We start from the raw sequence: 57,671 nt of genomic DNA, 5'->3' as shown, positions 1-57,671 counted from the left end.
ACAGGAGACGGGGCAGAGCGTTCGCCCACAGGGCGGTCGACGTGCCGTCGACGGCGACGCGCACGAGGTGGATCCTCGCGTCATGCGACGCCGTCCCCTTCCGCCCGAGCTCGTGAGGCGCCCGTTCTCGACGTCCGCCGCCCGCCGTGCAGGCGTCTCCGCCGATCGACTGCAGGCGCGAGACCTGTCGTCGCCGCATCGCGGCGTGCGGACGACCGCGGACACGCAACCGTCGCTCCTCGTGGAACGGTGCCTCGAACTCCTCCCCGTCCTCCGGGACGACGAGTCGTTCGCGCACGTGACGGCTCTGGCGCTCTGGGACGTCCCCCTCCCGCATCGACTCGCCACGGAGCCACTGCATGTCGCCTGCGTCGAGTCCCGGCAGAGCCGTCGTCCCGGAGTCCGCGGGCACCGGTTCCCGAGCGACGCGCCGCGTCTGCTCGGCGACCTGCCCGTGGCCTCGCCCGTGGCGGCGATGATCCAGGCGGCTCGCGAGCTGTCCCTCGACGAGCTCGTCGAGGTCGGCGACTCACTCGCAGGGACCTGGTCGCAGCACCCGGTGGCGAGGGGGATCCCCGTGGCAGAGCTGTCGGCTGCCGCAGCCGACGCCCGCGGTCGCCCGGGAATCGGCCGTCTCCGGGATGCCCTGCAGCTCGTGAGGCCCCGGGTCGACTCGCGCCGGGAGACCATGCTGAGGCTGCTCGTCATCAGGGCGGGCCTGCCGGAGCCGGACGTCAACCTGAAGAAGTTCGGCGCTGACGGCTCGTACGTCGGCAAGCCGGACCTGAGCTACGAGGGGGCGAAGCTCGCCCTCGAGTTCCAGGGAGACCACCACCGCCTCGACCGCGAGACGTGGCGGCGGGATCTCCGCAGGCGAGAGCGCTTCGAGGACGCCGGCTGGCGGGTGGTCCTGGTGAGCGACGACGATCTGGTCGGCAGAGCCGCCGTGGAGCTCATCTCCCGGGTCCGCGCGCACCTCCGCCGATCTGGATGACGCTTTCGAGGGATGAGCGGAGTCCTGATGCCTCCGACGCGTCACATGGTCGCGAACAGGAGGGAGGGCAGCAGACTGGGGCGATGCAGATCTACTCGGCGTCGAACGCCGTCCGTGCCCGCCAGGTCGCCGGCGACGTCGTCGCCGTCGGGCTCGTCGTGGTGTTCGTGGCGCTCGGGCTCGCCGTCGCCGCCTTCGTCGGCGGCCTCGCCGAGCTGGGGCGCCAGATCGAGGAGGCGGGGGCCGGCTTCCAGGGGACGATGGACGACGCCTCGCGCGTCCTGGGCGGCATCCCGCTGCTGGGCGGCGCCGCGTCGGCGCCGTTCGACGGGGCGGCCGGAGCCGGCCAGACGCTCGTCGACGCGGGCCGCCAGCAGCAGGACGACGTGGGGCGCGCCGCGCTCGTGGCCGGGCTGCTGGTCGGCGGGCTGCCGAGCACCGTGGTGCTGTGGGTCTGGCTGCGCGGGCGCGTCGCGTTCGTGCGTCGCGCCTCCTCGGTGCGGGGGCTGCTCGCCCTGCCCGGGGGAGAGGACCTGCTCGCCCTGCGTGCCCTCACCGGACGCGACGCCCGCGCGGCGCTCGCCGTCTCGCCCGACCCCGTCGCGTCATGGCGGGCGGGCGACCCGGTCGTGGTCCGCCGCCTCGCCGACGTGGCGCTCCGCGAGGCCGGCGTCGCGCGACCCCGGTAAGCTCGACCACCATGATCGCACTGGACTTCTCTGAGCAGATTGCCGCCCTCCGGGCCACGTTCGAGGACATCCGGGCCGTGATCGGGCAAGACCGTCTCGTCGCCGAGATCGCCCAGCTCAGCGAGCAGGCGTCGGCGCCCGACCTCTGGGACGACACGGAGAACGCGCAGAAGATCACGAGCGCGCTCAGCCACCGCCAGGCCGAGCTCGAGAAGCTCGAGACCACCGAGCAGCGCCTCGACGACCTCGGCGTCCTGGTCGAGATGGCCAACGACGGCGACGACCAGGAGTCCGCCGACGAGGCACAGGTCGAGCTCAAGGCCCTGCAGAAGATGATGGACACGCTCGAGGTGCAGACGCTCCTCGACGGCGAGTACGACCCGCGGCCCGCGGTCATCACCATCCGTGCGGGGGCCGGCGGCGTCGACGCGGCCGACTTCGCCGAGATGCTGCTCCGCATGTACCTGCGCTACGCCGAGAAGCACGGCATGGCGGCCACGGTGATGGACACGAGCTACGCCGAGGAGGCCGGCATCAAGAGCGCGACCTTCGAGATCGACGCGCCCTACGCCTTCGGCACCCTCAGCGTCGAGGCCGGCACGCACCGCCTCGTCCGGATGAGCCCCTTCGGCGCCGCAGGCAAGCGCCAGACGAGCTTCGCCGCGGTCGAGGTCATCCCGCTGATGGAGGAGACGGAGGCGGTCGAGATCCCCGAGAACGACATCCGCGTCGACGTCTTCCGGTCGTCGGGCCCCGGCGGCCAGAGCGTCAACACGACCGACTCGGCCGTCCGCCTCACCCACATCCCGACTGGCACCGTCGTCTCGATGCAGAACGAGAAGAGCCAGATCCAGAACCGGGCCGCGGCGATGCGCGTGCTGCAGTCGCGCCTCCTCCTGTTGCAGAAGGAGGCGGAGAACGCGAAGAAGAAAGAGCTCGCCGGCAACATCACGGCCAGCTGGGGCGACCAGATCCGCAGCTACGTCCTCGCGCCGTACCAGATGGTGAAAGACCTGAGGAGCGAGCACGAGGTCAACAACCCGTCGAACGTGTTCGACGGCGACCTCGACGGCTTCATCTCGGCGGGCATCCGCTGGCGCAAGCGCGACGACGACTGAGCCAGGCGCGAACGAGGCGCGGGGGAGTCATGGAGGAGGCGCGGTGCGCGACAGCACCGCGCCTCCTCCGCGCTCTCCCAGCGCTTCCATAGGCCCGTTCGAGGGGCGAGTCGCGACCGCGATCGGAACAGCCCGCGCTTAGGGTGATCCCCGTCATGATCCGTTTTGATGAAGTCACCAAGGTGTATTCCGGCAACCCCCGGCCGGCACTGAACTCGGTCACCCTCGAGATCCTCAAGGGCGAGTTCGTGTTCCTCGTCGGCGCCTCCGGCTCCGGCAAGTCCAGCTTCCTGCGCCTCGTGCTCAAGGAGGAGAAGCCCTCCAAGGGCCAGATCCACGTGCTCGGGCAGAAGCTCGGCGTGCTCTCGAGCCGCAAGGTCCCGTACTTCCGCCGCAACCTCGGGGTGGTCTTCCAGGACTTCCGCCTGCTGCCGCAGAAGAGCGTGTTCGACAACGTCGCCTTCAGCCTGCAGGTGATCGGCAAGAGCAAGGGCTTCATCCAGGAGGCGGTCCCCGACGTCCTGAAGATGGTCGGCCTGGTGGGAAAGCAGCAGCGCCTGCCGCACGAGCTCTCCGGCGGCGAGCAGCAGCGCGTGGCCATCGCCCGCGCCATCGTCAACAAGCCCTCGATCCTGTTGGCCGACGAGCCGACGGGAAACCTCGACCCCTCGACCAGCGCCGGCATCATGACGCTGCTCGAGCGGATCAACGCCGGCGGCACCACCGTGATCATGGCGACGCACGACGCCGGCATCGTCGACCAGATGCAGCGCCGCGTGATCGAGCTGTCGGCGGGCAACATCCTCCGCGACGAGCGCCACGGCGGTTACCAGACGCAGGCGGTGCCCATCCAGGCCATCGGTGTCGAAGACCTCAGCCTGAGGGGAGCGGACGAATGAGACTCGGACTCGTCCTCAGCGAGGTCGGCAGCGGCCTCCGGCGCAACGTCTCGATGGTCGTCGCGGTCGTGCTCGTCACGTTCATCTCGCTGACCTTCGTCGGCACCGCGGCCCTGCTCCAGCTGCAGATCAACCAGATGAAGGGCTACTGGTACGACAAGGCCCAGGTGGCCGTCTACCTCTGCACCGAGACCGACACGACCGGCAACTGCACGGGCGCCAAGGCCACGCAGGACCAGATCGACGGCGTCGAGGCCCAGCTCAGCAGCCAGGTGCTCGCGCCGTTCGTCGACCGGTCGTACTTCGAGACCCAGGACGAGGCCTACGACCGCTTCACGACCCAGTTCGCGGACAGCCCCGCGACCGAGTTCGTCCAGCCCTCGTACCTCAACGAGACGTTCTGGGTGAACCTCAAGGACCCGACGCAGTCGGACGTCCTCACCGAGAGCCTCTCGAGCCTCGCCGGCGTGCAGAGCGTCGTCGACCAACGGGGCTACCTCGACCCGATCTTCTCGGTGCTCAACGCCGCGAGCTACACGGCCATCGGCATCGCGGTGCTGATGCTCATCGCGGCGGTGCTGCTGATCGCCACCACCATCCGCCTCAGCGCCTTCAGCCGACGGCGAGAGCTCGGCATCATGCGGCTGGTGGGCGCGTCGAACAGGTTCATCCAGACCCCGTTCATCCTCGAGGGCGTGATCGCCGCGTTGGTGGGCTCGGTGCTGGCGGGCGGCGCCCTGATCGCGATCGTCAACTTCTTCGTCAAGGGCTACCTCGTGACGACCTTCGCGTCGACCCCGTTCATCGGGCTGCGCGAGACGGCGATCGTCGTGCCGGTGGTGGTCGTGATCGGCATCGCCCTGGCGGCGCTGTCGGCGAACGTCGCCATCAGGCGCTACCTCAAGGTCTAGCGACGCCGAGGGCCGTGACACCCCGACGAGCGGGTCCATGAAGGAGGCGCGGTGCAGGTCAGCCTGCACCGCGCCTCCTTCGTCGTCGGGCTGTGTAGACTGACAGGCTGCCTGATCGCGGGCAGACCACCACACGAACGACCGGAGGCACAGCGTGGCGAAAGAACGCGGCGAGAAGGTCGTGGCCACCAACCGTCGGGCGCGCCACGATTACCTGATCGAGGACACCTACGAGGCGGGCATCGTGCTGAGCGGCACCGAGGTCAAGTCGCTGCGGCAGGGGCGTGCGTCGCTCGTCGACGGCTACGCCTTCGTCGACGCCGGCGAGGCCTGGCTCGACGCGGTGCACATCCCCGAGTACACCGAGGGCACCTGGAACAACCACGCGCCCCGGCGCAAGCGCAAACTGCTGCTGCACAAGCAGCAGATCGTCAAGATCGGGCAGAAGACGAAGGAGGGCGGCTTCACGGTCATCCCCCTCAAGATCTACTTCAGCGACGGCCGGGCGAAGGTCGAGATCGCGGTCGCCAAGGGCAAGCGCGAGTACGACAAGCGGCAGACCCTGCGCGAGCGCACGGCGACCCGTGAGGCGCAGTCGGCGATGTCGGCCCGGAAGCACCTGGGCGAGTAGAACCGTCCCGCCCGGCGGAGTAGACTCGTCCACAGCGACAACGGTTCTTCATAGATCAACAGAGTGTGACAACGGCCCCCTCACGGGGATGATCGGTTTCGACATCGCCTGTGTGCGAACGAGAAGCGGGCCGAGGATCCAGGGTTATCTCGTAAACGATCTCTGGAAAACAATAAGTGCCAATAACAAGCGCACTGACTTCGCTCTCGCTGCGTAAGCAGTAGAGCCACATGGAGTCCGTCAGTCTGGTGACCGCCTTCTAACCAGAGCCTGACGTCATCTAGAGGGCTTGCTGCGTGACTACGCCTGAGGGTCACGCGGGACTTTCACTCGGGCTGGGCTCGTCGACCTAGAAGCCAGTAGCGAAGGTCGGGGCCGAGCAGAACGTCTCATCTGGCTACGCCCGTAGAATGCGTGCAATCTCAGCGATGGACGGGGGTTCAATTCCCCCCATCTCCACCACCAGGTCGTTGTCACACTTTGTTCCGTCGTCGCGACGTCGAAGGCCCCCTCCCATCTCGGGAGGGGGCCTTCGTCGTTCCGTGGGCGCACGGCCCGCTGCACACCGCAAGGCAGCCCGCAGGAGGCGCGGTGCCAGAACACGAGGAAGGCCCCGACCGTGCGGTCAGGGGCCTTCTCCGTGTGCGTGGTGCGGTGCTACTCCGAGTCGGTGACCGACAAGGGGGCGAGGCGCGCACGGCGACGAGCCGCGAACGCGAGGCCGGCGCCGGCGAGGGTCAGGGCAGCGCCCAGGCCGATCGCGAGGCCCTGGTCGTCCGAGCCGGTGTAGGCGAGGCCGCCCGGGGAACGGACGGGGGTGACGGCAGCGGCGACCGCGGTGGCGGCGACGACGCTGAAGTCGACCGAGTTCGAATCGCCGGAGATGCCGGTCAGGACGCCGTCGGCGTCGACCGTGAACGCGAAGGCGACGACGGTGAAGCTGCCGGCCTCGACGTTGCGGAGGGTGGTGGTCCAGTTGCCTGCCGCGTCGACGACGATGCTCTCGTCGGCGATGGCCTCGTCGAAGGCAGCGGACGACTCAGGCGTCTGGCCCTTGGGGAAGACCACGTAGGCGATGTTGTCGCCCGGCGTGCCGGTGCCCGAGATGACGACGTCGGAACCGACGATGACCTGGTCGGGGATCGGCGAGGTGATGACCGGAGGGGCGAGCACGGTCGGGGTGACCGGGACGGCCGCGACGGCGGGCAGGGTGAAGGCACGCGTCACGGTGTTGTCGAAGCCGCTGCCGCCGACGAAGCCGCTGACCGTGACGGTCTGCGCGACGGGGGCGGTGTCGGAGTAGGTGACGACGATCGACCAGGTCGAGCCGCTGCCGAGGTTCTGACGGCCGAGCTCACCGGTCGGGCCGTTCACGACGACCGTGGAGCCGACGGGCGCCGTGCCCGAGAACGTCACGGTGCGGCTCGCGGTCGTGGAGCCCGCGACGGGGCTGTCGAGTGCGACCACCTTGGCGGGGGCCGGCGCGACGACGGGCGCCGGGATCGAGAACGCACGGGTCACGGGGGTGATGCCGCTGCCGCCGAGGGTGCCGTTCACGGTGACCGACTGGGCCGCCGCCGACGTGTCGGCGTAGGTGTACGTGATCGCGTACGACGTGGCGTTGCCGAGGTTCTGGCGTCCGAGCTCGCCCGAGGCGTTGCTCACGACGACCGTCGAGCCCTCGGACGCGGTGCCCGAGAAGGTGACGGTGCGCGTGTCGAGCACCTGGGCCTCCGTCGGGGTCGCGACGGTGAGGAACTTCGAGATGGGGAGGCGGAAGGCCACCGTCTTGGCGTCCGAGAAGCCGCTGCCGCCGGCGATGCCGTCGACGAAGACGCTCTGTCGCGAGGACACGGTCTCCGCGTAGGCAGGCAGGTCGACGGTGAAGGCACCGGTGGTGCGGTCGGTCGTCGCCGAGCCGAGGAGGGTGGTGCGCGTCGTGTCGCTGAAGACACGGATCGACGAGCCGGCGACGGCCGAGCCCACGATGTCCACGTCACGGGAGGTCGTGGTCGCCCCCTCCGCAGGGCTCGTGACGACGAGGTCGCCGACAGCGGCGGAGGCGGCGGTGGAGGTGAGGAGGACCCCACCGAGGGCGAGCGAGAGCGCAGCCGGAACGGCTAGCGCGCGACGCCAAGAGAACTTGGTGATCACGTACCTGGTGCTTTCTGTAGGAGATGGAGCGACAGTGCTCATCGCCCTAGCCCAGCGCCGGGGGACATGCGTGGGGCACCCAGACGAGGCCCCTGTGACGAGCCTAAGGAGATCCGCCCACCATTTCCGGGTCCGTCGGGTGGTCGCCGGATGGTCTCGGCCCTCGAACGGGTGACGAGCCGGGTGGTCCAGATGGGGGACACGGGACAGGCGCGGCGAGTTCGCCGTGCCCGTCCTGTCGCGGCTCGGTCAGCGACGCTGGTGTCGACCGCCGCCCGTCCGGAGGCGCGCGACCGAGACCGCACCGATGCCGGCCACGAGGAGCATCGCCGCGACGCTCGCGAGCCAAGCGCTCTCGGCACCCGTGAACGCGAGACCGGCGCGACCGGCCGTCGTGCCGCCGCCGCCGCCGTTCCCGACGCCGGGTGCCGTGCCTGCTCCCGGACCGGGCGCGACCGGCGTGACGGTGACCGGCCCGACGGGGCCCGTCCCCGGGTCGACGGGCGGCGTCGAGGGATCGGTCGGCGACGTCGGCACCGCTCCGGCCTCGACCGCGACGACGTCGGCCGCCGAGGTGACGAGCGTCCCGTCGGGGGCGCTGCCGGTGGCGCGGGCCGTCGTCCGCACGGTGCCGTCGCCTGCTGCGGCGGCGAGCACGTCGCGGTCCGTCACCGTCCGCGTGGCGGTGAAGGTGACCGACTCGCCCGGTGCGAGGTCCGCTGACTCGGGGGCGAGACCCTGGGCGTCGGGGTCCGCGACCGAGACGCCGGTGAGGCTCAGCGTGCCGTCGTTCCGGACCACGTAGCGGTACGTGACGACCTCGCCTGCGTCGGCCACGCCGTTGCCGTTGGTGTCGGTGAGCACGGCCGTCACCTCGATCGACAGGCCGGCGGTGCCGGGGGCGACCGGCGTCGGGATCGCGAGGGCGACCTCGGGTGACGTCACCGCGCCTCCTTCCGGGTCGGTGGCCGTGGCGACCGCCGCGGCGCCCAGGTCGGTGCCGGCGTCCACGTCGGCCTGCGTGACCACGTAGCTGCCGGTCACGGTGACGGATGCTCCCGGTGCCAGCGACGCGGGCGGCGCCGTCGTGACGGGGGTGCGCGGCGCCGTCACGCCCAGGCCGGTCAGCGTCGCCGTGCCCGTGTTGGTCGAGGTGTACGTGTAGGTGATCGTCTCGCCTGCGTCGGCCGCGCCGTTGCCGTCGGTGTCGGTGAGCACGGCCGTGAGCTCGAGGTCGAGGCCGCCCACGGCAGCGAGCAGCGGCGTGCTGCCCGAGGCCGCGGGGCTGTCGATCGTGGTGCCCTCCGGAGTCGTGCCCGTCGCCGTGGCGGTGACCACGAGAGGGTCGCCCGCGTCGACGTCGGCCTGCGTGACGGTGCGGGGAGCGGACGTGAAGCGGACGGTGCCGTCGGGGGCGGCGGTCCCGTCGCCGACGCGCTCGGGCCGCAGCACGCCCGGGCCGGCGATGACGATGTCGGTCAGGCTCGTGTTGCCCGCGTTGGTCACGACGTACTCGTACGAGATCGTCTCGCCCGGGTCGGCCAGGCCGTTCCCGTTCGTGTCGTCGAGCACGGGCACGACGTCGACCGCCAGCGCGTCGTCGGCCGCGGCGGTGAGGGTCTGCACCGAGGCGGGCGCGGTGGTGAGCGGCCCGTCGACCCCCGTGGCGGAGGCGGTGGCCGTCTCCGTGACGGGGGCCGGGCTGTCGACGTCGGCCTGGGTGATCGTCGTCGTGGCCGTGTAGGTCACGGAGGCGCCCGGGGCGAGGGACGCCGGGTCGCCGCTCAGGACCACGACTCCGGTGCCGCGCGTCGGGGCGAGGGCGACGCCGGTGAGGGTGCTCGTGCCCGTGTTGGTGACCGTGTACTGGTAGGTGACGACGTCGCCGAGACCGGCCAGGCCGTCGCCGTCCGCGTCGGTGCTGAGGGCCTGCTCGACGCCGAGCTCGAGCAGGTCCGAGGCCGTCAGGAGGGGCGTCGCGACGACCGAGGGGCCGCTGGCGGCCGTCAGCCCCGAGGGCGACGAGCCCGTGGCAGAAGCGGTGTTGACGAGCGGGCCGCCCGCGTCGACGTCGGCCTGGGTCACCGGGCGGTCGGACGTGAAGGTGCGGGTGCCGCCCACCACCAGGGCGACCCCGGTGGTGTCGACGGCCGGGGCGGATCCCGTGTCGACGGCGAGGCCGCCGAGGGGCGTCTCGCCCGTGTTGGTCACCGTGAAGCGGTAGCGGATCGTGTCGCCCGGGCCGGCGACGCCGTCGCCGTCCGCGTCGATCAGCTCGGCGGTCTGGGTCAGGCCCACGGCGGGCTGCAGCTGGTCGAGCGGCGCGGTGGCCGTCGACGGGTCGCTGACGATCGGCGCCCCGTTGCCGGCGTCGACCGCGCGGGCGGTCGCCGTGTTCGTGAAGGTCGCGGTCTGCGCGTCGGCGGTGGTCACCGTGTGCCCGCCCGTGCAGACGGTCGTGGCTCCCGGCTGGCCGACAGGGGCGAGGGTCGTGGTCGGGCAGCTGAGGCCGTCCGCGAGGGCGTCGGCGATCGACAGGGCGTTGAGCCTGACGACGGAGGTGTTGCTGACGGTGAACGAGTAGTCGATGCGGTCGCCGACGGCGTATCCCTCGGTCGGCGTCGAGCTCGAGACGGACTTGACGACGTTGAGCGCGCCGAGCTCCTGCACCGACGAGACGGAGAGGTTGCGGATCAGGTGCACGTCGGTCGCGCCGCCCGTCGAGCCGAGGAAGCCGAGCTTGTAGGTGTCGGGGGCGGCGTCGGTCATCTGGTGCTCGAGCACGCGCAGGTAGCCGCGGCCGTCGTGGAAGTCGATGTCGACGGTGACGAGGGGGAGCGCGTCCGGGCTCAGGGTCACGCGGACGGAGTCGCGGCTGGTGTCGTCGGCGCCGGTGCCGCGCAGCGAGCCCGGCAACGTCGAGGCGAACCGGTCGCCGCCGGTGTTCGCACCCACCGTGCCGGCCAGCCAGCAGTAGCCGGTGGTGCCGCTGCCGGGGCCGCGGAGCGACACGGCGTTCGGCACGAAGCCGGGGCCGACCTCGGGCGGGGTACAGGTCGCGTCGCGCAGTTCGGTGGGGTTCGCGAAGTTGCCGTAGGCGTCGAGGCCGATGCCGACGTAGCCGCCGACGACGCCGGGGTCGCCGTTGCGGTTGCCGTAGCCGAGCGAGCCGCCGTCGGCGCCCGTCATGGTGAGCTGCTCGCCGCCGTCGGTGAGGAAGAAGCCGATCCCGTCGCCTCCGTCGCCGCCGTCGGGGCCGTACTGCCACTGGTCGAACTCGACGACGAGGCCGCCGTTGCCGGGGATGGCCTGGTTGTAGACGACGCCGCCGCGACGGAAGCCGCTCTCGGCGTTCAGCTGCAGGAAGCCGGGGGTGCCGACCGCGGGCGACCCGCTCAGGTCGGAGCACTGCGACAGGTTGCTGCTGCCGGCCGGGGCCGCCGCGGTGGCCCCGGTGAGGCAGGCGTCGTTGAGGCCGCGCCAGGCCGGGTCGGCGATCGAGCTGCCGGTGAAGGACTCGGTCAGGAGGGGCGTGCCGGCGGCGTGGGCCGGCCCGGCGACGAGGAGGGCGGGGGAGACGGCGGCCGCGGCGACCGCGAACGCGACGAGCGTCCGAGTGAGCCGGCCACGGGGTGTCGTGACGCTGCGCATGGGGATCCTGATCCGTGAGGGCCGGCCCAGGTGACAGGTCGGCGTCGACTTGAGTGATCTTCACACGGATCAGGGAGGCACGACAGGGGCGAGGACCGCCGAACGGGCGCACGCTCGCAAACGGGCCAGGCATCCCCGGTGAGAGCCGTGCAGTCTCTGCAGGTGTATGACGGAACCTCCATGACGAACGCGCCCGACACCTCCTCCGTGCCCACCTCCTCCTCGTCGTCGGGGTACGACGAGCGTCAGAAGTGGCAGGCGTTCTGGGTCTGCGTAGGCGTCGCGGCGCTGACGATCCTCGACCTGTCGAAGGTCAACGTGGGCCTGCCGAGCATCGAGGCGTCGCTCGGTGCCGGACCGACGGCGCTGCAGCTCATCGTCGCGGGCTACGCCCTCGCCTTCGGCCTGTCGCTCGTGCCGTCGGGCCGCCTCGGCGACCTCAAGTCGCGGCGCCTGATGTTCGTCATCGGCCTCAGCTCGTTCACCGTGGCCAGCGTGCTCTGCGCGATCGCTCCCACCGTCGAGCTCCTCGTCGCCGCGCGCATCCTGCAGGGCGTCGCGGCGGGGATCCAGATGCCGCAGGTGCTCGGCCTGATCCAGCAGCTGTTCCAGGGACGCGAGCGCGGCCGTGCCTTCGGCCTGTTCGGGGCGGTCATCGGCGTCTCGACCGCGTTCGGCCCCACGATCGGCGGCCTGTTGATCGCGGTGGGCGGCGCCCAGGACGGCTGGCGCCTCCTGTTCTGGATGAACGTGCCGCTCGGCATCGTCGCCATCGTCTTCGCCCTCAAGCTGCTGCCCCGCACCTCGACCGCCCCGAGCGGGCACAACGAGCTCGACCTCATGGGGATCGTGCTGCTCGGGCTGACGATCCTCACCCTGATGCTGCCGTTCGTGCTGACGACCGGCCAGGGCGACGACCCGCTGCGCTGGCTGTTCCTGATCGGGTTCGCGGGGTTCGGTGCCCTCTTCGTCTGGTGGGAGCAGCGCTACAAGGCCCACGGCAAGTCGCCGGTGGTGCACTTCTCGCTGTTCTCGCTCGCGTCGTACCGCAACGGCACCCTCATCGCGACCGTGTACTTCTGCGCGCTGCCCGCGACGTTCCTGCTCACGACGCTCTTCCTGCAGCAGGGGCTCGGCCTCGAGCCCGTCTACGCCGGCATGGTGACCATCCCGTTCGCGCTGACCAGCGCGGTCGCCGCGTTCTACGGCGGACGCATCGTCGAGAAGTACGGCCGGAGCCTCGTCGTGCTCGGCCTCGTGCTCGTGGGGGTCGGCTTCGTCGTCCTCCTGCTGGCCGCGACGCTCACCCCGCCCGAGTACACGCCGTGGGCGATGGCGGGCGGCATGCTCGTCGCCGGCACCGGCGGAGGCTTCGTCATCTCGCCGAACCAGACCCTGACCCTGGCGGAGGTGCCGGTCGAGATGGGCGGGGTCGCCGGCTCCATGGGCCAGGTCGGCCAGCGCGCCGGCACCGCCATCGGCACGGCCGCGGCGGTCTCGACCTTCTACTCGGTCATCGCCGGACGCAGCGAGGGCTCGACCCTCGACATCTACCACGAGGCGTACCGCAGCGGGTTCCTGGTGACCATCGCCCTGGTGGCGGGAGCGCTCGTGCTGGCGCTGCTCGACCTGCGGGCGCGCAAGCAGGGGCGGGTGGGCGAGGCGGCCGACGCCTCCTAGCAGCTGCTGCCGCTCAGGCGGCGGGCGACTGCGCGGCCGCGGCGTCGAGCCAAGCGGTGATGTCGACGGCGAGCGTGCGGGGCAGGTCGACGGCGGCAGGGTCGACGCGCGTGACCGTGCTGGTGTGGGCGGCGACGAGGGAGGCGGCGGTGACGACGGACATGGGGGGCTCCTCTGCGAGACGGTCTGGTTGGCGGGGCCGCCGCGGCCCGTCGAGGTGACGACGGACCGCGGGGCTCCTGGCTCGCTCACCCGCCCTTCGGCGGGACCCCTCCGGGGTGTGGCGACTGCCTGCGGCCAGTCAAGCCGACCGGGTGTTTCGTCAGCATCAACCAGAGGGACCGGTTCCCGGCCGGGGCCTACACCGAGCGGATGACCCTCGGTGCCGCGTCGGGGGAGGCGGCGACGACCGCGAGGACGTCGTCGTGCAGCAGGCCGTTCGTCGCGAGGGCACTACCGTGCCACGGGCCGGGCCCGCCGTCGGCGCTCGTGAACCGGCCTCCCGCCTCCTCGACGATCGGGATCAGCGCCGCCATGTCGTAGGGCTCGAGGCCGAGCTCGCCCGCGACGTCGAGCGCACCCTCGGCGACGAGCAGGTACGACCAGAACTCGCCGTAAGCACGGGTGCGCCAGACCTGCTCGGTGAGCGTCAGCAGCCGCTCGAGCCGGCCTGCCTCTCGCCAGTACTCGAGGCCGTTGTAGCTCAGCGACGCGTCGGCGAGCTCGCGCACGCCCGAGACGCGCAGGGGGGTCGTGCCGTGCTCGGACGAGAACGCTCCGCCGCCCGTGCTCGCCCACCAGCGACGCCCGAGTGCGGGGGCGCTGACGACGCCGAGGACGGGGACTCCGTCGACGACGAGCGAGATGAGCGTCGCCCAGACGGGGACGCCCCTGAGGAAGTTGGCGGTGCCGTCGATCGGGTCGACGATCCACTGGCGGCGGGGGACCGCTCGGGCGTGGCCGGCAGCATCGGTGCCGGTGCCGGTGCCGGTGTCGTCCGTCGCAGCGGCGTCCTCGTGGGCGCTGTCGACCCCGGCTGCGTCGTCTCCGTACTCCTCGCCGTAGAAGGAGTCGTCGGGGCGCTCGGACTCGATCCCGGCCCGGATGGCCCGCTCGACGGCCTGGTCGGCGTCGGTGACGTGCGTGCGGTCGGGCTTGAGCGACACGTGCAGGTCGGCGGAGCGGTAGCGCTCCGTGCTGATCGCGTCGGCCGCGTCGGCGAGCGTGAGCGCGAGCCTAAGGTCGGCGGCCCAGCGGGTCCCGCCGTCGGCGGCGTCGGCAGCGGCGTCGGACGAGGAGGCGCGGGTCGGGTCGGTCACGCTGCCAGCGTACCGAGCGCACTCGGCCGACACCGCGCCTCCTCGTCTCCGCACTGCGTACCGGTCACATCTCGGGGGTGGGGATCGCAGAGCGAGAGCGATCCTGCTCCCAGTGCCCCGCTTCTCGCGAGAAACGCTTCGGCGACGGCGGATCACTCTCAAATTTGAGAAAGCAGCTGGCAAATGCCGACCAGAGGGCCTCGCATTCTGCTGCAGAACAGGGAAATCCGGTTGTTGCAGGGTGCGCGGTCGGCATTTGCGGGCCCGGGTACGGGTCCGGATGCGAATGACCGCGGCGGCGGCGGCGGCCGGCCGGCTAGCGCGGCGGCTGCTCGTCCGAACGTGCGTCCTCGTCGCGGGCGGCCTGCTCGCGGCCGCTGACGCCGCCCTTCGAGGCGAGCAGCGTCTGCAGCGAGGCGAGCCGCTCCCGCCCGACGTCGCCGAGCTCGCCGGCCTCGACGCGGTCGACGATCTCCCAGTCGTGCGCCTCGGCCAGCGGGATCCCGTCGCGCGAGGGCTTCTCGGAGGGGCGGGCGTGCCGGGCGAACGACCGCAGGATGTTCTCGGGGTCGACGTGCCCGAGCCCGAACGAGCGGACGCCCGGGGTGTCCACGATCCAGCCGCCGCTCGGCACCTTGAACGAGACGGTCGACGACGACGTGTGCCGACCGCGTCCGGTCACCGCGTTGACGACGCCGACCTCGCGCTGCGACCCCGTGAGGGCGTTGACGAGGGTCGACTTGCCGACGCCCGAGTGCCCCACGGTCACGGTGACGTGCCCGTCGAGCAGCTCGCGCAGCTCGTCGAGCACCGGCGAGGGCGACCCGTCGGGCAGGGGGTCGAACGACGTGGAGGTGGTGGTCACGATCCGCAGGTCGAGGCACGAGAAGTGGGCCGCGAACGGCGCGGGGTCGGCGAGGTCGGTCTTCGTGATGCAGAGGATCGGCTCGACGCCCGCGTCGAAGGCGGCGACCATGTAGCGGTCGACGAGACGGGGGCGCGGCTCGGGGTCCGCCGCGGCGACGACGATGAGCATCTGGTCGGCGTTGGCCACGATGACGCGTTCGACGGCGTCGCTGTCGTCGGCGCTGCGGCGCAGCAGCGTCGTCCGCTCTTGCACCTTGACGATGCGGGCGAGCGACCCCTCCGCCCCGCTCGTGTCGCCGACGACGCCGACCCGGTCGCCCGTGACGACGCTCTTCTTGCCGAGCTCGCGGGCGCGGGCGGTCGTGATCTCGCGCTCGTCGGGGGTGCCGGCGTCCATCAGCACGCCGTAGCGGCCGCGGTCGACCGTCCAGACCACGCCCTCCTCGGCGTCCGCGTACGCGGGCCGCTGCTTGGTGCGCGGCCGGTTGGCCTTCGGGTTCGGCCGCTGTCGCACCGAGCTCTCGTCGTACTGGCCCCAGGCCTCGTCCTCGACGGCGTCGTCGCCGTCGTTCCACCAGCTCACCGGGGGCCTACAGGAACCCGAGCAGGTCGATGTCGGCCGGTCGCTCGACGACGCGGCGGCCGAGCAGGTCGTCCCACAGGTCGACGAACTGGGGCAGCGTCTTCGAGACGACCCGGACGTCGTCGAGCTCGACGCCGTCGACCGCGAGGCCGATGATCGCCGCGGCGTGGGCCATGCGGTGGTCGCCGTAGGTGCGCCACTGGCCGGCGTGCAGGGGCGAGGGCTCGACGTGGAGGCCGTCGTCGAGCTCGGTGACGAGGCCGCCGAGAGCCGAGATCTCGCTCGCGAGGGCGGCGAGGCGGTCGGTCTCGTGCCCGCGCAGGTGACCGATGCCCGTGATGGTGCTCGGACCGGAGGCGAGGGCGGCCAGGGCGACGAGGGCCGGGGCGAGCTCGCCGCCGCGGGACAGGTCGACGTCGACGCCGGGCAGCGAGCCGCCGCCGATCAGGCCGTCGCCGCCGTCCACGGTCAGCACGCCGTCGACCAGCGACACGGTCGCGCCCCAGAGCGGCAGCAGCTCGATCAGGTCGGCCCCGACCTGCGTCGTCTCGGCCGGCCAGTGCGCGATCGAGACGGTGCCGCCGGCCACGAGGGCCGCGACGAGGAACGGCGCGGCGTTCGAGAGGTCGGGCTCGATGGTCAGCTCACGTCCGGCGATCGCGGTGGGGGGCACCTCCCACACGCCGGGCTCGGGGGTCGCGACGGCCACGCCCCGCTGCGCGAGCGCGTCGATCGTCATCTCGATGTGCGGCGTGCTCGGCAGCACGTCTCCCGTGTGGCGGAGCGTCAGCCCGCGTGAGAAGCGCGGGGCGGACAGCAGCAGGCCGGACACGAACTGGCTGGAGGCGGACGCGTCGATCTCGACCTCGCCTCCCTCGACCTCGCCCGTGCCGTAGAGGCTGAAGGGGAGCGAGCCGCGGCCGTCGTCCGACACGTCGACGCCCAGGGCGCGCAGCGAGTCGAGGGTCGCGCGCATCGGGCGGCGCCGGGCCGCCTCGTCGCCGTCGAAGGTGACCGGGCCGAGGGCGAGCGCCGCGACGGGGGGCAGGAACCGCATGACGGTGCCGGCCAGGCCGCAGTCGACGGTCGCGCCGCCCGTGAGCTCGCCGGGCGTGACGACGAGGTCCGGGCCGAAGGGCTCGCCCGACTCGAGCTCGTCGATCGTCGTGCCGAGCGCGCGGAGCGCCGCGATCATCAAGGAGGTGTCGCGCGAGTGCAGGGGAGCCCGCAGCGTCGAGGGGGAGTCGGCCAGTGCCGAGAGCACCAGCTCGCGGTTCGTCAGCGACTTCGACCCGGGCAGCGACAGGGAGGCGCGGAGCGGCCCGGCGGCGCGGGGCGCGACCCAGCGCCCGTCGTCGACCGTCGGGGGAACGCCGCCGTCGTCGTAGGGGGAGAACTCGGGCCCGGAATACCTGTACACCTGCATCGGTTCACCAGGGTAATGCAGCGACGACCTGGAGGACACGTGCCCACAGCACTTGCACCGAGGCGGATCACCGTGGCCGAACTAGAATCGGCCGTGATGATCACCCCCGAGGGCGACGAGCCCACACCCGCGACCAGCGCGACCGCACCCGACCCCGTCGAGGCCGGCGGCGGCGTCGCCGAGGCGACCGTCGAGGCCGTGGCGGCCGTCGAGGCGTCGGACGAGGGCGAGCCCGACCTGCGCGCACTGTTCGAGGAACAGGCCCTGCCGTTCATGGACCAGCTCTACGCCGCGGCGATGCGGATGACGCGCAACCCGGCCGACGCCTCCGACCTCGTCCAGGAGACGTTCGTCAAGGCCTTCGCGGCGTTCCGGCAGTTCCAGCAGGGCACGAACCTCAAGGCCTGGCTGTACCGGATCCAGACGAACACGTTCATCAACACGTACCGCAAGAAGCAGCGCGATCCCTACCAGGGCACGATCGACGAGCTCGAGGACTGGCAGATGGGCGGCGCCGAGTCGGCGACCCGCACCTCCGGCTCCACCCGCTCGGCCGAGGCCGAGGCCATCGACCACCTGCCGGACAGCGCCGTCAAGGACGCGCTCCAGAAGGTCCCGGAGGACTTCCGCATGGCGGTCTACTTCGCGGACGTCGAGGGCTTCTCGTACCAAGAGATCGCCGACATCATGAAGACGCCCGTGGGCACGGTGATGAGCCGTCTGCACCGCGGCCGCCGACTCCTCCGGGGACTACTCGCCGACTACGCCCGTGACCGTGGGATCGCGGTGCCGGCCGGCACGACATCGAAGGGCAGCACCAAATGACCGACTGCGGTTGCGACAAGGCGAAGGCCGAGCTCGAGGAGTTCCTGCACGACGAGCTCTGCCGTGAGGACGCCGCCGACATCCGGGAGCACATGGCCACGTGCGCCGACTGCTCGGGTGAGCACAAGGTGGGCATCGTGCTGACGGAGGCGGTGCAGCGCGCCTGCAAGGAGACGGCTCCCGAAGACCTGCGCTCGACCGTGCTCGCGCGCATCCGCGACCTGCAGGCCTCGCACTAGGCCCTGGGGGGCTGGCCGGTCAGGCCAGCGTCGCGTCCTCGCGACGTGCCGCGTGCGCCACGACGTCGTCCCAGAGCAGCTCGAGGGAGGGGTCGCCTGCGTCGCCCGTCCGCTGGACGACCTTCGAGACGGCCGGCACGCAGAGGCGGAAGTCCGGCTCGCCGACCACCAGCACGAGCGGGTCGCTGCCGGTGCCGGAGCAGAGCCGCCCGCCGTACTCGCGGCGCACCGTCTCGAAGAAGTAGCAGGCGGCGCCGAGCGAGACCGCGTCGGGCACCCCGTCTGCGTCCACGTCGCCCCGGTGACGGGCGAGCACGGTGTCGAGCGCACGGACGGAGCCCGGGCTGAAGTCGAGCGAGGCCGCGTCGTCGCGGTGCCCGCCCTTCGCGACCGACTTGACGAAGCGGGCTGCCTCGTCGGCGACGTGCTGCTCGGGCGTCGAGTTCCGTGTGAAGAGACCCATGACGATCGACCCTATCGTCCGACGTCACAGGTCGTCGACCTGCGCTAGCGTCGTCGCATGACCGCCACGGTGGAGATCCTCGCCAGCCCGACGTCCGACGACCTCGACGACCTGGTGGCCCTCGTCGGGCTGCTCGGCCACTCGCTCGACGCCGAGGTGCTCTCGGCTCGCCTGTCCCACCTCACCGCGGCCGCGGGGCACGAGACCTGGGTCGTCCGGGGCGACGACGGCCGCGTGGTCGCCGTGGCCGGCGCGCACGTGCGATGGGCCTACAACGCCGACGCCCCGACCGCGCAGCTGCTGCTGCTGGTCGTCGGGGAGGCGGCCCGCCGGGACGGCACCGGCTCGCACCTCCTGCAGCACTTCGAGGAGTGGTCGCGCGGCCACGGAGCCCGCACGCTCGAGGCCGTCTCGGCCGCAGCCACCGACTCCGCCCACCGCTTCTACCGCAAGCGTGGCTACCACGAGGCCGGCGTGCGCTACTCGAAGCTCGTCTGACCCCTCGAATCGCCGCACGGCCGACGACGACGGCCGCCCTCCTGCGGGGAGGGCGGCCGTCGTCTTCGGTGCGGGGCGTGGACGCTAGAGCGTGAGCGCCGCCGCGATCAGCTCGGCCTGCTGGGCCGCGCTCGCCTTGGTCGAGCCCGCGGCGGGCGAGGCCGACGCAGGTCGCGAAGCGACTGTGATCCGGCGGTCGAGGTGCTTCTGCAGCTCGAGGACGACGAACGGCCAGGCGCCCTGGTTCTCCGGCTCCTCTTGGGCCCAGACGATCTCGGCCGAGGGGTAGCGCGACAGCACCTCGCGGATGCGGTCGAGCGGCAGCGGGTAGAGCTGCTCGAGGCGGACGAGCGCGATGTCGTCCTGCACGCCGCGCTTGTCGAGCTCGGCGGTGAGGTCGTAGTGGATCTTGCCGGAGTGCAGCACGATCCGCTTCGTCGCCGACGGGTCCTGGACGCGGGTGCAGTCGAGCACCGGCTCGAACCGGCCGCTCGTGAACGCGTCGACGCCGCTCGTCGCGCCGCGGAGTCGCAGCATCGCCTTCGGCGTGAAGACGACCAGCGGGCGGCGGGGGCGTGCGTACGCCTGGCGGCGCAGCAGGTGGAAGTAGGAGGCGGGGGTCGAGGGGCGCGCGATGGTCATGTTGTCCTCCGCGCACATCTGGAGGAACCGCTCCATCCGGGCCGACGAGTGGTCGGGCCCCTGCCCCTCGTAGCCGTGCGGCAGCAGCAGGACGACGCTCGAGCGCTGGCCCCACTTCTGCTCGGCGCTCGAGATGAACTCGTCGATGATCGTCTGCGCGCCGTTGCTGAAGTCGCCGAACTGCGCCTCCCACATCACGAGCGCGTCGGCCCGCTCGACCGAGTAGCCGTACTCGAAGCCCATCGCCGCGTACTCGCTGAGCAGCGAGTCGTAGATCCAGAGGTTCGCCTGGTCGTCGGTGATGTTCTGCAGGGGCAGCCACTCCTGGCCGTTCTCCCGGTCGTGCAGCACCGAGTGGCGCTGCACGAAGGTGCCGCGCCGGCTGTCCTGTCCTGCGAGGCGCACCGGGGTGCCCTCGGTCAGGACCGAGCCCATCGCCAGGAGCTCGGCGAAGGCCCAGTCGATGCCGCCGTTCCGGCTCATGTCGACGCGCTTCTTGAGCAGCTGCGAGAGCTTCGGGTGCACCGAGAAGCCCTCGGGCGGGTTGTCGTGCGCGTCGCCGATCGCGTGGATCAGGTCGAGGTCGACGCCCGTGCTCTCGGGCTCGCCCGAGGCGTCGTCCCGCTGCGACCGGGGGCGCTCGAGGTCGTCGACGTCGCCGTTGTCGTCCGTGATGACGGGCATCGATCCGGTCTGGGCCGCGTGCGTCTCCTGGAAGGCGCGTTCGAGGCGGTCCTGGAAGTCGCGGTGCGCGCCGTCGTACTCCTCCTGCGTGATGTCGCCGCGGCCGACGAGGGCCTCGGTGTAGAGGGTGCGGACGCTGCGCTTGGCCTCGATGAGGTTGTACATCAGCGGCTGCGTCATCGAGGGGTCGTCGCCCTCGTTGTGGCCGCGGCGGCGGTAGCAGATCAGGTCGACGACGACGTCGCGCTTGAACTGCTGGCGGTACGAGAACGCGAGCTCGGCGACCCGGGCCACGGCCTCGGGGTCGTCGCCGTTGACGTGGAACACCGGCGCCTGGATCGTCTTCGCCACGTCGGTCGAGTAGATCGACGAGCGCGACTCGGACGGCGGGGTCGTGAAGCCGACCTGGTTGTTGATCACCACGTGGATGGTCCCGCCGACGCGGTAGCCGCGCAGCATCGACATCTGCAGGGTCTCGACCACGACGCCCTGGCCGGCCATCGCCGCGTCGCCGTGGATGAGGATGGGGAGCGTGCCGAAGACGCCCTTCGGGCCTCGGTCCTGCTTGGCGCGGACGATGCCCTCGAGCACGCCGTCGCCGGCCTCGAGGTGCGACGGGTTGGCGGCGATGTAGACGGGGATCGTCTCGCCCGTGGCGCTCGTGAACTCGCCCTCGGTGCCCAGGTGGTACTTGACGTCGCCCGAGCCCTGGACCGTCTTCGGGTCCTGGGTGCCCTCGAACTCGCGGAAGATCTGCCCGTAGGTCTTGCCGGCGATGTTGGTGAGCACGTTGAGGCGGCCACGGTGGGCCATCCCGATCGCCACCTCCTCGAGCTCCTCGCGGGCCGCCTGCTGGATGACGGTGTCGAGCAGGGCGATGGCGGACTCGCCGCCCTCGAGGCTGAAGCGCTTCTGGCCGACGTACTTCGTCTGCAGGAACGTCTCGAACGCCTCTGCCTCGTTGAGCTTCGCGAGGATGCGCATCTGCTCGTCGTGCGACGGCTTCACGTAGGGCACCTCGACGTGCTGCTGCACCCAGGCGCGCTGCGCGGGGTCCTGGATGTGCATGTACTCGACGCCGATGGTGCGGCAGTACGAGTCGCGGAGGATGCCGAGGATGTCGCGCAGCAGGGCTGAGGTGTGCCCGCCGAGGCCGCCGGTGACGAACTCGCGGTCGAGGTCCCAGAAGGTGAGGCCGTGGCTCTCGATGGCGAGGTCGGGGTGGCTGCGCTGGCGGTACTGCAGCGGGTCGATGTCGGCCATGAGGTGGCCGCGGACCCGGTAGCTGTTGATGAGCTCTTGCACCCGAGCCGTCTTGCCCACGCGCTCGGCGAGGTTGACGTTGATGTCGGGGTTCCAGTGGATGGGCTCGTACGGGATGCGGAGGGCCGCGAAGATCTGCTCGTAGAAGCCGCGCTGGCCGATCAGCAGCTCGTTGACCTTCTTGAGGAACTCGCCCGAGCCGGCGCCCTGGATGACGCGGTGGTCGTAGGTGCTCGTGAGCGTGACCGTCTTGCCGATGCCGAGCTCGACGAGCGTCTTCGACGACGTGCCCTGGAACTCGGCGGGGTAGTCGAGCGCGCCGGCGCCGATGATCGAGCCCGCGCCCTTCATCAGGCGGGGCACGCTGTGCACCGTGCCGATGCCGCCCGGGTTCGTCAACGAGATCGTGTTGCCCTGGAAGTCGGCCGCGGTCAGCTTGTTGTCGCGGGCACGGCGGACGACGTCCTCGTAGGCCGACAGGAAGTCGGCGAAGGTCATCTCGTCGGCCTTCTTGATGCCGGGGACCAGCAGGGCCCTCGTGCCGTCGGGCTTCGGGATGTCGATCGCGAGCCCGAGGTTGATGCGCGCCGGCGTGACGACCGAGGGCTTGCCGTCGACCTCGTCGTAGAAGACGTTCTGGCTCGGGAACTCCTTGAGGGCCTGGACGAGCGCCCAGCCGATGAGGTGCGTGAACGAGACCTTGCCGCCGCGGGCGCGCTTGAGGTGGTTGTTGATCACGATGCGGTTGTCGATCATCAGCTTCGCGGCGACGGTGCGGACGCTGGTGGCGGTCGGGACGCTCAGGCTCGCGTCCATGTTCGTGGCGAGCGACTTGGCCATGCCGCGGAGGGGAGCGACCTTCGCCTCGGGCTCCGGTGCGGGCTCGGCGCTGCTGCGGGCCTTCTCGGGGGCCTTGGCGGGCGACTCGGCCGGGATCGGCTTCTCCGACGGCTCGACCGAGGTGGTCTTGGCGGCCTTCTTGCCCGCGGGGGCGGCCGGGGCAGGTGCGGGCGCGGCGGGCTCGTTCTCACCGGGGGCGCCGGTCACCTCGTCGGGCACCTGCGCCTCGCCGCCGGACGCCTGGTCGGCTGCGGGGGCCTGGTCGGCCGCGGGGGCCTCTGCGGAAGCAGGGGCCTCGGCCGGCGTCGCGGCCTCGGAGCCGCCCGAGGGCGTGTAGGCCTCGAGGACGGGCCACCACGACTCGTCGACCGCGGACTTGTCGACCACCCACTTCTCGTAGAGCTCGTCGACCAGCCACTCGTTGGCCCCGAAGGCACCCTCGTCGGTCGTTCCCGTCACGTGGCTCGTCACAGCCGATCGCCCACTCTCCGTTGATCGTTCGATGTCACGGCGGGCAGCGGCGCCCGCCGGGGACCAGCTTAACAACGTCCGCCTGGCCGCGTCCCGACGACCCGCAGGGATTACCGTTGACCCATGAGGTTCTACGAGACGACGCCGACCCACGACCTGACGTACTCCGACGTGTTCCTGGTGCCCAGCCGCTCGTCGGTGACGAGCAGGCTCGACGTCTCGCTGGCGCCGGGAGACGGCACGGGCGCCACCGTCCCGATCGTCTCGGCGAACATGAACTCCGTCACCGGCCCCCGCCTCGCGGCCACCCTCGCCCGGCGCGGCGGCCTCGGGGTCCTGCCGCAGGACATGCCGCTCCAGGAGCTGGACGCGGCCATCCGCTGGGTCAAGTCGCAGCCCGTCGAGTGGGACACCCCCTGGTCGCTCGACCCGGGGGAGACCGTCGCCACGGCCCTCACCCGCGTGCCCGCCGTCGAGGGGCACGGCATCGTGCTCCACGACGCCGACGGCGGGTTCCTCGGCTGCATCGCCGCCTCCCGGCTGGCCACCGCACCGCGCGACGCCGTGCTGGGCGACCTGCTGCACGGCGCGCTCACCTCGCTCGACGCGGACGACGTCGACTCGCCCCGGGCCGCCTTCGACCGCATGGTCGCCGCCGAGATCGACTTCGCGCCCGTGCTGCGACACGGGCAGGTCGTCGGCACGGTGAGCCGCAAGAGCGCGCTCCGGTCGACGATCTACCAGCCGGCACTCGACCGCGACGGCCGCCTCCGGGTCGCCGCTGCCGTCGGCATCAACGGCGACGTCGAGCAGAAGGCCCGCGCGCTCGCCGCCGCCGGCGTCGACGTGCTCGTGCTCGACACCGCGCACGGCGACCAGGACGGCATGGTCGCCGCGGTGAAGCAGGTGGCGGCCGCGGGGCTCGGCCTGCCGATCGTCGCCGGCAACGTCGTCACCGAGGAGGCGGTGCGCCACCTCGTGGGCGCGGGCGCGGACGTGATCAAGGTCGGCGTCGGCCCCGGGGCGATGTGCACCACCCGGATGATGACCGCCGTGGGCCGCCCCCAGTTCTCCGCCGTGCTCGAGACGGCGGCGACCGCCCGGTCGCTCGGCGCGCACGTCTGGGCCGACGGAGGCGTCCGCTACCCGCGCGACGTCGCCCTCGCCCTCGCCGCCGGCGCGTCGTCGGTGATGATCGGCTCCTGGTTCGCCGGCACGGTGGAGGCGCCCGGCGAGCTGGCGACCGACGAGCGCGGCCTCTACAAGGAGAGCTGGGGCATGGCGTCGACGAAGGCCGTCCAGGGCCGATTCGGCCGGCTCGACCCCTTCGAGCTCGCCCGCAAGACGCTCTTCGCCGAGGGCATCTCGTCGTCGCGGATCTACCTCGACCCGCTGCGGCCGGGCGTCGAGGACCTGCTCGACATGATCACCTCCGGCGTGCGCAGCTCGTTCACCTACGCGGGTGCGCGCACCCTGCCCGAGTTCGCCGAGCGGGCGCTCGTGGGCATCCAGTCGGCGGCGGGCTACGAGGAGGGCAAGGCGCTCCCCGTCAGCTGGTGACGAGGCTCCTCGCCTGCTGACGAGCAGATGGGGCCGACCGGTGACGGACGGGGCGTGCAGCGGCTAAGATTCCCTCTCTATGGATGACCCTCCGTCTCAGCCCGCTGCACCCTCACACCATCCCGTGACTCAGGGCGGTGCTCCGTCGTCGTGAACGAGTGGATCCTGCTCGCGATCGGCATCGCCCTCACGATCGGCACCGGCCTCTTCGTCGCCAGCGAGTTCTCGTTGGTCAACCTCGACCGCTCCGACCTCGAAGCCCGTCAGGCCAAGGGCGAGAAGGGGCTCGCGCCGACCATCGGTGCCCTCCGCATCACGTCGACCCACCTCTCCAGCGCCCAGCTCGGCATCACGCTGACGACGCTGTTGACCGGCTACACGATGGAGCCGGCGATCTCCCGGCTGCTCGCGCCGCCCCTCCTCGGGGTCGGCCTGCCCGAGCCCGTGGTCACGGTCGCGGGGCCGGTCGTCGCGATCGTCGTCGCGACCCTGCTCTCGATGATCGTCGGCGAGCTCGTGCCCAAGAACTTCGCGCTGGCTCTGCCGCTGCGGACGGCGAAGCTCGTCATCCCGTTCCAGGTCGGATTCACGACGGTGTTCCGTCCCGCCGTCGCCCTGCTCAACAACACGGCTAACGCGATCCTGCGGGGTGTCGGGATCGAGCCCAAGGAGGAGCTGTCCGGCGCGCGCACCGCCGAGGAGCTCTCGTCGCTCGTGCGCCGCTCGGCCTTCGAGGGCAGCCTCGACCTCGACACGGCGACCCTGCTGGCGCGCACCCTGGCGTTCAGCGACCACACGGCCTCCGACGTCATGACGCCGCGGCCGCGCCTCTCGACCGTCACGCGCACCGACTCGGCCGAGACCGTGCTGCAGCTGGCCCGGCGCACCGGCCTGTCGCGGTTCCCGGTGACCGACGACGGCATCGACGACGTGGTCGGCCTCGTCCACGTCAAGCAGGCCGTGTCCGTGCCGCGGGAGAAGCGGGCCGACGTGCCCGTCTCGGCGCTGCTCACCGACGCCGTGCGCGTCCCCGAGACCATGACGCTCGACAACCTGCTCGGCGAGGTCCGCGGCCGCGGCTACCAGATGGCCGTCGTCGTCGACGAGTACGGCGGCACGGCAGGCGTCGTCACCCTGGAGGACCTCATCGAGGAGCTCGTCGGCGAGGTGTCGGACGAGCACGACCGCAGCCGCGTCGACGTCGTCCGCTCGCGCAACTGGCTGACGTTCCCCGGGCTGCTGCGCCCCGACGAGCTGCTCGAGCGCGCGTCGGTCTCGGTGCCGGAGGACGGCCCCTGGGAGACCGTCGGCGGCTGGGTGATGAGCGAGCTCGGACGCCTGCCCGTCGTCGGCGACGTCGTCCAGTCCGAGGCGGGCACGTTCCGCGTCGAGCGGCTCGACGGACGGCGCATCGACCGGATCAGGTTCACGCCGACGCCCGAGGACGAGGTCGTCGAGCAGCCCGAGCGCGGTGGCCGCGCCGAGCGTGCGAGCCGGGCCGAGCGCGCCGGCAGGTCGGACGCGCCGGCGTCGATGCGCGGCGTCGACGCCCGTCAGAAGGAGTCGGCCCGATGAGCGACTGGTGGGGCATCGTCTGGCTCGTGCTGCTGCTGATGGGCAACGCGTTCTTCGTGGCGGCGGAGTTCGCCGTCATCTCGGCGCGCCGGTCGCAGATCGAGCCCAAGGCCGAGGCCGGCAGCAGGGCGGCCAAGACCACCCTCTGGGCCATGGAGCACGCGACGATGATGCTGGCGACGACCCAGCTCGGCATCACGATCTGCTCGCTGCTCATCCTGAACGTCTCCGAGCCCTCCATCCACCACCTCCTCGAGGGCCCGCTCGGCCTGACCGGGCTCAGCGAGCAGCTGGTGAGCGTCGTCGGTTTCGTCATCACGTTGCTGCTGGTGTCGTTCCTGCACGTCGTGCTCGGCGAGATGGTGCCGAAGAACATCTCGTTCTCGCTGCCGGACAAGGCGGCGCTGCTGCTGGCGCCGCCGCTCGTGGCCGTGGCGCGCCTCCTGCACGTCGTCGTGGTGTCGCTCAACTGGTCGGCGAACGCCGTCCTGCGGGCGTTCCGCGTCGAGCCGAAGGACGAGGCCGCCAGCGCGTACACCGTCGACGAGGTGGCCACGATCGTGGCGCAGTCGCAGCGTGAGGGGACCCTCCGCGACGGCAGCGGCACGCTCCAGGCCGCGTTCGAGTTCACCGAGAAGACGGTCGACGACGTGGCCGTGCCGATGTCGGGCCTCGTCACCCTGCCCGAGGACGCCACCCCGGGCGACGTCGAGCGGGCCGTCGCGCAGAACGGCTTCTCGCGGTACGTGCTGGTCGACGACGCCGGCGACCCGACGGGGTACCTGCACCTCAAGGACGTCATCGACCTCGACGAGGACGAGTTCGGCGACCCGGTGCCGCCGAAGCGCATCCGCCAGCTGATCTCGATCTACCAGGGCACCGACCTCGAGGACGCCCTCGCGACGATGCGCCGGAGCGGCGTGCACGTCGCCCGGTCGTTCGACGAGCGGGGCGACACCCAGGGCGTCCTGTTCCTCGAGGACATCCTGGAGGAGCTGATCGGCGAGGTGCAGGACGCGACCAGGCGGTCGTAGGTCGGACCGGACGACGACGGCCGCGCCGCCCCTCGGGGTCGGCGCGGCCGTCGTCGTGTGGGCCGGTCGGGCCCCTCAGGCCCTAGGAGGTGCGGAACGGCGCCCGGAGGTACTGCTCGGGCCAGTAGTCGAGCTCGACGCCCAGCTCGGCCGCGGCGCGCAGCGGGAAGTGCGGGTCGCGGAGGAACTCGCGGGCCATCAGCACGACGTCCGCCCGGCCCTCGGCCACGACGGCCTGCGCCTGCCGGGCCGACACGATGAGGCCGACGGCCCCGGTCTCGACCTCGGCCGTCTCGCGCACGTGCTGCGCGAACGGCACCTGGTAGCCGAGGCCCACCGGGATCGTCACCCCGGCGACGAGCCCGCCGGTCGAGATGTCGAACAGGTCGGCGCCGGCGTCGCGCGACCAGGCGGCGACGGTGGCCGTCTCGTGCTCGTCCCAGCCGCCCTCGGCCCAGTCCGTGGCGGAGAAGCGGACGAGCAGCGGCAGGTCGTCGCCGACCTCGGCCCGCACGGCGCGGACGACGTCGACGAGGAGGCGCGCCCGGTTCTCGAGGGAGCCCCCGTACTCGTCGGTGCGCTCGTTGCTGAGCGGCGAGAGGAACTGGTGCAGCAGGTAGCCGTGGGCGGCGTGCAGCTCGATCAGCCCGAAGCCGGCCTCGACCGAGCGGCGGGCGGCGGCGCGGAACGCCTCCACGAGCCCGACGATCTCGTCGCGGGTCAGCTCGCGCGGCGCGGCGTAGCCCTCGAAGGCGACCGCGGACGGCGCGACGGTCGGCCAGCCGCCCTCGGCCTCGGGGACGGAGCCCTGGGTCTCGCTCCAGGGGCGGAACGTGGACGCCTTGCGCCCGGCGTGAGCGAGCTGGATGCCGGGGACCGAGCCCTGCGAGCGGACGAACGCGGTGATCGGCTTGAGTGCCTCGACCTGCTCGTCGTTCCAGATGCCCAGGTCCTGCGGCGAGATGCGGCCGTCGGGCGTGACCGACGCGGCTTCCGAGATGACGGCGCCCGCGCCTCCTCGGGCCAGCGAGCCGAGGTGCACGAGGTGCCAGTCGGTGGCGACGCCGTCCTGCTCCTCGGCCGAGTACTGGCACATGGGCGCGACCCAGAGCCGGTTGCGGAACGTCTGGCCGCGCAGCGTGACGGCGTCGAAGAGGCCGAGGGGGGAGCCGCCCTGCGTCGAGGCGGGAGAGGTGTCGGAGGTGGGGGAGGGTGCAGCGTCCGTCTGGGTCACGAGAGCGGTCATCGCCTTTCGGTGGGGAGGCCCGCGAGCCCCTCGACGAACAGTCGGAGCGGCTCGGGGCCGGTGAACAGGTGCCCGGTGATGCCGAGGGCCTGGGCGGCCTCGACGTTGTCGGGCCTGTTGTCGATGAACACCGTGTCGGCTGCGGTTGTTCCGAGCTCGGCGAGCACGTGCCGGAAGATCGAGGCCGACGGCTTCAGGTCGTCGAGCTCGGCGCTGACGAACACCTGCTCGAACAGGTCGCCGAGGGGCGAGTGGCGGAACGGCGAGGCGAAGTCCTGGCCGGCGTTCGAGAGGATCGCGAGGCGCGTTCCGCCGTCGGCGAGGTCGGCGATCACGTCGAGGGTGCCGGGCTCGGGCACGAACCACGACGGGAAGTCGGCGGCCCACAGCTCGTGGACGCGGGTGCGCGACCAGTCGGCGCCGGTGTCGGCCTCGACGGCGCGCCAGTATGCGGTGGCCGTGAGGCGGCCGTGGTCGAGGGCGTGCCGGTGGGCACCGTAGCTGGGCCAGAGAGCGGCGGGCTCGACACCGGCGAGTTCCTCGATGCGCCGACGCGAGGCGTCGTCGGGGAACCGGGAGATCACCTCGCCGTAGTCGAAGACGACGGTGCGGCCGGGGATCGAGATGCTCATCCTCCCACCGTATCGGCGGCCCCAGGCGTCTCGGCTCGGCCGGGGCTCTGGACGCCGGCGCCGCGAGCCCGACTAGCGTCGGGGCGTGACCACCGACCCGCACACCGCCTCCCGCCCTGCCGCCTGGACCGCCGCCGACGCCGCTGCCTGGATCGCCGTCCCCGCGGTCGACGACGACAAGTACAGCCGCGGCGTGCTCGGCGTCGTGACCGGCTCGACCGCGTACCCGGGGGCCGCCGTCCTCGGCGTGGAGGCGGCGCTGCACACCGGCGTCGGCATGCTCCGTTACCTCGGCCCGGCGCGCGCCTCGGACTTCGTGCTGCACCGACGGCCGGAGGCCGTGACGAGCCCCGGTCGGGTGCAGGCGTGGCTGCTCGGCTCGGGGGTGGACCCCGACCACCTCGACGACGTGACCGCGGAGGGCTTCGAGACGGCCGCCTCCTCGGGGCTGCCCCTCGTGCTCGACGCGGGTGCGTTGTCGCTGCGCGAGCGGGCGACGGGGCCGGTCGTGCTGACGCCGCACTTCCGCGAGCTGGCGCGGGCGTCCGGGCGGTCCGTCGACGACGTGGCGGCCGACCCGGGAGAGGCCGCGGCACGGGCGGCGGGGGAGTGGGGCTGCACCGTCCTGGTGAAGGGCCACCGCACGCACGTCGCCTCGCCCGGCGGCACCCGGCTCATGGCGGAGAGCGCACCGACCTGGCTCGCGACGGCCGGTGCGGGCGACGCGCTCGGCGGCGTGCTGGGCGCGCTCGTCGCCACCCACTCGGACGAGGCACTCGCCCAGGAGGACGCCCTCGCCCGTCTCGCGGCCACCGCCGCGGTCGTGCACGGCCTGGCCGCCGAGCGCGCGAGCGCCGGAGGCCCGCTCACGGTCCTCGGCCTCGTGGACGCGCTCCCGGCGACGATCGCCGCGCTGCTGCGCTGATCGAGATGACGTTCCGGGGCAGTCCGCCTCGGCGAGATGCCCCGGCGGCGTCACGTCGGCCGGTCGTCTAGGAGGCGGGGGTCGCCGACACGAGGAACTCGACCGTCCCCGAGTCCTCGACCTGGACGAAGCCGAAGCTCGGCGCCTCGACGCCGTAGTCGCTGAAGGTCACCGGCACCGATCCGCTGATCTGCACCCCGTCGCCCGAGAGCGCGGCCTGCAGCGAGACGGTGACGCTCTGGGTGACGCCGTGCATCGTGAGGTCGCCCGTCGCCTCGACGGTCTCGACGTCGCCGTCGGCGGGGACGCCGGCGTCGATGGGCTGGGTCAGCACGAAGGTCGCCGTGGGGTAGGTCGAGGCCTCCATGGCGTCGTCGCGGAAGTAGCCGTCGCGGTTGCCGCTGTCCGTGGCGATGCTCGCGACGTCGACGTCGATCGTGGCCGCCGTGACCGAGTCGCCCTCGACCGTGACGGTGCCGGTGACCTGGTCGGTCGTGCCGACGACGGTGACGTCGGTGCCGTTCAGCACCTCGTCCACGCGGTAGCCCGCGGTGCTGCCGTCGCCCACGGTCCAGGCGCCGCTGAGGTCGCTCGTGTCGATGGTCGTCGCGCCGGGCGTCACCGAGACGGTGGGGGCGGCCTCGGGCTCGCCGACGATCACGTCGCGGTAGAAAGCGGGGCCGGCGACCGCGGCGGTGACGCCGAGGCCCACCACCACGACCGCTGCGACTCCGAGGACGATTCCGGTCTTCTTCTGCATGGTGTGTCTCCTGGGGTCGGCTCGGGTGCTGCTCGGGCTGGTCGGCACGGAGGAGGCGCCTGCCCAGGATGATGACGCGTCACCCTAGGACGGCGCTGGGAAGGTGCAGGCACGGCAACCGCCCCTCGACCAGGGTGAACGCGAGCATCGTTCATCTCGATTCGGTAACGACGCCTCCCCGCTCTGGCGCGCGCCTCCTCACGGCTATATGTTCCGAGAGCCAACAAATAGCCGACGCACCCTCGTCGGCCTCGAGCACTACAGCGAAGTACAGCTCGATCTGGACCGGTTCGACGACGAACCACGGCCACGACGCTCCCCACGCACCCGGAGGGAGCCGCGACCCGTCGCCCGGGCAGATCCCATCGGAAGGATCCGCACCATGACCACAGCACGCACGCTCTCCGTGGCGGCCCTGACGCTCGGCCTCGTGGCCGGCCTCGCGGCTTGCGCACCCGCCGGCTCCTCGGGCGGCTCCTCCGGCGGCGGGGACGACGCCGCCGGCACCGACTGCAACGTCGGCATCAGCATGCCGACGCGCAGCCTCGAGCGCTGGATCAACGACGGCGAGGGCCTCAAGGAGAAGCTCGAGGGCGACGACTGCACCGTCGACCTGCAGTACGCCGACAACAAGACCGACCAGCAGATCAGCCAGATCCAGAACCAGGTCGCGGGAGGCGCGAAGATCCTCGTCGTCGCCGCGATCGACGGGCAGACCCTCGGCCCCGTGCTCGAGGACGCCGCCTCGCAGGACGTCACCGTCATCGCCTACGACCGCCTCATCAACGGGACGGAGGCGGTCGACTACTACGCGACGTTCGACAACTACAAGGTCGGCCAGCTCCAGGGACAGTACATCGAGGACCAGCTCGGCCTCGCCGACGGCGAGAAGGGCCCGTTCACGATGGAGCCCTTCGCGGGCAGCCCGGACGACAACAACGCCGGCTTCTTCTTCGCCGGCGCGTGGGACGTCCTGCAGCCCTACGTCGAGAGCGGCGTGCTGACCGTGCCGAGCGGCAAGGCACCGGCCGACGACGACGGCTGGAAGGCCATCGGCATCCTCGGCTGGGGCTCGGACGACGCCCAGGCCGAGATGGACAACCGCCTCCAGTCGTTCTACACGGGCGGCGACAAGGTCGACGTCGTGCTCTCGCCGAACGACAGCCTCGCGCTCGGCATCGAGGCCAGCCTCGACGCGGCCGGCTACCAGGCGGGCACGGACTGGCCGATCATCACGGGCCAGGACGCCGACGTCGCGAACGTCAAGGCGATCCTCGCCGACCAGCAGTCGATGACGGTCTGGAAGGACACGCGTGAGCTCGGCACCCAGGTGCAGGCGATGATCGCCTCGATCGTCGCGGGCGAGGACCCCGAGACGAACGACACCGAGACGTACGACAACGGCGTCAAGGTCGTGCCGGCGTACCTGCTCGACCCGGTGGTCGTCACGAAGGACGACGTGCAGTCCGTCCTCGTCGACTCCGGCTTCGTCGACGCCGACGACGTGGGTCTCTGACCCCACCACCCGGCAGCCGGCGGCGGTCCCCACGGGCCGCCGCCGGCTCCCTCACCCCTGAACGGAACGAGGACCACATGGACGACGTCATCCTCCAGATGACCGACATCGTCAAGGAGTTCAGCGGCGTCCGCGCGCTCGACGGAGTCTCCGTCAGCGTGCGGCGCGGCGAGGTGCACGCGATCTGCGGCGAGAACGGCGCGGGCAAGTCGACGCTGATGAAGGTGCTCTCGGGCGTCTGGCCGCACGGCAGCTTCGGCGGCGTGATCGAGCTCGACGGCCGGCCCGTCCGCTACTCGTCGATCAACGACAGCGAGCGCGACGGAGTGGTGATCATCCACCAGGAGCTCGCGCTCAGCCCGTTCCTCTCGATCGCCGAGAACATCTTCCTCGGCAACGAGGTGCAGCGCGGCGGCGTCATCGACTGGAACCGCACCAACCTGGAGGCGGCGGCCCTGCTGCAGAGGGTCGGCCTCGCCGAGAGCCCCGTCACCAAGGTGCTCGAGCTCGGCGTCGGCAAGCAGCAGCTCGTCGAGATCGCGAAGGCGCTCTCGAAGGAGGTGAAGCTGCTGATCCTGGACGAGCCCACGGCCGCGCTGAACGACGACGACTCGGCGCACCTGCTGGGCCTGATCGACCAGCTGCGCGACCAGGGCATCACGGCGATCATCATCAGCCACAAGCTCGGCGAGATCCGGGCGATCGCCGACACGGTCACGGTCATCCGGGACGGGAAGACGATCGAGGCGTTCGCGGTCGAGGACACCCCGGAGATCGAGACGCGCATCATCCGCGCCATGGTCGGCCGTCCGCTCGACAGCCAGTTCCCGCCGCGGGTGCCCGACATCGGAGCCGAGAAGCTGCGCGTCGAGAACTGGACCGTGCACCACCCGGTCGACGCCGACCGCGTGGTCGTCGACGACGCCTCCTTCACCGTGCGGGCCGGCGAGATCGTGGGCTTCGCGGGCCTGATGGGGGCAGGGCGCACCGAGCTCGCGATGAGCCTCTTCGGGCGCTCGTACGGCAGCGACATCTCGGGCCGTGTCTACAAGGACGGCGTCGAGATCCAGACCCGCACGGTCGGCGAGGCGATCAAGAACGGCATCGCCTACGTCACCGAGGACAGGAAGCGCTACGGCCTGAACCTGATCGGCAGCATCACGGTCAACGTGTCGGCGGCCGCGCTCGGCAAGCTCGCCCGGCTCGGCGTCATCGACCGCAACCGCGAGTACGCCGTGGCGGACGACTACCGCCGGCAGATGAACATCAAGACCCCGTCGGTCTCGTCGGTCGTGGGCAACCTCTCCGGCGGCAACCAGCAGAAGGTCGTCCTCAGCAAGTGGATCTACTCGGGCCCCGACGTGCTGATCCTCGACGAGCCCACCCGGGGCATCGACGTCGGGGCGAAGTACGAGATCTACGGGATCATCGCCGAGATGGCGGCCCAGGGGAAGGCGGTCGTCGTCATCTCGAGCGAGCTGCCCGAGCTGATCGGCCTCTCGGACCGCATCTACACCATCGCGGAGGGGCGGCTCACGGCCGAGCTCTCGCGCGCCGACGCCAGCCAGGAAGAGCTGATGCGCCACATGACCGCGACCAGGAACCTAGGAGCAGAAGCCTCGTGACCACCACCGCACCTCCTCGTCCGTCCGCACCGCCTCCTGCGTCCGGGCCGATGCCGGGCTCCAAGCGCCGCCTGCGCATCGACATGCGGCAGTACGGCATCCTCGCCGCCCTGCTCGTCATCGTGCTGTTGTTCCAGGTGCTGACCGAGGGGCGACTGCTCTACCCCGGCAACGTCAGCAACCTGATCCAGCAGAACGCCTACGTGCTGATCCTCGCGATCGGCATGGTGATCGTGATCATCGCCGGGCACATCGACCTCTCGGTCGGCTCGGTCGTCGCGACGGTGGGCGCGGTCGCGGCGCTGGCCATGAACGACTGGGGGCTGCCCTGGGGCGTCGCCGTCGCGCTGTCGCTGCTCGTCGGCGCGCTGATCGGGGCGTGGCAGGGCTTCTGGATCGCCTTCGTCGGCATCCCGGCGTTCATCGTCACCCTCGCGGGCATGCTCGTGTTCCGCGGCGTGGCCCTCGTGCTGCTCACGGGCGGCACCATCAGCGGGCTGCCGAGGGCGTTCAACTCGATCGGCTCGGGCACGCTGCCGACGACCGGCCAGCCCGACCTGTTCACGCTGGGCATCGGCCTGCTCGCCTCGGCGGGCCTCGTCGCCCAGCAGCTGCGGGCCAGGGCGAACCTGCGGCGCCTCGAGCTGCCCCGCGAGCGGGCGGTCTCGTTCGTGCTCAAGATCGCCATCGCCGTCGCCGCGATCATGTACCTCTGCTACCTGCTGGCTTACAACCGGGGGACGCCGATCATCCTGATCATCCTCGCGACGCTCGTGCTGCTCTACTCGTTCCTGCTGACGCGCACCGTCTTCGGCCGTCACGTGTACGCGATGGGCGGCAACCTCTACGCGGCGATGATGTCGGGCGTGAAGACGAAGTGGGTCACCTTCGGCATCTTCGTCAACATGGGCCTGCTCGCCGGGCTCGCCGGCGTCGTGAGCACCGCCCGCGCCGGCAGCGCCGTCGCGTCGGCGGGGCAGAGCTTCGAGCTCGACGCGATCGCGGCCGTCTTCATCGGCGGTGCCGCGGTCCAGGGAGGCATCGGCACCGTCGTCGGGGCCGTGATCGGGGGTCTCGTGATGGGCGTGCTCAACCAAGGTCTGTCGATCCTCTCGGTGGACGCCGCGTGGCAGCAGGTCATCAAGGGGCTCGTGCTGCTGCTCGCCGTCGCGTTCGACGTGTACAGCAAGCGCCGGCGCCGCTGAGGGCGGACGCGGGGCGCCGGCGGTCCCCAGGAGGGGCGCCGGCGCCTCAGCCCGAGACGCGGGCGAGGAACTCCCTCGCCCGCTCGGTGCGCGGCGACCCGAAGAGCTGGGCCGGCGGCCCCTGCTCGGCGATGCGGCCGGCGTCGAGGAACACCACCCGATCCGCGACGTCGCGGGCGAAGGCCATCTCGTGGGTCGCCATCAGGATGGTGGTCCCCACCTCCTTGAGTGTGCGGACGAGGTCGAGCACCTCGCCCACGAGCTCGGGGTCGAGGGCGCTCGTCACCTCGTCGAGCAGCAGCACGGCGGGCCTCGGGGCGAGGGCCCGCGCGATCGCGACGCGCTGCTGCTGGCCGCCCGACAGGCGGTCGGGGTAGGCGCGGGCCTTGTCGCCGAGCCCGACACGCTCGAGCAGCTCGAGGGCCCGCGCCTCGGCCTCGGCCCGGGGGCGCCGCAGCACGTGTCGGCTGGCCAGCGAGACGTTGTCGAGGACCGTGAGGTGCGGGAACAGGTTGTAGTGCTGGAACACGACGCCGATGCGCGCCCGGACCGCGTCGACCCGGACCCGGGGATCGGTGATGTCCTCGCCGCCGAGCACGATGCGCCCGTCGTCGACCTGCTCGAGCAGGTTCACCGTGCGCAGCAGCGTCGACTTGCCCGAGCCGCTCGCGCCGATCAGGGCGACGACCTCGTCGCGCGCCACGTCGAGGTCGATGCCGTCGAGCACGGTCGTGCCGCCGAACGACTTCCGCACGCCCTCGAGGCGCAGGACGACCTCGGCGGACTGCGCCGCGCCTCCTGCGGTCAGGTCGGCCTGGCCGTGGCCCTTGCTCTGGTCCTGCTCGTTCACACGACGCTCCCGGCCTGTTCGCGCCGACGGAGGCGCGCCGACAGCCAGTCGGTCAGCCAGACCGTCGGCAGGGCCAGCAGCACGAAGAGCAGCCCGGCGAGCACGTAGGGCGTGAAGTTCGCGGCCGTCGCGGTCTCGATCTGGGCGGCGCGCACGGCGTCGACCGCGCCGAGCACCGAGATCAGCCCGACGTCCTTCTGCATCGAGACGACGTCGTTCATCAGGGCCGGCGTGACCTTGCGGATGGCCTGGGGAAAGACGACGAGCCGCAGCGTCGCGGCGTGGCTGAGGCCGAGCGAGCGGGCGGCCAGCCGTTGGGACGGGTGCACGGCGTCGAGCCCGGCGCGGATGACCTCGCTGACGTAGGCCGAGTAGGTGAGCACGAGCGCGACCGTGCCCCAGACCTCGGCGGGCAGCCTGGGGATGCCGAGGCCGAGCCCCGGCACGCCGAAGCCGACGAGGTAGAGCACGATGATCAGCGGCAGCCCGCGGAACAGGTCCGTGTAGCCGCGCACGAGGGCTCGCACCGGGAAGAAGACGGGGCCGCGCAGCGTGCGGAGGGCCGAGAGCAGCGTCGCGAGCACGGCGACGCCGACCAGCGCCACGACGAGCACCCGCACGTTCAGCCAGAGGCCCTCGAGCACTCGCGGCCAGGCCGCGACGAGGGTGGGACCGTCGAAGAAGCTGAAACGCACCCTGTCCCAGCCGGGCGTGCTCGTGACGGCCCACCAGGCCAGGGCCGCGAAGGCGATCGTGCTGACGGCGGCGATCGCGATCGAGCGCCCCGACTGGCGGCGCCGGAAGGCGCGACGGCCGAGCTCGAGGTCGCTGACGGGGTGGGCGTCGACCGCGAGCGCTGAGCGGGCTACGAGAGCTCCGGCACGTCGTAGTCGGCCAGCCACTCCTGCTGCAGCTGGTCGAGGGTGCCGTCGGCGCGCAGGGCGTCGACCGCGTCGGTGACGTCGCCGGTGAGCGCGCTGCCGAGCGGGAGCACGATGCCGAGTTCGTCGCTCGCGCCGTCCTCGGCGGCGAGCTGGCCGAGCACGACGCCGCCCTCGACGAAGTAGGTGGCGGTCGGCACGTCGAGCACGATCGCGTCGACCTGGCCGGCCTCGAGCGCCGCCTTGGCGTCGTCGTTCGAGTTGTAGGCCTGCACGCCGCCCTCGGGGTCGATGACCTTCTCGGCCGCGGTGAAGCTGGTCGTGCCGCTCTGGGCGCCGATGGCGAGGCCCTGCAGGTCGGCGACGCTCGTCGCGCCCTCGGCCGCGCTGCCGGGCAGGGTGACGACTGCCTGGCGCGTCTCGTAGTACGGCGACGAGAAGTCGACGGCCTTCGCGCGCTGCTCGGTGATCGAGAACTGCTGCAGGTTCAGGTCGAACGTCTTGGGGCCGGGCGCGATCGCCTCGTCGAAGGTGGAGCGCACCCAGACGACGTCGTCCTCCGCGTAGCCGAGCTGGTCGGCCACGGCGTAGGCGAGCGCGGCCTCGAAGCCCTCGCCGGTCGTCGGGTCGTCGTCCTCGACCCAGGGGCTGTAGGCCGGCTCGCCGGTCGCGACGGTCAGCTTGCCCTCGGTGACGAGGCCGTCGCCGGACCCGCCCGAGCCGGACGTGGGGGCGCAGGCCGACAAGGAGGCGACGACGGCGGCGACGGAGACGGCGGCGGCCGCGAGACGGAGACGGGTGCGGGGCATGAGGGGCAGGATATCCGTCCGCGGTCCCGCGCGGCGGCACCGAGGCCTCGTGTGACGCCGGACGGCTAGCCTTGCCCGCATGACCGTCGCCGCGCCTCCTCGTGCACCCGGCGCGGACGGCGCCTCCCGCCGCCTGCCTGCGCGCGTCGCGGCTCACCCCGCCGTGCTGTGGTCGGCCTTCGTGCTCGTCCACCTCGTCGTCGGCCACGCGGCGCTCACCGGGCCGAACCAGCCGATGGGCGACGTGTGGAGCGTCTACCGTACCTGGATGCAGCAGGGCGTGGGAGGCGGCGACTGGGTGGGCGTGGACCGCCCGTGGGTCTACCCGCTGCTCGCCGCCGTGCCGATGCTGCTCGCCCGCGTCGGCGGCGACGCCCACTACGGGCAGGCGTGGCTGACGATCGTGCTGCTGCTGGACGCGGGGGCGTTCGCGGTGCTGACCGGGGGGCTGCGTCGCGGGACTCGCGCGCACGGCCACGTCGGGGCGGCCTGGTGGTGGCTGCTGTTCCTGCTCGCGCTCGGGCCGATCGCCGTCGGGCGCATCGACGCGGTCACCGTGCCGTTCGCGATCGTCGGGCTGTTGCTGCTCTCGTCCCGGCCGCTGGCCGCGTCCGTGCTGCTGACGGTCGCCGCGTGGATCAAGGTGTGGCCGGCGGCCCTCGTCGTCGCGGCCGTCGTCGCCCTGCGGGGTCGTGCCCGGCGCGACGTCGTCGTGGGCGCCGTCGCGACGACCGTCACCGTCGTCGCGATCTCGCTCGTGCTCGGCAGCGGGGCCACCGTGCTCGGCTTCGTGGGGGAGCAGGCCGGCCGCGGGCTGCAGGTGGAGTCGCCCACCGCCACCGCGTGGCTCTGGCGGGCCGCCGCCGGGATGCCGGGGGCCTTCGTCTACTACGACCACCAGATCCTCACCTACCAGGTGGAGGGCGACGGGGTGGGCACCGCGGCCCGCCTCACGACCGTGCTGATGGCGCTCGTCGTGCTGCTCGTGCTGCTGCTGGGGCTGCGGGCCGTGAGGCGCGGCGCGTCGGCGGCGCACCTCCTCGCGCCCCTGTCGCTGGCCTTCGTCACGGCCCTCATCGTCACGAACAAGGTCGGCTCGCCGCAGTTCGTCTCCTGGCTCGCGCCGCCGGTGGTGCTCTGGCTCGTGCTCTCCCGCCGCGGGGGGCCGTCGGCCGCTGTGCCCGCCGCGCTGGCCGTGGGGATCGCCGCGCTGACGCAGGTGATCTACCCGTGGGAGTACCAGGCCCTGCTCGGCGTCGAACCCTGGATGCTCGTGCTGATCACGGTGCGGAACCTCGGCGAGGTGGTGCTGTTGGTCGTCGCACTGGTGCAGCTGTGGCGGGCCGGGTCCCGTCGGCCGGCGGCGCGGGCCGAGAGCTCAGCTCAGGCAGCCAGGACGCCGCAGAACCCGACAGATCGACGCGGGGGCGCGTCGCAGCACCCGGATATCCACGTATAGGTGGCTCTCCGGTCGGCATTTCCCGACCGGCGGTACCGTCCGAGGTGTCCACGGGACCGCAGCTGCCGCGGAGCGGGACAGATCTGCTCGCGCGAGGCCCGCAGACTGAGCCGGACCGGCCTCGGACGTGCACATCTGTCTCAGGTCACGGGGGAAGGGCGCAGGGTGCCGTCCCGGCCGCGACGGTGCGAGGATGACCGCATGATCGTCGCCTTCTCCGTCTCTCCCAGCGGCGGCCCGTCCGCCGGATCGCTCGACCCCCAGGCGCACGGCGACTCGGTGCACGAGGCGGTGGCCGCGGCGGTCGCGGTGGTACGCGCGTCCGGGCTGCCGAACCGCACCTCCTCGATGTTCACCGAGATCGAGGGGGAGTGGGACGAGGTCATGGACGTCGTCAAGCGAGCGACGGAGGCGGTGGGCCGGTACGGCACGCGTGTCTCGCTGGTGCTGAAGGCCGACATCCGCCCCGGCCGCACGGGCGAGCTCGACGGCAAGGTCGAGCGGCTCGAGCGGGCGCTGGGCGAGCAGGGCTGAGCCCTCGCTCTTCGTGCCTGCCAGGCGGTAAGATCGCCGCGGAGCTGTCGAATCGATTCGAACGACAGGCTCCCGACGGACGGGCCTCGTGCCCGTCGCGCACCAGCCAGCTCGACGGAGAGTCCCTGGATCCCAGCCCGCCCCTCCGACCTCGAAGGCAGCCGCCCGTGATCGTCCTCACCACTCGCCGCAAGACCCTCGCCCTGATCGCCCTCGCGCTCGGCGGGTTCGGCATCGGCTCGACCGAGTTCGTCGCCATGGGCCTGCTGCCGAACATCGCGCAAGATCTACTGCCCGGCCTCTACGCGCAGTCGTCGGACCAGGGCATCGCCCAGGCGGGCTGGCTCGTCAGCGCCTACGCGCTCGGCGTCGTCGTCGGGGCCCCGACGATCGCGGCGATGTCGTCGCACCTGCCGAAGAAGAAGCTGCTGATGGGGCTCCTGGCCCTGTTCGTCGTGGGCACGGTGCTGTCGGCGGTGCTGCCGACGTTCGGCTGGGTGCTCGGGGCGCGGTTCTTCGCCGGCCTGCCGCACGGCGCCTACTTCGGCATCGCCTCCATCGTGGCGGCCACCATCATGGGCCCCGGCAACCGGGGCAAGGGCGTCGCCCTCGTGCTCAGCGGGCTGACGATCGCGAACGTGATCGGCGTCCCGTCCATCACCGCGCTCGGACAGGCGCAGGGCTGGCGCGCCGCCTACCTCGCCGTCGCCGCGATCTTCGCGCTCACCTTCGTCGCCGTCTGGCTCGCCGTGCCGCGGATGGAGGGCGACTCGTCCGCCTCGATGCGCCGCGAGCTCAGCGCGTTCGGGAAGCCGCAGGTGTGGCTCGTGATGGGCATCGGCGCCATCGGCTTCGGCGGCTTCTTCGCCGTCTACAGCTACATCGCCAACGCGGTGACCGAGGGCACGGGGGTCGACGAGGGCGTCGTGCCGTGGGTGCTCGTCGGGGTCGGCGTGGGCATGACGATCGGCAACGTGATCGGCGGCTGGGCCAGCGACAAGAACCTCAAGGCCGCGCTGACGGTCGGGTTCATCGGGCTGATCACCGCACTCGTGGCGTACGCGTTGCTCGTCGACGGCATCGTGGGCATCTTCGTGACCACGTTCTTCCTCGGGCTCGTCAGTTCGATGATCGGGCCGTCGGTCCAGTCGCGCCTGATGGAGGTCGCCGGCGAGAGCCAGGTGATCGGCGCCGCCCTGAACCACTCGTCGATGAACCTCGGCAACAGCGCGGGTGCCTACCTCGGCGGTGCCGTCATCGCCGCGGGCTTCGGCTTCGCCGCCCCCGGCTGGGTCGGCGTGGCCCTCGCGCTCGTGGGCGTCGTGCTCACCGTGATCAGCTTCCGGCTGCAGAAGTCGGGCGACGCCCGCCAGGCCGCGCTCTGCGCCGCCGCCAGCGAGGCAGACCACAAGGAGGACACCGACACGGGGTCCGTGTTCGTGGTGCAGGGGCGCTAGCAGCACCGCTCGAGCGGGTTGTACGCGACAAGGGACGAGATGCCCGGGGGCCCCCGGTGATCTCGTCCCTTCCCGCGTACCTCGCGAGCGGCGGCACCGGCGGGCAACGCCCGGCCGCGGCCGCCGCCGAGCAGGGCTAGAAGCTCGTCTGCGCCGGCATGTCGGTCTGCAGCAGGATGCCGTCCGTGATGGCGCGCTTCCGCAGGGCCACCTTGGTGCCGACGTCGTAGCCGGCCACGCGATACTTCTCGCGGATGCGCTTGAGATAGCTCTTCGCCGTCTCCTCGCTGATGCCGAGCTGGTAGGCGACGGCCTTGACGGGCTCGCCACCGCCGTAGAGGGCCATGACGCGGCGCTCCTGCGCACTGAGCTTCGGCACCCCGCCGATCTCGGCGGCGTTGAGCGCGAGGTCGAGCTCGGCCGAGATGTACGACTCGCCCTTGGCGGCGGCCCGGATCGCCTCGACGATCATCTCGGCGTCCTCGCTCTTGACGAGGTAGCCGAGGGCCCCGGCGGCGAGGGCCTCGCGGACGACGTTGGGCTCGGAGTAGGTGCTCATCAGCACCGTCTTCACGCCGGTCGTCTTGAGGGTGTTGATCTTGAGCGAGATCGGGATGTTGTCCTTGAGGTCGAGGTCGAGCAGCACGACGTCGACGGGGAACTCGGGGTGGGTGAGCAGCTCGGGCCAGGACGCGACGGCGGCGACCATCGAGATGTCGCTGGCTGCGCCCCGGATCCACTCGCTCAGGGCGCCGAGGAGCATCTTGTGGTCGTCGACCAGGGCCAGACGGATGCGGTCGTCGGGTGTCGTCACGGGGCGGTCCTTCTTTCTGAGGAGGTGGTGTCCATGCTAGACGGACGGATCGAGGTGCAGACAGCCCTGTCGCGGGCGGTCACGACTCGGCGGGGTTGTCGACGATGCAGTGGATGCGCAGGCGGAGGCTCGACTCGTGGGTCGAGGCCGAGTACTCGCCCACGCGCTCGAGGGCGCTCCACGTCGCGGGGGTGACCCGGTTGCGCCGGATGCCGGTCGTCGAGAGGACGATCGGGACCTCGACGCTGCGGCCGGCCAGCGAGGCGATGGACTGGGTGACGGCGGCCACGGGGCCGAGGGTCAGCGTGATCGCCGCGCTCGGCGCCCTCGTCTTCGAGTCGCCGAGGAGGAGCCACACGGCCTGCAGGAGTCCGTCGCGCTGCGGCGGCGCCAGCAGCCCGGCGAGCGACGACGGGTCGACGAGCGTCACCGAGCGCCCGAGGTACTCGGACTCGGTGACGGCGTGGTGCAGCCAGGTCTCGCGGCGGCCCTCGATGAGGTGCAGCCGCAGCTCGGTCGCGAGCGACGCGGCCTGCGAGGCCACCTTGGGCGCGAGGGGGAGCGGCACGTCGCCGCCCGCGACGCCGTCGAGCAGCTTCTCGGCGGCGAGGTCGAGGCGGGCGAGCTCGTCGCTGGCGAGCATCCCCACCGCGAAGCGGGGCTGCGAGACGTTGCTCTGGACCAGCACGCGGTCGAGCTCGACCTGCACCATCCGTCGGAACCGCTGCACCACCGAGACGGCGACGGCGCCCGGCAGCACGGCGAGCGCGACGATCGAGATCTGCTGGGGCACGGAGTCGGCGGTGAGGGGGTCGACGCCACGACCATGGCGACGAAGCCGACGAGGAGGACGGCGACGGCGACGACGATCTCGCGGGCCGGTCTCAGCGTCACGACGGGCAGCAGGCCGAACCCGACCGCGACGCTGGCCGTCGCGTAGGCGCCCACGTCGTGCAGCGGCCAGATCGCGACGAAGTCGAGGGCGACGACGACGACCATGATGCCGCCGATGACGGCGAAGACCCCGCCGGTGAGGCGCTCGCCCCGGATCGTGACGAGGGCCGCCGTGCCGACGAAGGCGGCGATGTAGAGCAGCCAGGCCACGAGCGCCGGCGCGACCATGGGGTAGTCGCTCAGGTGGCTGAGGAAGAAGACCAGGCCGTACACGGCCTGCACCGCGGCGACCACGGCGGCGCCGAGTCCCAGGTAGCCGGTGCCGAGGGTCGCGCCGGCGGCACGGGCCTGGCGCAGGGACCGCGCCCCCGTCGAGCCGATCGGCAGGCCGCGGGCGGCCCGGCGGCCGCGCTGCACCCCGAGGGTGTTCTCGTCGATGCTCATCGGGGCGCCTCCAGGACGACGGTGGTGCCGGAGCCCGGCGACGAGAAGAGCCGGGCGCTGCCGCCCACCTCGCGCAGGCGGCCGACGACGGACTCCTTGAAGCCGAGGCGCTCCTCGCTCACGCCGTTCAGCTCGAAGCCGACTCCGGCGTCGGTCACCATCGCGCGGACCATGGAGTCGTCGTGGATGATCGTCACGTGCGCCTCGGTGACTCCGGCGTGGCGCCGCACGTTCTCGAGGCACTCGGCGAGGGCGAGCAGGAACGCGTCGAGCACGTGCGTCGGCAGCAGCACCTGGCCGGTGCCGTGCCAGCTCACCTCGAGGCCCATGCGCCCGAAGCGCTGCTTGACCGACTCGAGGGTCTGCCCGAGGGGCGACTCCTCGACGGTCTCGAGGGTGTACTCGCCCGACGCCTGCGGCTGGGGCGTCCCGCCGAGGCGGAGGTGACGGAGGAGGCGCGCGTCCTCGGCCGCCTGGTCCTGCAGCGCCTGGGGGGTGACGCCCACCCCGGAGTGGGCGAGGAGCGTGAGGGTCGCGAGGACGGTGTCGTGCAGGAGGCGAGCGCCCTGCCGGCGCTGCGCCTCCGTCTCGCTCGCCTGGCGCTCGGCACGGTGCGCGTTGCCGATGCTGTAGATGCGACGGGCGGCGAGGGGGACGGCACGGCCGAGCCAGACGCCGACCACGAAGACGAGGACCCAGCCGAGCACGACGGCCGCGACGGGGAAGGTGAGGACGGAGCCCGTGGCGAGCGAGACGCACGCGACGGAGACGGCGAACGCGACGACGGCGGTGACGACGCGGATGCGGCTCGTGGACAGGACGAAGGCGAACGACGCGTTGGCGCCTCCTGCGAGGGGGATGACCGCCGTCGCGACGGCAGCGTCGGCCGGCGCCCCGAACGGGAGCAGGGCCACGACCGTGGCGGCGAGGCCGGCGGCCATGCCGCCGAGCACGGCCCAGCGCGAGCCCGACCGGCCGACGACGACCAGGGCCGCGACGAGAGCGGCCACGAGCACGGCCACGAGGGCGAGGTGAGCCGGCTCGGTCACTCCCGGGAACGCCAGGGCCACGAGCGACACCCCGGCGCAGGCGATGCCCAGGGTGCGCGTGGTGGAGCTCAGGAGTCGATCGCGTTCCTGGGCGAATATGTCCATGGTGATCCAACGGGTACGACGACGTGGTGCGTGTCTGTCGGGTGACAGCGACCCCTCATGTTTCCACATGTGCAGGCCCTGTGAGGCGCACGGGCGTGCGCGACGCGCCGAGGACACGTGGATCACTCGTGTCGCGGGCAGACGCGGAACGGGGGACGTGTCGGCCGTTCGGGGGACCGGCCAGGGGACGCCTCGCCCGGGCGGGGAGCCGGGTCAGCTGGCCAGCAGGCGCCGGAGGTGGTGGCCGACCGCGTCGTCCTCGATGAGGAAGCCGTCGTGCCCGTACTCGCTGGTGATCACGACGGCCTCGCCGTCGTCGAGGCTGTTCGGCAGGCGCCGGGCGATCGCCTGCTGGTCGCGGGCGGGGAAGAGCCGGTCGCTGTCGACCCCGAGCACGAGCGTGCGCGCCGTGACCCGTGCGAGCGCCTCCTCGACGCCGCCTCGGTCTCGGCCGACGTCGTGGGAGTTCATCGCCCCCAGCAGGGCGACGTAGCTGCCGGCGTCGAAGCGGCGCGTGAACTTCGCACCGTGGAAGTCGAGCCAGCTCTCGACCTGGAACCGGCCGGGGCCGCCCAGGGGAGAGATGTCGCTCTGCCAGGCGCGCCCGAACCGGGCCGCGAGCTCCTCCGGCGATCGGTAGTTGAGCAGGGCCATGCGGCGTGCGAGGGCCAGGCCGCGCCAGGGCCCCTCGCCGTCGACGGCGTCGTAGAAGTCGCCGCCCGCGAAGGCCGAGTCCATCCGGATCGCCTCGGTCTGCACCGTGTTGAGGGCGATCTGGTCGGCGCTCGCGAGGGGCGGTGCCGCCAGCACCGCGAGCCGCTCGACCCGGTCGGGGTGCGTCACGCCCCACTCGAGGGCGTGCATGCCGCCCATCGAGCCGCCGATGACGGCGGCCCACCGCTCGATGCCGAGCTCGTCCGAGAAGGCCGCCTGGGCGGCGACCTGGTCGCGGATCGTCAGGTGCGGGAACCGCGAGCCCCACTCGACGGCGTCGGGGCCGAACGACGAGGGGCCGGTGCTGCCCTGGCAGCCGCCGAGCATGTTGGGCGCGACGACGAACCAGCGGTCGGTGTCGACGGCGAGCCCGGGGCCCACGACGCCGCCCCACCAGCCGGCCGTGCGGTGGCCGGGGCCGGCCTGCCCCAGGACGTGGCTGTCCCCGGTGAGCGCGTGCAGCAGGAGCACGGCGTTGTCGCGGGCGGGGGAGAGCTCGCCCCAGGTCTCGTAGGCGATGCGGACGCGGTCGAGCGCCGTGCCGCTCTCGAGGTCGAGCCGGTCGAGTGCGACGAACGACCGGTAGCCCGGGTCGTCGCCGTCACGCCAGGCCCCTGTCACGGGCGGGCGAGCCAGCATCGCGAGCCGGGTGCGCTCGCTCACGACGCTCGACGGGACGGTGTCCTCGGGGGTGCTCTGCCAGTCCATGTGCTGCCATCCTGCTCGACCCGAGGAGGCGTGGGCCGTTTGTTACGTCCGCCGCGCCTCCCCGGTGCGACCTCAGGAGGTGCGCAGCGCCTCCTGGGTGACGGCGCGGGCTGCTGCGAAGCCGGCCTCGAGGTCGGCCTTCAGGTCGTCGACGTTCTCGAGGCCGACCGAGAGCCGGACGAGCCCGGGGGTCACGCCCGTCGTGAGCTGCTGCTCGGGGGTCAGCTGCGAGTGCGTCGTCGAGGCGGGGTGGATGACGAGGCTCCGCACGTCGCCGATGTTCGCGAGGTGGCTGAAGAGGCGCAGCCCGTCGACGAGGGCCCGGCCGGCGTCCACGCCGCCCTTGAGCTCGAACGACAGCACGGCGCCGACGCCGCGCGGCGCGTACTTGTTGGCGGCGGCGTACCAGGGGCTGGTCGGCAGCCCGGCGTACCAGACCGCGGCGACGTCGTCCCGGGCGTCGAGCCACTCGGCGATCTCCTGGGCGTTCTGCACGTGGCGCTCGATGCGGAGGCTCAGCGTCTCGATGCCCTGGATCAGCGAGAAGGCGCTGTCGGCGCTGTTCGAGGCGCCCAGGTCGCGGAGCAGCTGGACACGGGCCTTGATCACGTAGGCGAGGGCGTCGCCCACCGCCTGCGTGTAGACGGCGCCGTGGTACGACGGGTCGGGCTGGGTGAGCCCGGGGAACCGCTCGGCGTTGGCGCTCCACGGGAACCGCCCGCCGTCGACGATGAAGCCGCCGATCACGGTGCCGTGCCCGCCGAGGAACTTCGTGGCCGAGTGCACGACGATGTCGGCCCCGTGCTCGATCGGGCGGATCAGGTAGGGGGTCGCGATCGTGTTGTCGACGATCAGGGGCACGCCCTCGGCGTGGGCGATGTCGGCGACCTTCTCGATGTCGAGCACGTTGATCTTCGGGTTGCCGATCGTCTCGGCGAAGAAGAGCTTCGTGTTCGGGCGGACGGCGCGGCGCCACTCGTCGGCGTCGTCCTGGTCCTCGACGAAGGTGGTCTCGATGCCGAGCTTGGCGAGCGTGTAGCGGAACAGGTTGTACGTGCCGCCGTAGATCGACGACGACGAGACGATGTGGTCGCCTGCCTCGGCGAGGTTGAGCACGGCGAAGGTCGACGCGGCCTGGCCGGACGCGACGAGCAGCGCGCCGACGCCGCCCTCGAGCGCGGCGATGCGCTGCTCGACCACGTCGTGGGTCGGGTTCATGATGCGCGAGTAGATGTTGCCGTTCTCGGCGAGGGCGAAGAGGTCCTGCGCGTGCTGCGAGTCGCGGAACACGTACGAGGTCGTCTTGTAGATCGGCGTCGCCCTGGCGTGGGTCGTCGGGTCGGGTCGTGCCCCGGCGTGGATCTGCTGGGTCTCGAACTTCCAGTCGGGCGTCTCTGCGCTCATGGTGTGCTCCTCGTCCGGGTCGGGGGTGGTGCGGCTGCGGGCCACGGTACGGAGGCGCGGGGCGGGTGTCCACGGGCTCGGACTCGCGGCGTAACGGGCGACGTCGGTCCGCCGCGCTAGCGTGGGCGACGGCCGCAGGCGGGACGCGGCGGTCACCACGGACGAGAACGAACGAACGACGAGGACGGCACATGGCGAAGCGGGCACTGGTCACGGGAGCGAGCTCGGGCATCGGCGCGGCGACGGTCCGGCTGTTCCGGGCACGGGGCTGGGACGTGCTCGCGGTCGCCCGACGCGAGGACCGCCTCCGGGCGCTCGCCGACGAGACGGGGGCGACCTGGTTCCGGGCCGACGTCACGAGCGACGACGACGTCGCGGCCCTGCGCGCGCACGTCGACGAGACCGGCCCGCTGCACGTGCTGGTCAACAACGCCGGCGGCGCCTTCGGCCTCGACTCGGTCGAGCACGGCTCGGTCGACGACTGGCGGCGCATGTTCGAGGTCAACGTGCTCGGCACGAAGCGCGCCGTGTCGGCGCTGCTGCCGGCGCTGCGGCGAGGCGCCGAGGAGGCGGGCGGCGCGGACGTCGTGACGGTCACCTCCATCGCGGGCCACGTCGCGTACGAGGGCGGCGGCGGGTACAACGCGTCGAAGTTCGCCGAGCACGCGCTCGTCGCGGTGCTCCGCCTCGAGCTCGCGGGGGAGCCGATACGGGTGGTGGAGATCGCGCCGGGGATGGTGCACACGGAGGAGTTCTCGCTGGTCCGTTTCGGCGGCGACCAGGCGCGGGCCGACGCCGTCTACTCGGCGGTGGAGGCGCCGCTCGTCGCCGAGGACGTCGCGGAGTCGATCGTGCACTCGGTCGAGCTGCCGGCACACGTGAACCTCGACCTCGTGACGATCAAGCCGGTCGCCCAGGCCGCACCGTACAAGATCGCGAAGGGTCCGTTGCGGGTCAGCCGCGACTGAGGTCGGTGCCGGTGCCGGTCTCGGCGCCGGTGCCGCTGCCGCTGCCGCTGCCGGCGTCGTCCTCGCGACCGGCCGTGCGCAGCAGGTCGGCCAGGTCGCCCTCGACGAGTCCGCGGATGCGCTCGTCCCGCCCGTCGTCGTAGCCCGGCGCGGGCGACGCCGCCCAGCCGAGCCGGTCGACCACGGTGCTGCCGACGTCGTCCCAGGCGCGCGACCTGGCCGCCTCGACGACGCCGCTGACGAACGCGTCGTCGTCGCGCCTCCTCGTCAGCTCGGCGGCGAGCGCCTTGGCGGTCGCCTCGCGGAGCTTCAGCGCCCCGGCGTCGTCGGTGCGGTAGTCGAACTGGTGCCGCGACTGGCCGTAGGCGCGGCCGGTCTGGCGGCGCAGGCGCCGCACGCGGGCGGCCCCGGCGAGCTGCTGCTCGGCCAGGCGGTCCATGTCGTCACGGACCGCCTGGGTCGCGACGTCCGCGTCGAAGGGCAGCGCCTCCTGCAGGGCGCGGCGGATGACGTGGTTCGTCGCCGAGACGACCAGGGCCGAGCGGACGATCAGGAGGCCCTCGTCGACGGAGCGCTCGAGGGCGGTCCGCTCGGCGCGGCGGCGCTGGCCGGGGCCGTGGGGCACGGGTGACCTCCTGGGGCTGGATCGGGACGCCACCAGGCTAACGACGTCGGGTCGACCTCGGCCGACGCTCGGTCCCCGCGTCCGGCCGTCGGCGCCACTTCCCGGTCGTGGGGCGACGCGCCCGGTCGACGAGGTGACACGTCCCCATTTCGGGTGGTTGTCGAGCACACCCTGAGGGGCTGACCGGGGCACGCCCTGCCTGAGCGGCGCCTCAGCGTCCGGGGGACACGCCGTCGGCAGAAGTGCCGACCCTCGATCGGGGGTCCGGGAGCCGCGAGCGTCAGCGTCCGGGCCGATATCGACCGCAGGCGGCGGCGCCGCAGAGGCTGCAGTCGCTGCCGCGCCGGTAGTGCTCGTGTGCCGCCTCGTCGTGGCCGCATCTGCACACCGGCTGGCATCGGGGGGTCTCGTCGGCCATGTGCGACACCTGTCGTTCAAGTTGGGCTGAGCAGGGCTTCATCGCCACCTGCCTGGCCCCGTCGGTCGGGATCGACGACGCCTGCGGCAGATCGTAGTCGGACGACGGCCGGGGGCGCCGGGGCGCGCCACCCGGACGGGGGGACACCGCGGGTCGGCGAGGACGGCGCGGAGGACCGCCCCCGGAGGGTGACCGGGGGGCGGCGGAGGCCGGGTGCCCCCCATCAGGGGGCAGGCGCCGTGAGGGACGCCAGACCTATGGTTCTCACGACCCCCGGCGGGGCCCGACCCGAATCGGCCCCGCCGCACGACGGACGACCCGACCCGAATCGGCCGTCCGCCCGGGGGCCCGCCTACCCGAGGCGCGGCCTCCGTCCCGAGTGATCCCTCGTCGCCGCGCGGATCGCGTCGGTCCGTGGCGCCTCCCCGCGCCGCGGTCCGGCGCGCCCCGACGCGTCCGCCTACCCCAGAGGACCCGACCCTTGCGCTCCACGCCGCACGTCCCCGCAGTCCCCTCCCTCCCCGCCGTCCCCCGCATCTCGATCGTCGTCCCCGCCCGCAACGAGGCCCGCAACCTCGAGGCCGTCCTCCCGACCCTCCCGGCCGTGCACGAGGTGATCCTCGTCGACGGCAACTCGGTCGACGACACCGTCGCGACGGCCCGCCGTGTCATGCCCGACATCGTCGTGCTGACCGAGACCCGCCGGGGCAAGGGCGCGGCCCTCGCCCGGGGCTTCGAGGCCGCCACGGGCGACGTCGTCGTGATGTTCGACGCGGACGGCTCCGCCGACGCCGCGGAGATCCCTCGTTTCGTCGACGCCCTGCTCGCCGGCGCGGACGTCGCCAAGGGCAGCCGGTTCGTCCCCGGCGGCGGGAGCGACGACATCACGGGAGTCCGCCGCCTCGGCAACTGGTTCCTCAACACCGTGACGAACGTCCTGCTCGGCACCCGGTACACCGACCTCTGCTACGGCTACAACGCCTTCTGGGCCCATGTCGTGCCGGTGCTCGACCTCGTGCCGAGCAGTGCGCCCGCGCCGACCGGCGGCCGCATGCTCTGGGGTGACGGCTTCGAGATCGAGACGATCATCAACTGCCGCGTCGCCACCGCCGGCCTGCGGGTCGCCGAGGTCCCGAGCGTCGAGCTGCCCCGCATCCACGGCGAGAGCAACCTCGACGCCGTGAGCGACGGGCTCCGCGTCCTGCGCACGATCCTCGCCGAGCGGGGGCGCGGGCGTGCCGTCCGCCTCCCGGCACTCGCTCCCGCACCCGTCACCGCCGCGGCCCTGACCCCCGCGGCCGCGACCGTCGTCGACGCCGTGGGCGCCACCGCCCCCTCCTCCGCCAGGATCGTCGCGTGAACGGCTGGACGCAGCGCGTCAGCGTCGTCGTGTGCGCCTACACGACGCGCCGCTGGGACGACCTCCAGGCGTCGATCGAGTCCGTGCGGGCACAGCCCGAGGCGGACGAGGTCGTCCTCGTGATCGACCACGCGCCCGAGCTCCTCGCCCTCGCCCTGGCCCGCTGGGACGACGTCGTGATCGTGGAGAACGCCCAGCGGCGCGGCCTCTCCGGGGCCCGCAACGCCGGCGTCCTCGAGGCCTCGGGCGACGTCGTCGCGTTCCTCGACGACGACGCCGTCGCGGAGCCCGACTGGGTCCGCCTGCTGGTCGAGCCCTTCGTCGACCTCGACGTCGTGGGCGTCGGCGGCCGTGCCGAGCCGGTCTGGCCCGTGGGAGGCCGTCGTTTCTACAGCGACGAGCTGCTCTGGGTGGTGGGCTGCAGCTACGCCGGCCTGCCCGAGGGGGACGCCGACGTCCGCAACGTGCTCGGCTGCACGATGGCGTTCCGCCGCTGGGACCTGGTCCAGGCGGGCGGCTTCGACCTCGACACCGGTCGCGTCGGGCGCATCCCGCTCGGCTGCGAGGAGACGCAGCTCTGCATCCGCCTCCGCCAGGACGACCCCGACGCGCGCATCGTGCTCCGACCCGCAGCGCTCGTGCAGCACCGGGTGACGCCCGACCGCGTGACGTGGTCGTACCTCCTGCGCCGCGGCTTCTTCGAGGGCGTGTCGAAGGCCGCCCTCGCCCGGGAGCTCGGCCGGGAGGACTCGCTGTCGACTGAGTCGCACTACCTCTCGCGCACCCTGCCGGGCGCCGTGCTGCGCGAGCTCGGCCTCGCGGGCCGCGGCGGGCTGCGTCGTGCGGCCGCGATCGTCGCCTGCGTGGCGGCCACCGTGGCCGGCTGGGCCCTCGGCACGGTCGCGGGCGCACGCCTGGGAGGCGCGGGCTCGATCGCCGAGACGGCCGACCTCCTCGAGCGGGCCGGCCGGTGAGCCCGGCGCCCCTCGTCGGCGCGGCCCCGGCGGGCGTCGCTCCTCGTCTTGCCCAGGAGGCGCCTCCCCGGCCGTCCGTCGGACGTCGCGTCACGCGCGACTCCCTCTGGATCCTCAGCGGCTACGCCGTCACCTCCGGCGCCGGCTTCGTCTTCTGGATCGTCGCGGCCCGCACCGTCTCGCCCGAGCGCCTCGGCGTCGACACGGCCGTCTACTCGGCCGTGACGGCGGCCGCGGCCATCGCGTCGAGTGGGGTCGGCAACGCGCTGCTCGTCACGATCTCGAGCGACGGGCGGCACGGGGCCTCGGCCCTGCGGCTGGGGCTGGCGATCGCGGCCCTCGTGGCGCTGCTCGCCGGCCTCGGTGCAGGGCTCGGGGTCGCGGCCCTGGTCGACCCGGGCGCTTCGCCGGTCGCGACCGTCGTGGCCGTGGCTCTGGCGGTCGTCGTCTGGACCGCCTTCGTCCTCAAGGACCCGGTGCTCACGGCCCTCGGCGCGGCCAAGTGGCTGCTCGTCATGAACGGCCCGGTCAACGTCGCGAAGCTCGCGGTGCTGCCGGTCGTCGTGGTGGCCCTCGGCACGCTCGGCTCGCCCATCGTGGTGGCGGCGCTGCTGCCCGCGACCGTCGCGGTCGCGATCGCGTGGGGCGTGCTCGTCCCGCGCCGCCTGGGCGTCGTGGTCGGCGACCGGGAGCCCCTCGCGCTCAACGAGCCCGAGCGCCGGTCGTTCCGTGCCTTCGTCCTGCGCGACGGCACGGCCAACGGCCTGTACATGGGGGGCGCGCTCCTCCTGCCCTTCGTGGTCACGACCTTCGCGGGGGCCTCGGAGGGGGCGCTCTTCGCCCTCTGCTTCCAGATCGGCCTCGTGCTCGATCTCGTCGTCGTCAGCGTGGGCACGTCGCTCATCGCCCACGCGTCGAGCGAGCAGGGCCTCGTCGGCGCCGTCGCGTTCCGCACCTGGCTCGTCGTGCTCGGCGTCGTCGCGGTCGCGGCCACCTGCCTCGTCGTGGCCTCGCCCCTGCTGCTCTCGCTGCTCGGGCCGTTCTACGCGACCCCCGAGGGGTCGCTCGTCCTCGCCCTGCTGGCCGGCGCCTCCGTCGTCCGCACGGCCTACGAGGTATGGGGCTCGCAGCAGCGTGCTCGACGCCGGACGACCCCCGTCCTCATCTGCAGCGTGGCGTCCACCGCCGTGCTCGTCCCCGGGGCCGTCCTGGCCGCCGGTGCCGGGGGCGCCGTCGGCGTCGCCGTCCTCGTCCTCGGCGTCACCCTCGGCCTCGCGGTCGTCGGCGTCGTCGGCCTGGCGCGTTCGCGCCGTGTCCTGGAGGTGGCCTCGTGACCCACGGCCTGCTCACCCGTCCGATGTCCAGCCCCGTCGGGCCCGCCTGGAGCGGCGCCGTCTGGGTCGGCGAGCTGGACGCGGCGGAGGTGGCGTACACGCCCCTCGACCGCTTCCGCCTCGCCGACCACGAGGGCTACGCCACGGCGCGGTTCCTCCTCCGCCGTCGGCACACCGTGCTCGGCTTCGTCGAGGCGCCCGTCGTCGGCGGCACGGTCGACGTGGCGGTGCTCCGGGAGGGGCTCCGCGCGCTTCCCCGGGTCGAGGACGTCGCCGAGCCCACGCGGCTGTCGCGTGTCACGGTGGTCATCTGCACCCGGGACCGCCCCGACGACCTCCGGTCGGCCTTGACGAGCGTGCTCGCGCTCGACCACCCGTCCTTCGACGTCGTGGTGGTCGACAACGCGTCGCGCACCGACGACACGCGCCGCCTCGTCGAGACCGAGTTCGACGACGCCAGGGTCACACTCGTCTCCGAGCCGCGACCCGGCATCTCGAACGCCCGGAACGCGGCCCTCCGCCACGTCACCGGCGACCTGGTCGCCTTCACCGACGACGACGTGGTCGTCGACCGGTGGTGGCTGCGGCGTCTCGAGGCCGGGTTCGCCCTCGCCCCCGACGTCGCCCTCGTCTCCGGCCTCGTGCCGAGCGGCGAGCTGCGGACGCCCGTGCAGCGTTACTTCGACGACCGGGTCTCGTGGGCCGGCAACGTCCGCACGGCCGTCTACCGCCTCGCCGAGCAGCCGCGCGACCTGCCGATGTTCCCCTTCTCGGTCGGCGAGTTCGGCACCGGCGCGAACTTCGCGCTCACCCGGGCCGCTGCCCGCGAGCTCGGCGGCTTCGACCGCGCCCTCGGCGTCGGCACGCCGACGAACGGGGGAGAGGACCTCGACGTCTTCGCCCGCACCCTCTTCGCCGGGTACGCGCTCGTCGTGGAGCCGTCCGCGCTCGTCTGGCACCGTCACCGGTCGGACGTGGCCGCCCTGCGCAAGCAGTCGGTCGGCTACGGCACCGGTCTCGGGGCCTGGCTGACGAAGGTCGCCGCCGACGGCCCCATGCGGCGGAAGGCGGCGACCCGGGCCCCGCGGGCGCTGGTGCGCCTGCTCTCCAAGGGCGGAGGCGGCCTCGCCCAGCCCGACATGGCGGTGTCCGCCGGCGAGACAGCCACGCCCGAGGCCGTCGCCCGGGCCCGCGCCGAGGCGGTCGCGGCCGCCGAGCTCGCCCGCGAGGTGTCGCGGATCGGCTGGCTCGAGCTCGCCAGCGTGCTGCGCGGACCCGGCCTGTACCGCCGCGAGCTGCGGGCGGTCGCACGCCGCGAGGCCGATGAGGCGGCGGCCGACGACCACGACGGCGGTCCGGCTGCCGAGGCGCGCGGCCCCCGCACCACGGCCGCGAGTTCTGCTCCGGCCACGGCCACGGCCACGGCAACGGTCCGCTCCGAGGCCGACGTGCGCCGTCTCGCCGCTCGTGCCGCCGTGCTCTCCGGGGCGGCCGCCCTCGTCGCCGCGCCCGGGCAGCTGCCGTCCTGGCTCCAGCTGCCCCTCGTCGCGGCAGCCGTGCTGATCGGCCCGGGAGCGGTCCTCGCCTCGTGGCTGCGCCTTCGTCGCTCGGCCGCGGCCGTCGTCGTGCCCGTCACCGGGCTCTCCCTGATCGTCCTGCTCACGACGGCGGCCGCGACGGCCGGGCTGTGGTCGCCACGGCTCGTGCTCGCCGGCCTAGGGGTCGCGCTCGTCGTCGCGGGCGCCCTCCGCCTCGCGCGGCTGAGGGCCGGCAGCGGTCGGCGGGTCGCGCGGGTCGTCGGCGGGACCGCCTCGTGACCGACCTGCTCGATCGTCCCGCAGCGCTGGGCGCCCGACGGGACGAGGAGGCGCGGCGCACCGTCCCGGGGCGCGTCGCCCGCGCCGCTCGCGTCGCCCGCACCTCCGCGCCGGTCCGTGCGCACCTCACGCCCGCCCGCCTCCTGATGGCCGTCGCCGCGGCCCTCTGCCTCGGGTCCCTCCCCGCGATCCCCGACTCACGGCACACCACCCTCGGTCTCCTGGTCAGCACGGTGCCCGGGGTCCCGGCGTCGATCGCCCTGTCGGCCGTGGCTGCGGTCCTCGCCCTGCGGGGCCGACGTGCCTCCGACCGGGTGCTGGCGCTCGCCGTGTCGCTCGCCTGCCTGAGGCTGCCCACCGCGCTCGGCACCGCCGAGCCGATCTACGGCTGGACGTACAAGCACCTGGGGGTGATCGACTACCTCCAGCAGCACGGGTCGGTCGCCACCGGGGTCGACATCTACGGCGGCTGGCCGGGGGCCTTCAGTGCCGTCGCCTGGTTCTGCACGGTCACGGGGACCACGCCGATCGCTCTGGCCCAGTGGTTCGCCGTCCTCGTCCAGGCCTTCGCCGTCCTCGCCGTGTTCTCGCTCGCCCGGGGCCTCGGGCAGACCCACCGCCAGGCCTTCGTGGCCGCGTTCCTCGCCCAGGCGCTGGGCTGGGTGGGGCAGGACTACCTGTCGCCGCAGGCCGTCGGCTGGGTCCTCGCGCTCGGCGTGCTCGTCCTGCTCGTGCACAGCCGTCGTCGCCCGGCGCTCGGGCTGCTCGCCGTCGTGCCCTTCGCAGCCGTCGTCGTGACCCACCAGCTCACGCCGTACTGGCTCGTCCTCGCCGCGCTCGCCCTCGGCGCGCTCGGCGTCGTCCGCCCGAGATGGCTCGGCCTCGCGTTCGGGCTCGCCGCCGGGGGCTGGCTGCTGCTGCACACGGCCGACCTCGGCTCGTCGGCGCTGTTCTCCGGGGCCGACCCGCTGGCCAACGCCCGGACGCCGCAGACCGGGGCGGGCAGCACCGGCCAGACCGTCACCTCCCTCGCTGCACGCGGCACCGCGGTCGCGCTGTGGGCGCTCGCCGGGGGCGTCGCGGGCCACGGGCTGCTGGCCGGGCGCCTCCGCCGAGGAGCGTCCCGCGTCGTCGACCGTCGGCTCGACCCGCGAGCCGTGGCGCGACGCCAGCACGTGCTCGTCGCGGCGGTGCTCGCCTTCGCGCCCTTCGGCCTGCTCGCCGGCCAGAGCTACGGGGGAGAGGCCCTCTTCCGGGTGTACCTCTACTCGCTGCCCGGCTGCGTCGTGCTCGTCGCGCCGCTGGTGACGCGCCTCCTCGTCCCGCGTGCGCCCGGCGCTCCCTGCGCCGTGGTCCCGCTCGTCGCCGCCGTGCTGGTGGTCGCCGCCGCCCTCGGCAGCGCCCAGGCCTACTACGGCGGCTGGTTCGCCAACGTCGTGCAGCCGCGCGCCGTCGAGGTCGGCAGCGAGCTGCTGCGGACCATGCCCGTCCCGTCCCGCCTCCTCAGCCCCGTCCCCGTGGGCCCCGGCCGCATGGTCGGCGACTACGTCGCCCAGGCCGCGGCCGACCCGCTCTACGACGCGAGCATGACGACCTGGGAGGGCTGGCTCGGCGAGCCGTTCGACGACCCCGCCGTCGAGCGCGAGCTCACGAGCGACCTCGTGTTCGAGGGGGAGCCCACCTACCTCCTCCTGACCCAGCAGATGCGCGACTACGGCGACCTGTACGGCCTCTACCCCGAGGGCGCCCTCGACCGGTTCGCCGACCAGCTCGACAGCGACGCCCGCTGGACGAGCGTCGTCGACGACGGCGGCGTCCAGCTCTGGGTGCTCGAGGGCACCACCCCCGCCGCCCCCGACCGACAGGACCGATCGTGACCGTCACGCAGCCCCGCCCCCACGACGTCCCGGAGGCTCCCCGCCAGCTCAGGATGCCGCCCCTCGACCGCCTCGCCGCCTCCTGGCACGTGCTCAGCCGGCTCGGCCCGCTCGAGCTGCCGACCCGCGACGCGCTCGTGGCGGCGCTCCGACGCGTCGCCTCCGTCGGGCCGGACGCGCGCGTCGGGCTGCTCCCCGGCCGGCCCGGCCACTGGACCTGGGACGCGACCCGGCTCGACGCGGCCGTCCAGCGCATGGTCGTCGTCGACGAGACCGGCGAGCTCGGCCGGCTCGACGCGTCCGCGGCGCTCTCGGCGCTCGCCGACCGGGTCGACCGCTCGCTGCCGGTGCAGTTCGTGCTCTCCGGCCAGCACCTCCTCGCCGTCTACGACCACGCCGTGGTCGACGCCCGCTTCACCGCGGCCCTGCCCGGCGCGCTCATCGACCTCGCCGCGGGCTCGGCCATGCCCGAGTGGATCACCGCGGTCGGGGCGCGACGTCCGCTCGTGTCGGCCCTCGTCGCGACCTTCGTGCGCCACCCGCGTCGTGTGCTCGGTCTCGTCGCCAGCCGGGGCACCAGCCGCGGAGGCGCTCTGACGCCCGCGTCCCGGGCCGAGGCGCGGCACGACGCCCACGTCGACGCGGCCCGCTCCGCTCCGTCTCCGTCCGCGGGCGGCCCGGCCCCGCACCGCGTGGTGGTCGTCCGTGCGGAGGGCACCGTCGAGGCGTACCGGGTGCTCCGCCGCCGCCTCCGCGAGGTCGACCCGGCCCCGTCGTTCGCCGCCGCGGTGCTCGTGATGCTCCGCCGTGCCCTGCTCGACGAGGGGGTCGACCTCGACCCGCTGAGCGACGTCGTCTACGACGTGCGGCAGTGGCTCGACGGAGACGACCAGGTGCCCGGCAACTTCGTCACCGCCCTGCCGATCGGCGGCGGCCTGGACGCCCTCGCCGTGGAGCGGGCCCTGCGGGCGACCGTGTCGTCGGGACGGCCGCTCGCCGCCCTCGCGATCGGTGCCGCACGCGAGACGCTGAGGCCGCGCCGATCCGCCCCGCCGACGGCGTCCGGCGGACCAGGTCCCTCCGCGGCCCGTCCCGGCAGCGTCCCCGCGCGCGTCTCGCTCAGCTCGGTCGGCGTCGTCCGCTCGATCCAGCGCCTGCCGTGGGTCCGCGACGGCCGCCCCGCCGAGGCGGCGTACGCCGTCGACCCGGTCGGCCCCGGCGCGGTCAGCGTGCAGCTGCTCATCGTCGACG

47 protein-coding genes and 1 other RNA gene (1 of these 48 only partly in view) are annotated in these 57,671 nt (G+C 72.7%); 28 read left to right on the top strand and 20 right to left on the bottom strand.

The window, feature by feature from the left end; genetic code table 11:
* Positions 1-454 precede the first annotated feature (454 nt).
* The 7 genes from EDF20_RS03610 (at position 455) to ssrA (ending at position 5,704) form a co-directional block, all read left to right on the top strand.
* A complete protein-coding gene (locus tag EDF20_RS03610; protein WP_133737724.1) occupies positions 455-994 on the top strand; it encodes a hypothetical protein in 540 nt (179 codons plus the stop codon).
* Between the two features lie 83 nt (positions 995-1,077).
* Positions 1,078-1,683: a hypothetical protein gene (locus tag EDF20_RS03605; RefSeq protein WP_133737723.1), complete on the top strand. Its 606-nt coding sequence runs from the start codon at positions 1,078-1,080 to the stop codon at positions 1,681-1,683.
* A gap of 11 nt (positions 1,684-1,694) precedes the next feature.
* Positions 1,695-2,801 carry a peptide chain release factor 2 gene (prfB, locus tag EDF20_RS03600; protein WP_123546412.1) on the top strand — a complete coding sequence of 369 codons (1,107 nt, stop codon included), beginning with the start codon at positions 1,695-1,697 and terminating at the stop codon, positions 2,799-2,801.
* Between the two features lie 155 nt (positions 2,802-2,956).
* Positions 2,957-3,700, top strand: coding sequence for a cell division ATP-binding protein FtsE (gene ftsE / locus EDF20_RS03595; RefSeq protein WP_123547268.1), 744 nt, complete (start codon positions 2,957-2,959; stop codon positions 3,698-3,700).
* Positions 3,697-4,611 (top strand): permease-like cell division protein FtsX, encoded by a 915-nt coding sequence (ftsX, locus tag EDF20_RS03590; RefSeq protein ID WP_133737722.1) that lies wholly within the window; start codon positions 3,697-3,699, stop codon positions 4,609-4,611. Before ftsE ends, ftsX begins: the two co-directional genes overlap by 4 nt.
* A 154-nt stretch (positions 4,612-4,765) precedes the next feature.
* Positions 4,766-5,242 carry an SsrA-binding protein SmpB gene (gene smpB, locus EDF20_RS03585; RefSeq protein ID WP_123546410.1) on the top strand — a complete coding sequence of 159 codons (477 nt, stop codon included), beginning with the start codon at positions 4,766-4,768 and terminating at the stop codon, positions 5,240-5,242.
* A gap of 84 nt (positions 5,243-5,326) precedes the next feature.
* Positions 5,327-5,704, top strand: a transfer-messenger RNA (tmRNA) gene (gene ssrA, locus EDF20_RS03580).
* Positions 5,705-5,899: 195 nt separating this feature from the next.
* On the opposite strand, the gene EDF20_RS03575 is transcribed toward ssrA, so the two are convergent.
* Positions 5,900-7,396, bottom strand: coding sequence for a hypothetical protein (locus EDF20_RS03575; RefSeq protein WP_133737721.1), 1,497 nt, complete (start codon positions 7,394-7,396; stop codon positions 5,900-5,902).
* Between the two features lie 249 nt (positions 7,397-7,645).
* On the bottom strand, positions 7,646-11,047 hold the full coding sequence (locus EDF20_RS03570; RefSeq protein ID WP_133737720.1) for a hypothetical protein: 3,402 nt from the start codon (positions 11,045-11,047) through the stop codon (positions 7,646-7,648).
* A 180-nt stretch (positions 11,048-11,227) separates the two neighbouring features.
* On the opposite strand from EDF20_RS03570, the gene EDF20_RS03565 reads away from it, so the two are divergent.
* Entirely contained in the window at positions 11,228-12,727 is a 1,500-nt protein-coding gene (locus EDF20_RS03565; protein ID WP_133737719.1) for an MFS transporter, read from the top strand.
* 13 nt (positions 12,728-12,740) lie between these two features.
* On the opposite strand, the gene EDF20_RS15580 is transcribed toward EDF20_RS03565, so the two are convergent.
* The 4 genes from EDF20_RS15580 to aroA all read right to left on the bottom strand — a co-directional run bounded on the left by EDF20_RS15580 (position 12,741) and on the right by aroA (position 16,922).
* Positions 12,741-12,890 (bottom strand): hypothetical protein, encoded by a 150-nt coding sequence (locus EDF20_RS15580; RefSeq protein WP_166644747.1) that lies wholly within the window; start codon positions 12,888-12,890, stop codon positions 12,741-12,743.
* Between the two features lie 196 nt (positions 12,891-13,086).
* Complete coding sequence (locus tag EDF20_RS03560) at positions 13,087-14,046, bottom strand: inositol monophosphatase family protein (RefSeq protein WP_133737718.1); 960 nt, start codon at positions 14,044-14,046, stop codon at positions 13,087-13,089.
* A gap of 316 nt (positions 14,047-14,362) precedes the next feature.
* Positions 14,363-15,496 carry a ribosome small subunit-dependent GTPase A gene (gene rsgA, locus EDF20_RS03555; RefSeq protein ID WP_123546406.1) on the bottom strand — a complete coding sequence of 378 codons (1,134 nt, stop codon included), beginning with the start codon at positions 15,494-15,496 and terminating at the stop codon, positions 14,363-14,365.
* Positions 15,497-15,503: 7 nt separating this feature from the next.
* Entirely contained in the window at positions 15,504-16,922 is a 1,419-nt protein-coding gene (gene aroA, locus EDF20_RS03550) for a 3-phosphoshikimate 1-carboxyvinyltransferase (RefSeq protein ID WP_133737717.1), read from the bottom strand.
* A 72-nt stretch (positions 16,923-16,994) separates the two neighbouring features.
* On the opposite strand from aroA, the gene EDF20_RS03545 reads away from it, so the two are divergent.
* Both EDF20_RS03545 and EDF20_RS03540 read left to right on the top strand, forming a co-directional pair.
* A complete protein-coding gene (locus tag EDF20_RS03545; protein WP_233568966.1) occupies positions 16,995-17,747 on the top strand; it encodes a sigma-70 family RNA polymerase sigma factor in 753 nt (250 codons plus the stop codon).
* On the top strand, positions 17,744-17,986 hold the full coding sequence (locus EDF20_RS03540) for a zf-HC2 domain-containing protein (RefSeq protein WP_123546403.1): 243 nt from the start codon (positions 17,744-17,746) through the stop codon (positions 17,984-17,986). The genes EDF20_RS03545 and EDF20_RS03540 overlap by 4 nt, the downstream gene beginning before the upstream one ends.
* Before the next feature lie 19 nt (positions 17,987-18,005).
* Here the strand turns inward: EDF20_RS03540 and EDF20_RS03535 are convergent, their stop codons facing one another.
* Positions 18,006-18,449, bottom strand: a complete 444-nt coding sequence (locus EDF20_RS03535; RefSeq protein ID WP_123546402.1) for a hypothetical protein — start codon at positions 18,447-18,449, stop codon at positions 18,006-18,008.
* A gap of 57 nt (positions 18,450-18,506) precedes the next feature.
* Between EDF20_RS03535 and EDF20_RS03530 the strand changes: the two genes are divergently transcribed.
* Positions 18,507-18,947 carry a GNAT family N-acetyltransferase gene (locus EDF20_RS03530; RefSeq protein ID WP_123546401.1) on the top strand — a complete coding sequence of 147 codons (441 nt, stop codon included), beginning with the start codon at positions 18,507-18,509 and terminating at the stop codon, positions 18,945-18,947.
* 84 nt (positions 18,948-19,031) lie between these two features.
* On the opposite strand, the gene EDF20_RS03525 is transcribed toward EDF20_RS03530, so the two are convergent.
* Positions 19,032-22,847: a multifunctional oxoglutarate decarboxylase/oxoglutarate dehydrogenase thiamine pyrophosphate-binding subunit/dihydrolipoyllysine-residue succinyltransferase subunit gene (locus EDF20_RS03525; RefSeq protein WP_133737716.1), complete on the bottom strand. Its 3,816-nt coding sequence runs from the start codon at positions 22,845-22,847 to the stop codon at positions 19,032-19,034.
* 123 nt (positions 22,848-22,970) lie between these two features.
* Here EDF20_RS03525 and EDF20_RS03520 point away from each other — a divergent pair, with 123 nt between their 5' ends.
* From EDF20_RS03520 to EDF20_RS03510, 3 genes are all read left to right on the top strand, one after another.
* Positions 22,971-24,407, top strand: coding sequence for a GuaB1 family IMP dehydrogenase-related protein (locus EDF20_RS03520; RefSeq protein WP_123546399.1), 1,437 nt, complete (start codon positions 22,971-22,973; stop codon positions 24,405-24,407).
* 150 nt (positions 24,408-24,557) lie between these two features.
* A complete protein-coding gene (locus tag EDF20_RS03515) occupies positions 24,558-25,982 on the top strand; it encodes a hemolysin family protein (RefSeq protein ID WP_133737715.1) in 1,425 nt (474 codons plus the stop codon).
* Positions 25,979-27,016, top strand: coding sequence for a hemolysin family protein (locus tag EDF20_RS03510; RefSeq protein WP_133737714.1), 1,038 nt, complete (start codon positions 25,979-25,981; stop codon positions 27,014-27,016). Before EDF20_RS03515 ends, EDF20_RS03510 begins: the two co-directional genes overlap by 4 nt.
* A gap of 82 nt (positions 27,017-27,098) precedes the next feature.
* Here EDF20_RS03510 and EDF20_RS03505 read toward each other — a convergent pair whose 3' ends face one another.
* Both EDF20_RS03505 and EDF20_RS16125 read right to left on the bottom strand, forming a co-directional pair.
* On the bottom strand, positions 27,099-28,262 hold the full coding sequence (locus EDF20_RS03505) for an NADH:flavin oxidoreductase/NADH oxidase (RefSeq protein WP_133737713.1): 1,164 nt from the start codon (positions 28,260-28,262) through the stop codon (positions 27,099-27,101).
* Positions 28,259-28,894: an HAD family phosphatase gene (locus EDF20_RS16125; RefSeq protein ID WP_123546395.1), complete on the bottom strand. Its 636-nt coding sequence runs from the start codon at positions 28,892-28,894 to the stop codon at positions 28,259-28,261. Before EDF20_RS16125 ends, EDF20_RS03505 begins: the two co-directional genes overlap by 4 nt.
* Before the next feature lie 85 nt (positions 28,895-28,979).
* Between EDF20_RS16125 and EDF20_RS03495 the strand changes: the two genes are divergently transcribed.
* Entirely contained in the window at positions 28,980-29,819 is an 840-nt protein-coding gene (locus EDF20_RS03495; protein WP_133737712.1) for an ADP/ATP-dependent (S)-NAD(P)H-hydrate dehydratase, read from the top strand.
* Positions 29,820-29,886: 67 nt separating this feature from the next.
* Here the strand turns inward: EDF20_RS03495 and EDF20_RS03490 are convergent, their stop codons facing one another.
* Entirely contained in the window at positions 29,887-30,579 is a 693-nt protein-coding gene (locus EDF20_RS03490) for a YceI family protein (protein WP_123546393.1), read from the bottom strand.
* A 382-nt stretch (positions 30,580-30,961) separates the two neighbouring features.
* Here EDF20_RS03490 and chvE point away from each other — a divergent pair, with 382 nt between their 5' ends.
* The 3 genes from chvE (at position 30,962) to mmsB (ending at position 34,925) form a co-directional block, all read left to right on the top strand.
* Positions 30,962-32,095 carry a multiple monosaccharide ABC transporter substrate-binding protein gene (gene chvE, locus EDF20_RS03485; RefSeq protein ID WP_133737711.1) on the top strand — a complete coding sequence of 378 codons (1,134 nt, stop codon included), beginning with the start codon at positions 30,962-30,964 and terminating at the stop codon, positions 32,093-32,095.
* Between the two features lie 77 nt (positions 32,096-32,172).
* Positions 32,173-33,720 carry a multiple monosaccharide ABC transporter ATP-binding protein gene (gene mmsA / locus EDF20_RS03480; RefSeq protein ID WP_123546391.1) on the top strand — a complete coding sequence of 516 codons (1,548 nt, stop codon included), beginning with the start codon at positions 32,173-32,175 and terminating at the stop codon, positions 33,718-33,720.
* Positions 33,721-33,770: 50 nt separating this feature from the next.
* Positions 33,771-34,925 carry a multiple monosaccharide ABC transporter permease gene (gene mmsB / locus EDF20_RS03475; RefSeq protein WP_123546390.1) on the top strand — a complete coding sequence of 385 codons (1,155 nt, stop codon included), beginning with the start codon at positions 33,771-33,773 and terminating at the stop codon, positions 34,923-34,925.
* Between the two features lie 46 nt (positions 34,926-34,971).
* Here mmsB and EDF20_RS03470 read toward each other — a convergent pair whose 3' ends face one another.
* The 3 genes from EDF20_RS03470 to EDF20_RS03460 are packed head-to-tail and all read right to left on the bottom strand — an operon-like array spanning position 34,972 to position 37,465.
* A complete protein-coding gene (locus tag EDF20_RS03470) occupies positions 34,972-35,733 on the bottom strand; it encodes an amino acid ABC transporter ATP-binding protein (protein ID WP_123547266.1) in 762 nt (253 codons plus the stop codon).
* Positions 35,734-35,771: 38 nt separating this feature from the next.
* Entirely contained in the window at positions 35,772-36,677 is a 906-nt protein-coding gene (locus EDF20_RS03465) for an amino acid ABC transporter permease (RefSeq protein ID WP_133737710.1), read from the bottom strand.
* Positions 36,641-37,465: an ABC transporter substrate-binding protein gene (locus EDF20_RS03460; RefSeq protein ID WP_133737709.1), complete on the bottom strand. Its 825-nt coding sequence runs from the start codon at positions 37,463-37,465 to the stop codon at positions 36,641-36,643. The genes EDF20_RS03465 and EDF20_RS03460 overlap by 37 nt, the downstream gene beginning before the upstream one ends.
* 79 nt (positions 37,466-37,544) lie before the next feature.
* On the opposite strand from EDF20_RS03460, the gene EDF20_RS03455 reads away from it, so the two are divergent.
* From EDF20_RS03455 to EDF20_RS03445, 3 genes are all read left to right on the top strand, one after another.
* Positions 37,545-38,924, top strand: a complete 1,380-nt coding sequence (locus EDF20_RS03455) for a glycosyltransferase 87 family protein (RefSeq protein WP_133737708.1) — start codon at positions 37,545-37,547, stop codon at positions 38,922-38,924.
* A 201-nt stretch (positions 38,925-39,125) separates the two neighbouring features.
* Complete coding sequence (locus EDF20_RS03450) at positions 39,126-39,458, top strand: thiamine-binding protein (RefSeq protein WP_133737707.1); 333 nt, start codon at positions 39,126-39,128, stop codon at positions 39,456-39,458.
* A 167-nt stretch (positions 39,459-39,625) separates the two neighbouring features.
* Positions 39,626-40,915 carry an MFS transporter gene (locus EDF20_RS03445; RefSeq protein ID WP_243833355.1) on the top strand — a complete coding sequence of 430 codons (1,290 nt, stop codon included), beginning with the start codon at positions 39,626-39,628 and terminating at the stop codon, positions 40,913-40,915.
* A gap of 136 nt (positions 40,916-41,051) precedes the next feature.
* Here the strand turns inward: EDF20_RS03445 and EDF20_RS03440 are convergent, their stop codons facing one another.
* From EDF20_RS03440 to EDF20_RS03420, 5 genes are all read right to left on the bottom strand, one after another.
* Positions 41,052-41,729, bottom strand: a complete 678-nt coding sequence (locus tag EDF20_RS03440; RefSeq protein WP_123546384.1) for a response regulator transcription factor — start codon at positions 41,727-41,729, stop codon at positions 41,052-41,054.
* A gap of 79 nt (positions 41,730-41,808) precedes the next feature.
* The gene (locus EDF20_RS16000; protein WP_243833354.1) at positions 41,809-42,522 is read right to left on the bottom strand and encodes a hypothetical protein; all 714 of its coding nucleotides are present in this window, start codon (positions 42,520-42,522) and stop codon (positions 41,809-41,811) included.
* A gap of 541 nt (positions 42,523-43,063) precedes the next feature.
* Positions 43,064-44,221 carry a histidine kinase gene (locus tag EDF20_RS03430; RefSeq protein WP_133737706.1) on the bottom strand — a complete coding sequence of 386 codons (1,158 nt, stop codon included), beginning with the start codon at positions 44,219-44,221 and terminating at the stop codon, positions 43,064-43,066.
* Between the two features lie 213 nt (positions 44,222-44,434).
* Positions 44,435-45,643 (bottom strand): homoserine O-acetyltransferase, encoded by a 1,209-nt coding sequence (locus tag EDF20_RS03425; RefSeq protein ID WP_133737705.1) that lies wholly within the window; start codon positions 45,641-45,643, stop codon positions 44,435-44,437.
* A gap of 72 nt (positions 45,644-45,715) precedes the next feature.
* The gene (locus EDF20_RS03420) at positions 45,716-47,047 is read right to left on the bottom strand and encodes a bifunctional o-acetylhomoserine/o-acetylserine sulfhydrylase (RefSeq protein ID WP_133737704.1); all 1,332 of its coding nucleotides are present in this window, start codon (positions 47,045-47,047) and stop codon (positions 45,716-45,718) included.
* 191 nt (positions 47,048-47,238) lie between these two features.
* Between EDF20_RS03420 and EDF20_RS03415 the strand changes: the two genes are divergently transcribed.
* Positions 47,239-48,015: an SDR family oxidoreductase gene (locus EDF20_RS03415; protein ID WP_133737703.1), complete on the top strand. Its 777-nt coding sequence runs from the start codon at positions 47,239-47,241 to the stop codon at positions 48,013-48,015.
* Here the strand turns inward: EDF20_RS03415 and EDF20_RS03410 are convergent.
* Positions 48,002-48,640 (bottom strand): hypothetical protein, encoded by a 639-nt coding sequence (locus EDF20_RS03410; RefSeq protein WP_133737702.1) that lies wholly within the window; start codon positions 48,638-48,640, stop codon positions 48,002-48,004. The two genes, EDF20_RS03415 and EDF20_RS03410, sit on opposite strands and share 14 nt — an antisense overlap.
* A gap of 899 nt (positions 48,641-49,539) precedes the next feature.
* Here EDF20_RS03410 and EDF20_RS03405 point away from each other — a divergent pair.
* The 6 genes in view from EDF20_RS03405 to EDF20_RS03380 are tightly spaced (each overlapping or abutting the next) and all read left to right on the top strand, a layout consistent with a single transcriptional unit that may run on beyond the window.
* Positions 49,540-50,418 (top strand): glycosyltransferase family 2 protein, encoded by an 879-nt coding sequence (locus EDF20_RS03405; RefSeq protein ID WP_208292569.1) that lies wholly within the window; start codon positions 49,540-49,542, stop codon positions 50,416-50,418.
* Positions 50,415-51,392 carry a glycosyltransferase family 2 protein gene (locus tag EDF20_RS03400; RefSeq protein WP_133737701.1) on the top strand — a complete coding sequence of 326 codons (978 nt, stop codon included), beginning with the start codon at positions 50,415-50,417 and terminating at the stop codon, positions 51,390-51,392. The genes EDF20_RS03405 and EDF20_RS03400 overlap by 4 nt, the downstream gene beginning before the upstream one ends.
* Complete coding sequence (locus tag EDF20_RS03395; RefSeq protein ID WP_133737700.1) at positions 51,389-52,726, top strand: hypothetical protein; 1,338 nt, start codon at positions 51,389-51,391, stop codon at positions 52,724-52,726. Before EDF20_RS03400 ends, EDF20_RS03395 begins: the two co-directional genes overlap by 4 nt.
* A complete protein-coding gene (locus EDF20_RS03390; RefSeq protein WP_133737699.1) occupies positions 52,723-54,543 on the top strand; it encodes a glycosyltransferase family 2 protein in 1,821 nt (606 codons plus the stop codon). Before EDF20_RS03395 ends, EDF20_RS03390 begins: the two co-directional genes overlap by 4 nt.
* Complete coding sequence (locus tag EDF20_RS03385) at positions 54,540-56,420, top strand: hypothetical protein (protein WP_133737698.1); 1,881 nt, start codon at positions 54,540-54,542, stop codon at positions 56,418-56,420. The genes EDF20_RS03390 and EDF20_RS03385 overlap by 4 nt, the downstream gene beginning before the upstream one ends.
* On the top strand, positions 56,417-57,671 hold the 5' portion of the coding sequence (locus EDF20_RS03380) for a hypothetical protein (protein ID WP_133737697.1). The gene runs 140 nt beyond the window's last position; 1,255 of the gene's 1,395 nt are visible here — the first part of the coding sequence; its start codon is at positions 56,417-56,419; its stop codon lies beyond the right edge, outside the window. Before EDF20_RS03385 ends, EDF20_RS03380 begins: the two co-directional genes overlap by 4 nt.

This window comes from Frigoribacterium sp. PhB116, assembly GCF_004364285.1.
Lineage (GTDB): Bacteria > Actinomycetota > Actinomycetes > Actinomycetales > Microbacteriaceae > Frigoribacterium.
This window is presented reverse-complemented; position numbering and strand designations above follow the sequence as displayed.

What these genes read in the sequence shown, in the direction of transcription:
- EDF20_RS03605 (WP_133737723.1), top strand. Translation starts at nt 1,078, where the DNA reads ATGCAGATCTACTCGGCGTCGAACGCCGTCCGTGCCCGCCAGGTCGCC.
- prfB (WP_123546412.1), top strand. Translation starts at nt 1,695, where the DNA reads ATGATCGCACTGGACTTCTCTGAGCAGATTGCCGCCCTCCGGGCCACG.
- ftsE (WP_123547268.1), top strand. Translation starts at nt 2,957, where the DNA reads ATGATCCGTTTTGATGAAGTCACCAAGGTGTATTCCGGCAACCCCCGG.
- ftsX (WP_133737722.1), top strand. Translation starts at nt 3,697, where the DNA reads ATGAGACTCGGACTCGTCCTCAGCGAGGTCGGCAGCGGCCTCCGGCGC.
- EDF20_RS03570 (WP_133737720.1), bottom strand. Translation starts at nt 11,047, where the DNA reads ATGCGCAGCGTCACGACACCCCGTGGCCGGCTCACTCGGACGCTCGTC.
- EDF20_RS03565 (WP_133737719.1), top strand. Translation starts at nt 11,228, where the DNA reads ATGACGAACGCGCCCGACACCTCCTCCGTGCCCACCTCCTCCTCGTCG.
- EDF20_RS15580 (WP_166644747.1), bottom strand. Translation starts at nt 12,890, where the DNA reads ATGTCCGTCGTCACCGCCGCCTCCCTCGTCGCCGCCCACACCAGCACG.
- aroA (WP_133737717.1), bottom strand. Translation starts at nt 16,922, where the DNA reads ATGCAGGTGTACAGGTATTCCGGGCCCGAGTTCTCCCCCTACGACGAC.
- EDF20_RS03540 (WP_123546403.1), top strand. Translation starts at nt 17,744, where the DNA reads ATGACCGACTGCGGTTGCGACAAGGCGAAGGCCGAGCTCGAGGAGTTC.
- EDF20_RS03535 (WP_123546402.1), bottom strand. Translation starts at nt 18,449, where the DNA reads ATGGGTCTCTTCACACGGAACTCGACGCCCGAGCAGCACGTCGCCGAC.
- EDF20_RS03530 (WP_123546401.1), top strand. Translation starts at nt 18,507, where the DNA reads ATGACCGCCACGGTGGAGATCCTCGCCAGCCCGACGTCCGACGACCTC.
- EDF20_RS03520 (WP_123546399.1), top strand. Translation starts at nt 22,971, where the DNA reads ATGAGGTTCTACGAGACGACGCCGACCCACGACCTGACGTACTCCGAC.
- EDF20_RS03510 (WP_133737714.1), top strand. Translation starts at nt 25,979, where the DNA reads ATGAGCGACTGGTGGGGCATCGTCTGGCTCGTGCTGCTGCTGATGGGC.
- EDF20_RS03505 (WP_133737713.1), bottom strand. Translation starts at nt 28,262, where the DNA reads ATGACCGCTCTCGTGACCCAGACGGACGCTGCACCCTCCCCCACCTCC.
- EDF20_RS16125 (WP_123546395.1), bottom strand. Translation starts at nt 28,894, where the DNA reads ATGAGCATCTCGATCCCCGGCCGCACCGTCGTCTTCGACTACGGCGAG.
- EDF20_RS03490 (WP_123546393.1), bottom strand. Translation starts at nt 30,579, where the DNA reads ATGCAGAAGAAGACCGGAATCGTCCTCGGAGTCGCAGCGGTCGTGGTG.
- chvE (WP_133737711.1), top strand. Translation starts at nt 30,962, where the DNA reads ATGACCACAGCACGCACGCTCTCCGTGGCGGCCCTGACGCTCGGCCTC.
- mmsA (WP_123546391.1), top strand. Translation starts at nt 32,173, where the DNA reads ATGGACGACGTCATCCTCCAGATGACCGACATCGTCAAGGAGTTCAGC.
- mmsB (WP_123546390.1), top strand. Translation starts at nt 33,771, where the DNA reads ATGCCGGGCTCCAAGCGCCGCCTGCGCATCGACATGCGGCAGTACGGC.
- EDF20_RS03460 (WP_133737709.1), bottom strand. Translation starts at nt 37,465, where the DNA reads ATGCCCCGCACCCGTCTCCGTCTCGCGGCCGCCGCCGTCTCCGTCGCC.
- EDF20_RS03455 (WP_133737708.1), top strand. Translation starts at nt 37,545, where the DNA reads ATGACCGTCGCCGCGCCTCCTCGTGCACCCGGCGCGGACGGCGCCTCC.
- EDF20_RS03450 (WP_133737707.1), top strand. Translation starts at nt 39,126, where the DNA reads ATGATCGTCGCCTTCTCCGTCTCTCCCAGCGGCGGCCCGTCCGCCGGA.
- EDF20_RS03430 (WP_133737706.1), bottom strand. Translation starts at nt 44,221, where the DNA reads ATGGACATATTCGCCCAGGAACGCGATCGACTCCTGAGCTCCACCACG.
- EDF20_RS03425 (WP_133737705.1), bottom strand. Translation starts at nt 45,643, where the DNA reads ATGGACTGGCAGAGCACCCCCGAGGACACCGTCCCGTCGAGCGTCGTG.
- EDF20_RS03420 (WP_133737704.1), bottom strand. Translation starts at nt 47,047, where the DNA reads ATGAGCGCAGAGACGCCCGACTGGAAGTTCGAGACCCAGCAGATCCAC.
- EDF20_RS03415 (WP_133737703.1), top strand. Translation starts at nt 47,239, where the DNA reads ATGGCGAAGCGGGCACTGGTCACGGGAGCGAGCTCGGGCATCGGCGCG.